General features: G+C 67.5%; 57 protein-coding genes and 2 pseudogenes (1 of these 59 cut by a window edge). 19 read left to right on the top strand and 40 right to left on the bottom strand.

Annotation, left to right across the window (positions count from 1 at the left end; genetic code table 11):
* Positions 1–798, top strand: partial view of an aminomethyl-transferring glycine dehydrogenase gene (gene gcvP / locus ACTJLF_RS27795; protein WP_354323938.1) — the final stretch only. The gene continues 2,118 nt to the left of window position 1, outside the view; only the last 798 of its 2,916 coding nucleotides appear in the window; its start codon lies beyond the left edge, outside the window; its stop codon occupies positions 796–798.
* A gap of 22 nt (positions 799–820) precedes the next feature.
* Here gcvP and ACTJLF_RS27790 read toward each other — a convergent pair whose 3' ends face one another.
* The 7 genes from ACTJLF_RS27790 to ACTJLF_RS27760 all read right to left on the bottom strand — a co-directional run bounded on the left by ACTJLF_RS27790 (position 821) and on the right by ACTJLF_RS27760 (position 6,265).
* The gene (locus ACTJLF_RS27790; protein ID WP_132798399.1) at positions 821–1,075 is read right to left on the bottom strand and encodes a hypothetical protein; all 255 of its coding nucleotides are present in this window, start codon (positions 1,073–1,075) and stop codon (positions 821–823) included.
* Between the two features lie 121 nt (positions 1,076–1,196).
* Positions 1,197–2,111, bottom strand: coding sequence for a DUF3014 domain-containing protein (locus ACTJLF_RS27785; RefSeq protein ID WP_126182268.1), 915 nt, complete (start codon positions 2,109–2,111; stop codon positions 1,197–1,199).
* Positions 2,112–2,249: 138 nt separating this feature from the next.
* The gene (locus ACTJLF_RS27780; protein WP_132751438.1) at positions 2,250–2,921 is read right to left on the bottom strand and encodes an alpha/beta hydrolase; all 672 of its coding nucleotides are present in this window, start codon (positions 2,919–2,921) and stop codon (positions 2,250–2,252) included.
* Positions 2,922–2,961: 40 nt separating this feature from the next.
* Positions 2,962–4,011 carry an NAD(P)H-dependent flavin oxidoreductase gene (locus ACTJLF_RS27775; RefSeq protein ID WP_019651956.1) on the bottom strand — a complete coding sequence of 350 codons (1,050 nt, stop codon included), beginning with the start codon at positions 4,009–4,011 and terminating at the stop codon, positions 2,962–2,964.
* Positions 4,012–4,119: 108 nt separating this feature from the next.
* Positions 4,120–5,421 (bottom strand): UDP-N-acetylglucosamine 1-carboxyvinyltransferase, encoded by a 1,302-nt coding sequence (locus ACTJLF_RS27770; protein WP_440884321.1) that lies wholly within the window; start codon positions 5,419–5,421, stop codon positions 4,120–4,122.
* A 212-nt stretch (positions 5,422–5,633) separates the two neighbouring features.
* Positions 5,634–5,951: a hypothetical protein gene (locus ACTJLF_RS27765; RefSeq protein WP_440884320.1), complete on the bottom strand. Its 318-nt coding sequence runs from the start codon at positions 5,949–5,951 to the stop codon at positions 5,634–5,636.
* Positions 5,948–6,265, bottom strand: coding sequence for a hypothetical protein (locus tag ACTJLF_RS27760; RefSeq protein ID WP_132798403.1), 318 nt, complete (start codon positions 6,263–6,265; stop codon positions 5,948–5,950). The genes ACTJLF_RS27765 and ACTJLF_RS27760 overlap by 4 nt, the downstream gene beginning before the upstream one ends.
* Before the next feature lie 366 nt (positions 6,266–6,631).
* Between ACTJLF_RS27760 and ACTJLF_RS27755 the strand changes: the two genes are divergently transcribed.
* Positions 6,632–7,048 (top strand): GFA family protein, encoded by a 417-nt coding sequence (locus ACTJLF_RS27755; RefSeq protein WP_354323948.1) that lies wholly within the window; start codon positions 6,632–6,634, stop codon positions 7,046–7,048.
* A gap of 5 nt (positions 7,049–7,053) precedes the next feature.
* Here ACTJLF_RS27755 and ACTJLF_RS27750 read toward each other — a convergent pair whose 3' ends face one another.
* Positions 7,054–7,410: a hypothetical protein gene (locus tag ACTJLF_RS27750; RefSeq protein ID WP_019651952.1), complete on the bottom strand. Its 357-nt coding sequence runs from the start codon at positions 7,408–7,410 to the stop codon at positions 7,054–7,056.
* Between the two features lie 332 nt (positions 7,411–7,742).
* On the opposite strand from ACTJLF_RS27750, the gene ACTJLF_RS27745 reads away from it, so the two are divergent.
* The 3 genes from ACTJLF_RS27745 (at position 7,743) to ACTJLF_RS27735 (ending at position 11,028) form a co-directional block, all read left to right on the top strand.
* Positions 7,743–8,228, top strand: coding sequence for a GFA family protein (locus ACTJLF_RS27745; RefSeq protein WP_126182272.1), 486 nt, complete (start codon positions 7,743–7,745; stop codon positions 8,226–8,228).
* Between the two features lie 123 nt (positions 8,229–8,351).
* Positions 8,352–9,728, top strand: a complete 1,377-nt coding sequence (gene chrA, locus ACTJLF_RS27740; RefSeq protein ID WP_440884319.1) for a chromate efflux transporter — start codon at positions 8,352–8,354, stop codon at positions 9,726–9,728.
* Positions 9,729–9,738: 10 nt separating this feature from the next.
* The gene (locus tag ACTJLF_RS27735; RefSeq protein ID WP_440884318.1) at positions 9,739–11,028 is read left to right on the top strand and encodes an MFS transporter; all 1,290 of its coding nucleotides are present in this window, start codon (positions 9,739–9,741) and stop codon (positions 11,026–11,028) included.
* Positions 11,029–11,079: 51 nt separating this feature from the next.
* On the opposite strand, the gene ACTJLF_RS27730 is transcribed toward ACTJLF_RS27735, so the two are convergent.
* Positions 11,080–12,135, bottom strand: coding sequence for a DMT family transporter (locus tag ACTJLF_RS27730; RefSeq protein WP_440884317.1), 1,056 nt, complete (start codon positions 12,133–12,135; stop codon positions 11,080–11,082).
* A gap of 238 nt (positions 12,136–12,373) precedes the next feature.
* Here ACTJLF_RS27730 and ACTJLF_RS27725 point away from each other — a divergent pair, with 238 nt between their 5' ends.
* The 6 genes from ACTJLF_RS27725 to ACTJLF_RS27700 all read left to right on the top strand — a co-directional run bounded on the left by ACTJLF_RS27725 (position 12,374) and on the right by ACTJLF_RS27700 (position 18,326).
* Positions 12,374–12,952 carry a dihydrofolate reductase family protein gene (locus tag ACTJLF_RS27725; RefSeq protein ID WP_440884316.1) on the top strand — a complete coding sequence of 193 codons (579 nt, stop codon included), beginning with the start codon at positions 12,374–12,376 and terminating at the stop codon, positions 12,950–12,952.
* 51 nt (positions 12,953–13,003) lie between these two features.
* Positions 13,004–13,930 (top strand): LysR family transcriptional regulator, encoded by a 927-nt coding sequence (locus ACTJLF_RS27720; RefSeq protein ID WP_019651947.1) that lies wholly within the window; start codon positions 13,004–13,006, stop codon positions 13,928–13,930.
* Between the two features lie 193 nt (positions 13,931–14,123).
* Positions 14,124–15,074, top strand: a complete 951-nt coding sequence (locus ACTJLF_RS27715) for an N-carbamoyl-D-amino-acid hydrolase (RefSeq protein WP_026346100.1) — start codon at positions 14,124–14,126, stop codon at positions 15,072–15,074.
* A complete protein-coding gene (locus ACTJLF_RS27710; protein ID WP_184604018.1) occupies positions 15,071–15,802 on the top strand; it encodes an aspartate/glutamate racemase family protein in 732 nt (243 codons plus the stop codon). Before ACTJLF_RS27715 ends, ACTJLF_RS27710 begins: the two co-directional genes overlap by 4 nt.
* A 59-nt stretch (positions 15,803–15,861) precedes the next feature.
* Positions 15,862–16,848 carry a Bug family tripartite tricarboxylate transporter substrate binding protein gene (locus ACTJLF_RS27705; protein WP_354323961.1) on the top strand — a complete coding sequence of 329 codons (987 nt, stop codon included), beginning with the start codon at positions 15,862–15,864 and terminating at the stop codon, positions 16,846–16,848.
* Positions 16,848–18,326 carry an N-acyl-D-amino-acid deacylase family protein gene (locus ACTJLF_RS27700; RefSeq protein ID WP_440884315.1) on the top strand — a complete coding sequence of 493 codons (1,479 nt, stop codon included), beginning with the start codon at positions 16,848–16,850 and terminating at the stop codon, positions 18,324–18,326. Before ACTJLF_RS27705 ends, ACTJLF_RS27700 begins: the two co-directional genes overlap by 1 nt.
* 145 nt (positions 18,327–18,471) lie before the next feature.
* Here ACTJLF_RS27700 and ACTJLF_RS27695 read toward each other — a convergent pair whose 3' ends face one another.
* Together ACTJLF_RS27695 and ACTJLF_RS27690 are read right to left on the bottom strand one after the other, a co-directional pair.
* Positions 18,472–19,488, bottom strand: a complete 1,017-nt coding sequence (locus ACTJLF_RS27695; protein ID WP_132798427.1) for a patatin-like phospholipase family protein — start codon at positions 19,486–19,488, stop codon at positions 18,472–18,474.
* A gap of 252 nt (positions 19,489–19,740) precedes the next feature.
* Entirely contained in the window at positions 19,741–20,145 is a 405-nt protein-coding gene (locus ACTJLF_RS27690) for a RidA family protein (RefSeq protein ID WP_440884314.1), read from the bottom strand.
* 154 nt (positions 20,146–20,299) lie between these two features.
* On the opposite strand from ACTJLF_RS27690, the gene ACTJLF_RS27685 reads away from it, so the two are divergent.
* Positions 20,300–21,226, top strand: a complete 927-nt coding sequence (locus ACTJLF_RS27685; protein ID WP_126182283.1) for a LysR family transcriptional regulator — start codon at positions 20,300–20,302, stop codon at positions 21,224–21,226.
* On the opposite strand, the gene ACTJLF_RS27680 is transcribed toward ACTJLF_RS27685, so the two are convergent.
* Positions 21,207–21,686, bottom strand: a complete 480-nt coding sequence (locus ACTJLF_RS27680; RefSeq protein WP_019651938.1) for a DUF4188 domain-containing protein — start codon at positions 21,684–21,686, stop codon at positions 21,207–21,209. The genes ACTJLF_RS27685 and ACTJLF_RS27680 overlap by 20 nt on opposite strands.
* Before the next feature lie 252 nt (positions 21,687–21,938).
* On the opposite strand from ACTJLF_RS27680, the gene ACTJLF_RS27675 reads away from it, so the two are divergent.
* A complete protein-coding gene (locus ACTJLF_RS27675; protein WP_019651937.1) occupies positions 21,939–22,769 on the top strand; it encodes an HDOD domain-containing protein in 831 nt (276 codons plus the stop codon).
* 30 nt (positions 22,770–22,799) lie between these two features.
* Here ACTJLF_RS27675 and ACTJLF_RS27670 read toward each other — a convergent pair whose 3' ends face one another.
* The 15 genes from ACTJLF_RS27670 to ACTJLF_RS27600 all read right to left on the bottom strand — a co-directional run bounded on the left by ACTJLF_RS27670 (position 22,800) and on the right by ACTJLF_RS27600 (position 39,300).
* Complete coding sequence (locus ACTJLF_RS27670; RefSeq protein ID WP_145758778.1) at positions 22,800–23,546, bottom strand: tRNA-uridine aminocarboxypropyltransferase; 747 nt, start codon at positions 23,544–23,546, stop codon at positions 22,800–22,802.
* Positions 23,547–23,592: 46 nt separating this feature from the next.
* The gene (locus tag ACTJLF_RS27665; RefSeq protein ID WP_440884313.1) at positions 23,593–24,105 is read right to left on the bottom strand and encodes a hypothetical protein; all 513 of its coding nucleotides are present in this window, start codon (positions 24,103–24,105) and stop codon (positions 23,593–23,595) included.
* A 64-nt stretch (positions 24,106–24,169) separates the two neighbouring features.
* Complete coding sequence (locus ACTJLF_RS27660; protein WP_354409690.1) at positions 24,170–25,534, bottom strand: NHL repeat-containing protein; 1,365 nt, start codon at positions 25,532–25,534, stop codon at positions 24,170–24,172.
* 372 nt (positions 25,535–25,906) lie between these two features.
* Positions 25,907–27,118 carry a DUF1501 domain-containing protein gene (locus ACTJLF_RS27655; RefSeq protein WP_184604031.1) on the bottom strand — a complete coding sequence of 404 codons (1,212 nt, stop codon included), beginning with the start codon at positions 27,116–27,118 and terminating at the stop codon, positions 25,907–25,909.
* Between the two features lie 163 nt (positions 27,119–27,281).
* Positions 27,282–28,832 (bottom strand): DUF1800 domain-containing protein, encoded by a 1,551-nt coding sequence (locus tag ACTJLF_RS27650; RefSeq protein ID WP_132751812.1) that lies wholly within the window; start codon positions 28,830–28,832, stop codon positions 27,282–27,284.
* A gap of 56 nt (positions 28,833–28,888) precedes the next feature.
* Positions 28,889–29,359, bottom strand: a complete 471-nt coding sequence (locus ACTJLF_RS27645; protein ID WP_026346096.1) for a hypothetical protein — start codon at positions 29,357–29,359, stop codon at positions 28,889–28,891.
* Between the two features lie 121 nt (positions 29,360–29,480).
* The gene (locus tag ACTJLF_RS27640; protein ID WP_019651931.1) at positions 29,481–30,170 is read right to left on the bottom strand and encodes a DsbA family oxidoreductase; all 690 of its coding nucleotides are present in this window, start codon (positions 30,168–30,170) and stop codon (positions 29,481–29,483) included.
* A 64-nt stretch (positions 30,171–30,234) separates the two neighbouring features.
* A complete protein-coding gene (locus tag ACTJLF_RS27635; RefSeq protein ID WP_019651930.1) occupies positions 30,235–31,644 on the bottom strand; it encodes an MFS transporter in 1,410 nt (469 codons plus the stop codon).
* Positions 31,645–31,732: 88 nt separating this feature from the next.
* Positions 31,733–33,610 carry a bifunctional sugar phosphate isomerase/epimerase/4-hydroxyphenylpyruvate dioxygenase family protein gene (locus ACTJLF_RS27630; RefSeq protein WP_440884312.1) on the bottom strand — a complete coding sequence of 626 codons (1,878 nt, stop codon included), beginning with the start codon at positions 33,608–33,610 and terminating at the stop codon, positions 31,733–31,735.
* A gap of 134 nt (positions 33,611–33,744) precedes the next feature.
* Complete coding sequence (locus tag ACTJLF_RS27625) at positions 33,745–34,509, bottom strand: alpha/beta fold hydrolase (protein ID WP_440884311.1); 765 nt, start codon at positions 34,507–34,509, stop codon at positions 33,745–33,747.
* Positions 34,506–35,738 carry a multidrug effflux MFS transporter gene (locus tag ACTJLF_RS27620; RefSeq protein WP_440884310.1) on the bottom strand — a complete coding sequence of 411 codons (1,233 nt, stop codon included), beginning with the start codon at positions 35,736–35,738 and terminating at the stop codon, positions 34,506–34,508. The genes ACTJLF_RS27625 and ACTJLF_RS27620 overlap by 4 nt, the downstream gene beginning before the upstream one ends.
* Positions 35,735–36,166: a carboxymuconolactone decarboxylase family protein gene (locus ACTJLF_RS27615; protein WP_019651926.1), complete on the bottom strand. Its 432-nt coding sequence runs from the start codon at positions 36,164–36,166 to the stop codon at positions 35,735–35,737. Before ACTJLF_RS27615 ends, ACTJLF_RS27620 begins: the two co-directional genes overlap by 4 nt.
* The gene (gene pcaB / locus ACTJLF_RS27610) at positions 36,163–37,377 is read right to left on the bottom strand and encodes a 3-carboxy-cis,cis-muconate cycloisomerase (protein WP_126182293.1); all 1,215 of its coding nucleotides are present in this window, start codon (positions 37,375–37,377) and stop codon (positions 36,163–36,165) included. The genes ACTJLF_RS27615 and pcaB overlap by 4 nt, the downstream gene beginning before the upstream one ends.
* Positions 37,378–37,400: 23 nt before the next feature.
* Positions 37,401–38,234, bottom strand: a complete 834-nt coding sequence (locus ACTJLF_RS27605; protein ID WP_019651924.1) for a shikimate dehydrogenase family protein — start codon at positions 38,232–38,234, stop codon at positions 37,401–37,403.
* Between the two features lie 142 nt (positions 38,235–38,376).
* A complete protein-coding gene (locus tag ACTJLF_RS27600) occupies positions 38,377–39,300 on the bottom strand; it encodes a shikimate dehydrogenase family protein (protein WP_020722892.1) in 924 nt (307 codons plus the stop codon).
* A 199-nt stretch (positions 39,301–39,499) separates the two neighbouring features.
* On the opposite strand from ACTJLF_RS27600, the gene ACTJLF_RS27595 reads away from it, so the two are divergent.
* The 6 genes from ACTJLF_RS27595 (at position 39,500) to ACTJLF_RS27570 (ending at position 45,443) form a co-directional block, all read left to right on the top strand.
* On the top strand, positions 39,500–40,294 hold the full coding sequence (locus tag ACTJLF_RS27595; protein ID WP_126182295.1) for an IclR family transcriptional regulator domain-containing protein: 795 nt from the start codon (positions 39,500–39,502) through the stop codon (positions 40,292–40,294).
* 93 nt (positions 40,295–40,387) lie between these two features.
* Positions 40,388–41,398, top strand: a complete 1,011-nt coding sequence (locus ACTJLF_RS27590; RefSeq protein WP_019651921.1) for a Bug family tripartite tricarboxylate transporter substrate binding protein — start codon at positions 40,388–40,390, stop codon at positions 41,396–41,398.
* A 327-nt stretch (positions 41,399–41,725) separates the two neighbouring features.
* Positions 41,726–42,391: a response regulator gene (locus ACTJLF_RS27585; RefSeq protein ID WP_019651920.1), complete on the top strand. Its 666-nt coding sequence runs from the start codon at positions 41,726–41,728 to the stop codon at positions 42,389–42,391.
* Positions 42,392–42,528: 137 nt separating this feature from the next.
* The gene (locus tag ACTJLF_RS27580; RefSeq protein ID WP_206169100.1) at positions 42,529–43,965 is read left to right on the top strand and encodes a sensor histidine kinase; all 1,437 of its coding nucleotides are present in this window, start codon (positions 42,529–42,531) and stop codon (positions 43,963–43,965) included.
* Positions 43,966–43,978: 13 nt separating this feature from the next.
* Positions 43,979–45,001: a tripartite tricarboxylate transporter substrate-binding protein gene (locus ACTJLF_RS27575; RefSeq protein ID WP_132751463.1), complete on the top strand. Its 1,023-nt coding sequence runs from the start codon at positions 43,979–43,981 to the stop codon at positions 44,999–45,001.
* A gap of 25 nt (positions 45,002–45,026) precedes the next feature.
* Complete coding sequence (locus ACTJLF_RS27570) at positions 45,027–45,443, top strand: DUF6194 family protein (protein WP_132798447.1); 417 nt, start codon at positions 45,027–45,029, stop codon at positions 45,441–45,443.
* Here the strand turns inward: ACTJLF_RS27570 and ACTJLF_RS27565 are convergent.
* From ACTJLF_RS27565 to ACTJLF_RS27505, 13 genes and pseudogenes are all read right to left on the bottom strand, one after another.
* On the bottom strand, positions 45,440–46,669 hold the full coding sequence (locus ACTJLF_RS27565; protein WP_440884309.1) for an ROK family transcriptional regulator: 1,230 nt from the start codon (positions 46,667–46,669) through the stop codon (positions 45,440–45,442). The genes ACTJLF_RS27570 and ACTJLF_RS27565 overlap by 4 nt on opposite strands.
* Positions 46,662–47,462, bottom strand: coding sequence for an ATP-binding cassette domain-containing protein (locus ACTJLF_RS27560; protein WP_019651915.1), 801 nt, complete (start codon positions 47,460–47,462; stop codon positions 46,662–46,664). The genes ACTJLF_RS27565 and ACTJLF_RS27560 overlap by 8 nt, the downstream gene beginning before the upstream one ends.
* A 164-nt stretch (positions 47,463–47,626) precedes the next feature.
* Complete coding sequence (locus tag ACTJLF_RS27555; RefSeq protein ID WP_019651914.1) at positions 47,627–48,592, bottom strand: ABC transporter permease; 966 nt, start codon at positions 48,590–48,592, stop codon at positions 47,627–47,629.
* Positions 48,593–48,632: 40 nt separating this feature from the next.
* Entirely contained in the window at positions 48,633–49,649 is a 1,017-nt protein-coding gene (locus ACTJLF_RS27550; protein WP_019651913.1) for a sugar ABC transporter substrate-binding protein, read from the bottom strand.
* 124 nt (positions 49,650–49,773) lie between these two features.
* Positions 49,774–50,124, bottom strand: a complete 351-nt coding sequence (locus tag ACTJLF_RS27545; RefSeq protein WP_132751465.1) for an RHS repeat domain-containing protein — start codon at positions 50,122–50,124, stop codon at positions 49,774–49,776.
* Between the two features lie 85 nt (positions 50,125–50,209).
* On the bottom strand, positions 50,210–50,569 hold the full coding sequence (locus ACTJLF_RS27540) for a hypothetical protein (RefSeq protein WP_354323995.1): 360 nt from the start codon (positions 50,567–50,569) through the stop codon (positions 50,210–50,212).
* 555 nt (positions 50,570–51,124) lie between these two features.
* A complete protein-coding gene (locus tag ACTJLF_RS27535) occupies positions 51,125–51,385 on the bottom strand; it encodes an Imm32 family immunity protein (protein ID WP_132751468.1) in 261 nt (86 codons plus the stop codon).
* A gap of 218 nt (positions 51,386–51,603) precedes the next feature.
* A pseudogene (locus ACTJLF_RS27530) lies at positions 51,604–51,789 on the bottom strand (RHS repeat domain-containing protein); the annotation flags it as partial.
* A 3-nt stretch (positions 51,790–51,792) separates the two neighbouring features.
* The gene (locus ACTJLF_RS27525; protein ID WP_354323999.1) at positions 51,793–51,933 is read right to left on the bottom strand and encodes a hypothetical protein; all 141 of its coding nucleotides are present in this window, start codon (positions 51,931–51,933) and stop codon (positions 51,793–51,795) included.
* 62 nt (positions 51,934–51,995) lie between these two features.
* The gene (locus ACTJLF_RS27520; protein WP_080647781.1) at positions 51,996–52,187 is read right to left on the bottom strand and encodes a hypothetical protein; all 192 of its coding nucleotides are present in this window, start codon (positions 52,185–52,187) and stop codon (positions 51,996–51,998) included.
* Between the two features lie 259 nt (positions 52,188–52,446).
* Positions 52,447–53,004 carry an RHS domain-containing protein gene (locus ACTJLF_RS27515; RefSeq protein ID WP_440884308.1) on the bottom strand — a complete coding sequence of 186 codons (558 nt, stop codon included), beginning with the start codon at positions 53,002–53,004 and terminating at the stop codon, positions 52,447–52,449.
* A 78-nt stretch (positions 53,005–53,082) separates the two neighbouring features.
* Entirely contained in the window at positions 53,083–53,433 is a 351-nt protein-coding gene (locus ACTJLF_RS27510; protein WP_354324003.1) for a hypothetical protein, read from the bottom strand.
* A gap of 362 nt (positions 53,434–53,795) precedes the next feature.
* Positions 53,796–54,070: pseudogene (locus ACTJLF_RS27505) on the bottom strand (RHS repeat-associated core domain-containing protein); the annotation flags it as partial.

Genomic DNA, 54,070 nt, shown 5'->3' with positions numbered 1-54,070 from the left:
GACGTGAGCCACCTGAACCTGCACAAGACCTTCTGCATCCCGCACGGCGGCGGCGGCCCCGGCGTCGGCCCCGTCTGCGTGGTCGAAGACCTCGTTCCCTACCTGCCGGGCCACGCAACGGCTGGCGTGCCTTCCAACGGCGTGGGCGCGGTGTCGGCCGCGCCGCTGGGCAACGCGGCGGTGCTGCCGATCAGCTGGATGTACTGCCGCATGATGGGCGCCAAGGGCCTGCAGGCCGCGACCGAGACGGCCATCCTGAGCGCCAACTACATCAGCGCGCGCCTGAAGGACCACTATCCCACGCTGTACGCGAGCCCCAACGGGCACGTCGCGCACGAGTGCATCCTCGACCTGCGCCCGCTGAAGGACACCAGCGGCGTCACCGCCGAAGACGTGGCCAAGCGCCTGATCGACTACGGCTTCCATGCGCCCACGCTGAGCTTCCCCGTGCCCGGCACGCTGATGGTGGAGCCGACCGAGAGCGAGCCGCTGGCCGAGCTCGACCGCTTCATCGACGCGATGATCGCCATTCGAGGCGAGATCCGCCGCATCGAGGAAGGCGTCTGGCCGAAGGAAGACAACCCGCTCAAGCACGCGCCGCACACGGCCGCCAGCCTGCTGGGCAGCGAGTGGAGCCACGCCTACTCGCGCGAACTCGGCGCCTTCCCGCTGGCTTCGCTCAAGACCGCGAAGTATTGGCCGCCCGTCGGCCGCGTCGACAACGTCTACGGCGACCGCAACCTGTTCTGCAGCTGCGTGCCGGTGAGCGAGTACAGCGAGCAGGCCGAAGAGGCTTGAGCGAAAGGCCCTGCGAAGCCTTCTACTGCGAAGGCTCGCGGCGGTAGGTCGCCCACTTTACCGTCAGGATGTCCGCCGCGATCTTCGCGGCGTTGACGCCCGCGTAGGGCTCGGATGGATCGAACTGGAATGCCTCGCGGTAGCGCCTGACCTGCGCGTAGTCCTGGTCGAAGGTCATCGGGCCCATCAGCTCGGCCGGGTCGGTGCCCGCGGGAAGCGCGAGGAATTTCTCCGAATCGGTGGCACTCTGGTAGAGGTCAACGCTCATCAGGTTCATGGGTGTGTCTCCGAGCTTGGTTTTCGACCAGCCAAGGCTCGGCGACCCCGAGGAGCCGTGCAATCGGTGCGGGCCTACATCGCGCGCCGGAGCAGGCCCACGGCGCCGGCAAGCCCCGCCGTCAGGGCTGCTTCTTCTTCGCGATCTCGCCGGTGGCGATCTGCTGGCGCAGCCCGCGCAGGCTGGCCTTGGCCTTGCGCTCGTTCTCGGGCCCCATGCGCACCAGGATCTTCTGGCCCGCGGAGAGCGACTCCAACTGCTGGTCGACGTATTCGTAGCGCACCCAAGGGCGCTGCGAGGGCACGTCGCCCTTCACCTCCACAAGCCGCACCTGCACCGGGCCCTTGGGCTCCGGCGCCTGCAGCAGGTGGTCGATGACGGCGATGAGCCTGTCGTTGAAGTAGCGGCCCGGATAGCCGAGTTCTTCGTACGCCTGCTGGAACAGCGGATAGAGCTTTGCATACACGGCGGCGGCCTTCGCCGGATCGACCGACTCGGCCAGCAGCACGATGCCGTTGTAGCGCGCCGCGTTGTTGGCGGCGATGGTCTGCACCCCGCCCTGCGGCCCCTCGGTGATGAAGCGCTGGCCCGCGGGCTGCACCGGCCACACGCTTGGCGGCGCGTGCTCGCGCGGCAGGTTGTCGACGGTGGCGACGAAGCGCCGCACGATGCCGTCGGGCCGCAGGAACTCGGCGACCCTCTTGGCGCCGAGAAGCTCGCTCAGCGCCTTCGTCACGCGCGCATCGGAATCGGCCAGCTTGGGCAATGCCGGGTCAGGCTGCGCCAGCGCATCGACCGGGTTCTGCGGGCCCGTGGGCGCTGCGGCAGGCGGCGGTGCAGCAGGCGCGTCGTTGGGTGCGGCGGCCACCGGCACGGGCTCGGCGGGTTTCTGCTGTTGCTGCTGATACCAGCGCCAGCCGAAGAACGCGGCTGCGAGCAGCACGAGCACGCCCACGACGATGGTGCCGATGGGCGTTTCACGGCGGGGTCTGAACTCGGGGGCGTCGCGGGTGTCGCGGTTGTCGCTGTCGGACATACGGGCGGTTTCCTTGTGCTGGAGTGTCAGGAAGGCGAGCGGCTATGGTGCACCAGATCGGGTCATGGCCGGCCCGCCTCGTCGTAACGCCCTGTGACGCGGCTGTCGCGCCGAAGTTCAGCAAGAAGCTCGGCAGGTTCAGCCCGGCTGCGCGCTCAGCGACTGCAGCCACGCCAGCGTGGCCTGCAGCTCGGCCGGGCGAATCTCGTGCGCACCGGGGAAGTCCGTGCCCGACAGCGCCAGCGGCAGGGTGCGCGCCAGCTCGCGCGTGGCCTGCGCCGCGCTCGGCGGAATCACGTTGTCGGCGCTGCCGTGGCTCACCCACAGCGCCTTGCCCTCGAAGGCCTCGGGCGGCGCGATGTGCGGCACCACCTGCGGCAGCAGCCGGCTGTGCCACACCATCGCGGCGCGCACGCTCGCGGGCCTGGTCAGCAGCAGCGACAGCGCCATGATCCCGCCCTGGCTGAAGCCGCCGACGATCACGCGCTCCGGCGGCACGCCCAGCTGCTGCGCGGCCGAGGCGACCATCTCGCCGACGAGGAAGCGGCTTTCGCGCTCCTGCTCCTCGTCGATGCGGCGCTCGCCGTTGGGCAGCACCTGGAACTCGAACCACGCATAGGCATCGGGCGACAGCACATAGGGCGCGCGCAGGCTCAGCACGTGGAACTGCGGCGGCATCATGCGCGCGAGGCCGAACAGGTCCTGCTCGTTGCTGCCGACGCCGTGCATCAGCACCAGCAGCCAGGGCTCGCGGGCATCGGGTTGCGCGCCGTGCGCGAGGAATTTCAGGGGCAGGTGAAGCTGGGTCATGGTCTGGGCGGATGTGATGTTGTTCGTCTCTTCCTTCGGATCAGCGGAAGCCCAGCGCCAGCGCGCGGGTGAGCTCGGCCGACGGAATCTCGCGGCAGCCGGTCGCGTTCTGCCCCGACCACAGCGGAGAGAAGTCGCCACTGCCCTTCGCTTCGGCCTTGGCGCGCAGCGGCGCGATGGCCGAGGTAGCCAGCGGAAACTCCGGCGCCGCCTTGCCGATGGGCCCGAGGTCGCGCATCACGCGGTTGACGATGCCGCGCGCCGGCCGGCCGGTGAAGAGATTGGTGAGCGCCGTGTGCCGCGCCGCCTCGCTCTTGAGCGCCGCGCGGTGGACCGCGCTGGTCGTCGCCTCGGGCGTGAGCATGTAGGCCGTACCGATCTGCACGCCCGCCGCGCCCAGCGACATCGCCGCCGCCACGCCGTCGGCATCGGCGATGCCGCCAGCGGCGATCACCGGCAGCTTCACCGCCTTAACCAGCTGCGGCAGCAGCGCGAAGGTGCCCAGCTGCTTCGTCAGGTCGTGCGAGAGGAAGTGGCCGCGATGCCCGCCGGCCTCCAGCCCCTGGGCGATCACCGCGTCGGCGCCGTGCGCCTCGAGCCAGAGCGCCTCGTCCACCGTGGTGGCCGAGGCCAGCACCTTCGCGCCCCAGCCATGCACCTGCGCCAGCAGCGCCTCGGAAGGCAGCCCGAAATGGAAGCTCACGACCGGCGGCTTGAACTCGGCCAGCAGCGCGGCCACCTCGGCGCTGAAGGGGTTGCGACCCGGCCCGGCCGGAATGCTCGCGGCGTCGATGCCGTACTCGGCGTAGTAAGGCGCCAGCGCGCTGCGCCACGTGGCCTCGCGCTCGGCGCTGGGCTCGGGCGGGGTGTGGCAGAAGAAGTTGACGTTGTAGGGCTTGTCGGTGCCCGCGCGGATCGCGGCGATCTCGCTGCGCAGCGCGTCGGTGCTCAGCATGGCTGCCGGCAGCGAACCCAAGCCGCCGGCATTGCTGACCGCGATGGCCATCGCGCTGCCTTGTATGCCGGCCATCGGGGCCTGGATGAGGGGGAGTTCGGTGCCGAGAATCTGCTGCAGCGAGGTGGTTGTCATTCGAGGGCGCTCCTTTGTCGGATGCCGTCCATTCTCCAGCCAAGCCCTTGGGCGCCGCCGCGGCAGGGTCATCGCCCGGTGCGGCGACGACCCGGGTTCAGGAGGGCCTCACTCCTCGCTGGTCCACTCCACCTGCACGCCCAGGCTGCGCAGGTTCTCGACGAAGCGCGGATGCGCGCGGCGGATCGGCGCCGCGTTGCGGATCTCGGAGCGGCCCTCGATGCTGGCCGCCACCATGAAGAGCGCGATCGCCACGCGGATGATGTAGGGGCTCTCGACCACCGCCGGCGTCAGCGGATTGCCGCCGAAGGTGATGAGCCGGTGCGGGTCGGACGAGAACACGTGCGCGCCGAACTTCGAGAGCTCGCCCGTCCAGCCCAGCGCGCCGTCGTAGACCTTGTTCCAGAACATCGCGTTGCCCTGGGCACGCACGCCCAGCGCGATGAAGATCGGCAGCAGGTCCACCGGGAAGTACGGCCACGGCGCCGCCTCCACCTTGGTGAGCACGTTGCTCGTGAACGGCGTCTGCACCTTCAGCGGGCCGCTGCGCACGGCGCGCGACCAGCCTTCCTTGTGCTCGATCTGCACGCCGAACTTGGCGAAGGTGCGGTCCAGCAGCGGAAAGTTCTCCGGCGCGCTGTTGCGCACGACCACGTCGCCGCCGGTGATGGCGCCCAGCGCGAGGAAGGTGGTGATCTCGTGGAAGTCTTCGTCGAAGCGGAACTCGCCGCCCTTGAGCGCGCCGCCGCCATGCACGGTGAGCCGCGAGGTGCCGATGCCCTCGATGCGCACGCCGATCATCGCCATGAAGCGGCAGAACTCCTGCACGTGCGGCTCGGAAGCCGCATTGGTCAGCGTCGAGGCGCCGTCCGTCGCGGCGGCGCACAGCACGAAGTTCTCGGTGGTCGTCACCGAGGCGTAGTCCAGCCAGTGGTCGGTGGGCATCAGCCGGCCCATGCTGCGCACGAGCAGCGAGCCCTCGGTGCGCTCCACCTCGCCGCCGAAGCGCTGGAACACCTCCACGTGCGGATCGATCTCGCGCACGCCCAGCGTGCAGCCCTTGACGTTGTCCTCCAGCCGGGCCACGCCGAAGCGCGCCAGAAGCGGCGGCACCAGCATGATCGACGAGCGCATCTCCTCCGGCAGCCGGTGGCGCGATGCGTCGAAAGCCGTCTCGCGGTGGTGCAGCTCCAGCGTGCCCGTCTCGTGGTCCATGCGAACGTCGCTGCCCAGGGTGCGGAAGATGTCGAGGATCTTGCGCACGTCGGTGATGTCGGGCACGCCATGCAGGCGAAGCGGCTCCCAGGTGAGAAGCGTGGCGCAGAGCACCGGCAGCACTGCGTTCTTGTTGGCGGAAGGGGTGATGCGGCCACGCAGCGGCGTACCGCCGTGCACGATGAGGTTGGACATGGAGAGGAGAGAAAGCGCGAAAGCGACCGGATGGGAGGCGGCAGTAAAGATTCGGAAATAGTCCGAAACGGGAGACAGGACTTTACCGCCTGAACGCGCCACGAACGGCGCCGAAGTTGTAAGAACTTCAACGCTGGAGCCGCTCAAATAACAATTCTTTCGCGTTACATCGAGCAAATTCCAGCGCACCCGATGGTCACGCCGGGCGCCGCCTACGCACCGAACAGCAGGGTCGCCAGCATCCAGGCCGCCCACAGAGCTGCATAACCGGCAGCCAACAGCACGCCCACGAATGCGATGGCGTACGCGATTCGGCGGCTGCCCGTTGGTGCAGCAGGCACGTGACGCCAGTAGATCCAGACCGCCCAGGCCAGGAGAGTCGCCCCCTCGAGGACAAGGGCGAGGCTCGGCGCAAAAGCTCCCAATGCGAGAAACGCCTTGCTCCCGATGAACCCTGTCAGCATCCCGATGAAAGGCGAGGCGATAGCCCAGAGCGCGATATGCAAACCAAGTCGCCAGCCCGGCTTCATCGCAGCGCCTCGCCCTTGAAGAAGTGCAACGGCATGGGTTGCTCCCACCCGGGCGTTTGGTAGCCGGCCACATGGACCTCCGGCACGTAACCCATCACGCTTCTCAGGAGCGCAGCCAAATACGAGCTGCTGTTGTATTCACCGGGATTCATCTTGTCGCCCCGCAGCTTGGCCGGAGGACGATAGGGCGAGACATAGCTTGCAAAGTTGGTGGCACGAATCACCAACTCCCGTGCAAAGGTCTCGCGACTCATCCCGGCCGGCGGATCGAGCGGAATCTTGACGATCACCCCGCCGGGCATGCCTGTTGACATTTTCCTCCCTTGATTGGCCAGATGCCCTGGCGATGCCCGGCGCATGGTATCGATTCAGGCATGTGCCGCCAGCGGGCCCAAAGTCCTGTTCCCCCACAACGTGCGTTTTTCCGCAAGTTGAAGCGTGCCGCGCTCACGCGGCGGTTGGCAACGCCGCACCGTCCGCTTGCGCAGGTAGTTGAAGGCCCGTCGAAGTCGACCGAGGTTTACGGGTTCAGCGATCCTTCCACGTGCCAGTCGAAGCCTGAGCTTCGAGCGGACCCATTCGCGACGAACTTGTTACTCACCCGCCCTGCCCTTGTCCAAATAAATTGGTTGCCTCCCGCCAGCTCCCGCTGGCCAGGCAACCTCGAAAGGACAAGACAAATGAACCCTTCCTACACCGGCGGCTGCGCATGCGGCGCGATCCGCTACGAGATCCCCTCCGAGCCGATCTTCCAGAACCACTGCCAGTGCCTCGACTGCCAGCACAAGAGCGGCACCGGCCACGGCTCGTACCTGAGCTTCATGCGCAGCGGCGTGAAGCAGACCGGCAGCGCCGCGCTGTGGGACATGGTCGGCGACAGCGGCAACGTGAAGACCCGCGCCTTCTGCCCCGCCTGCGGCTCACCCGTGTACATGACCTATGCGGCGATGCCGGACGTCATCACCGTGCATGCCGCGAGCCTCGACGATCCGAGCCGGTTCAAGCCGCAGGCGGTGACTTATGCAGTGCGCGGATACGAATGGGATGTGCTGGACCCGGCGCTGACCAGATTCGAGAAGATGCCGCCGGGCCAGTGAGCGATCTAGCTCGTCAGCGCCTCGCACTGCACTTCGATCCGCTCATGAAGCAGCCCCAGCGCCGCCGACAGCAGCCGCTGCAGCGAGCTGCGCTGCCCCGCGTCGAACAGCGGCGCAGGGTCCGCATCGGATGAAGCGGCATCGCGCCGGTCTTCATCCCAGCCGAGCAGCTGGACGAGCGTCTGCGCGCCCTGCACGACGTCGCGCGCATCGTTGAGGAATGCGGCCTGGCTTTGCCGCGAAGCATCGAGGCGCTCGCCCTGGACCCACTCGAAGGGCCTGAACTGGGCTGTGGGACGGTAGGACGCGCCGGCGCAGCGGGCATCGGCGCCTGCCGCGTCGTTCGAAGAAGCATTGGCCATGTGTGGGCCTCCCAAGGATGTCGATTTGCAGAAACCGACGCACCCGCTGCTAAACGGGGGCGGCAGCTCGAACGGGTTAGCAGACCGGGACATCCTTGCGGAAACCGGCAGGGCGCGAGCCCTCCCGTTCGAGCCGCCTAAAAGAGGTTCGAACGAAAAAGCCGCAGACCAAGTGCGGTAGCTGCGGCTTTCGTCGCAGGATGTCAGCGGGCTGCTAAACCCGGCCTCGCTCATCACGAGGCGGGGGCAATGTAAGCGCTGTAGATGACGCACGTCAAGCTGAGCCCCCCGCCCCGTTCGCCCATACTCGCGGCTTCACACAGGAGGTTGGCGTGAGCATTCAGCGTACTGGAGGATGCGTCTGCGGGTCGGTGCGTTTCGTCGCCCATGGCGAGCCTGCTCGCACCTTGCAGTGTCACTGCAGGTTCTGCCAGCGGATGACCGGCTCGACTTCTTATGCGCAGTCGACGTATCCGATGGAAGCGGTGCGGTTCTCGGGCGAACCGATGTCGCGCTACTCGCACAGATCGGAAACCAGCTCGAAGCAGGTGCACGTTCATTTCTGCCCCAGGTGCGGAACCACGCTGTCGCTCACCTTCGAGCGCTGGCCGGAGTTCCGGGCGATTTCCCGGGGCGCCTTCGACGACCCGAACTCCGTTTCGATCAGCACCCACATCTGGACCAGCTCGGCGCAGACGGGGGTGATGCTTCCCCCGGGAACGGACTGCTTTCAGCTTGCCCGAGCCGACCTGGCCGGCTCGCCACAGACGCCGGAGTGCTTCGACACACCGAGGTTTGCGCGTGGAAGCGATGCGTGACGCCGCAGGCGCTTCATCGCGCTTTTGCTCTGCTACGATTGTTTCCCCGGGAAAACAGCCTCCCGCTCTGCAAAGAAAGACGGTGTCCCGTCCAAGCGCTGGTGACTCACAACGGAGCCTTCCGTGGACACCGCCTTGCCCGACACTTCTTCCCTCGCGCCTTCCGCGCGCCCCGAGCCGATCTCCTTCGCCGAAGCATTCCGCTTCTGGCTCAGGCTCGGCTTCATCAGCTTCGGCGGCCCCGCCGGACAGATCGCGATCATGCATGCCGAGCTGGTCGAGCGGCGGCGCTGGATCAGCGAGAAGCGTTTTCTGCATGCGCTGAATTTCTGCATGCTGCTGCCCGGCCCCGAGGCGCAGCAACTGGCCACCTACATCGGCTGGCTCATGCACCGCACCTGGGGCGGCATCGTGGCCGGCGCGCTGTTCGTGCTGCCCTCGCTGTTCATCCTGATCGCGCTGTCGTGGATCTACCTGCGCTTCGGCAACGTGCCCGTGGTCGCGGGCATCTTCTACGGCATCAAGCCGGCGGTCACGGCACTGGTGCTGCATGCGGCGCACCGCATCGGCGGCCGCGCGCTCAGGAACCGGTGGATGTGGGGCATCGCGGGCGCGGCCTTCCTGGCGATCTTTGCCTTCGACACGCCGTTTCCGGCCATCGTGCTTGCCGCCGGTCTCATCGGGTACTTCGGCGCGCGATGGGCGCCCGGGGTCTTCGCGCTCGGCGGCGGCCATGGCAGCGCGACGCAAGGCTACGGCCCCGCGCTGATCGATGACGACACGCCCACGCCGCCGCATGCGCGCTTCTCGCGCCGGCAGCTGCTCAAGGTGATCGCCTTCGGACTGGGCCTCTGGCTGCTGGCGATGGGCGTCCTCGTCGCCGTGCTGGGAACCGAGAGCACGCTCGCGCAGATGGGCTGGTTCTTCACCAAGGCGGCGCTGCTGACCTTCGGCGGCGCCTACGCGGTGCTGCCCTACGTCTACCAGGGTGCCGTCGAGCACTACCAGTGGCTTTCGGGCGCGCAGATGATCGACGGACTGGCGCTCGGGGAAACCACGCCGGGGCCGCTGATCATGGTGGTGGCCTTCGTGGGCTTCGTCGGCGGCTGGCTGAAGCAGGTGCTGGGGCCCGACTCGCTCTTCCTGGCGGGCGCCCTGGCTGCAACGGTGGTGACCTTCTTCACCTTCCTGCCCTCCTTCATCTTCGTGCTGGCCGGCGGCCCCGCCATCGAGGCCACGCATGGCAGGCTGGGCTTCACCGCGCCGCTGTCGGCCATCACGGCGGCAGTGGTCGGCGTGATCCTGAACCTGGCGCTCTTCTTCGCCTACCACGTGCTGTGGCCCAAGGGCTTCGGCGGCCATTTCGACGCAGTGTCGGCGCTGATCGCCGCGGCCGCGGTCGTCGCGCTGTTCCGGTTCAAGGTCGGGGTGATGCCGCTGCTGGGCGCCTGCGCGGCCATCGGGCTGGCGGTGACCTTGGCGCTACCCTTGCTGCGCTGAAGGATTCGGCATGACCCTCCGAGCCCCGGCCGGAGCCGAACCGGCGAGCCCCACGCCCCGACCACGCCGCGGCCTCGCGCGCCTGCTGCCCTCCGGGGTCGATCCGGGCGCCCTGCCGCTGCTCGTCGCGCGGGGCCTTCGCGCCTTCGCCGATGGATACATGGCCGTGCTGCTGCCGGCCTACCTGCTGTCGATAGGGCTGGGGACGCTGGAGGTCGGCATCGTCAGCACGGCGACGATGCTGGGCTCGGCGCTCGCGACACTCGCGGTCGGCGCCTGGGGATATCGCTTCGCGGCGGGGCGCCTGCTTCGCTGCGCTGCCCTGCTGATGGCCGCGACGGGCATCGGCTTCGCCGGGCTCTGCTCGTTCTGGCCGTTGCTGGTCGTGGCGCTGGTCGGCACGCTCAACCCCAGTTCAGGCGACGTCAGCGTTTTCCTCCCCCTGGAGCACGCGCGGCTGGCCAGCGCGGCGCAAGGCCACGCGCGCACGGCCCTCTTCGCCCGCTACAGCCTGCTCGGCGCCTTGTGCGCGGCCCTGGGTGCGCTGGCTGCGGCGGCGCCGGACTGGCTGGTGCGGCACACGGGACTCGGGCGGCTCGATGCACTGCGCGGGATGTTCGTGGTCTACGCCGCCATCGGACTGATCGTCTTCTGGCTCTATCGGAACCTGCCAACACAAGCAGGCGCGGGCAGCACTGACAGCATGCCCGTGGCGCCAGCTCCGCTGGGCCCCTCACGCCGCGTGGTGATGCGGCTGGCCGCCCTCTTCAGCATGGACGCGTTCGCCGGCGGGCTCACGGTCAACGCGCTGATGTCGCTCTGGCTGCTGGAGCGGTTCGGCTTCTCCTTGACCCAGGCCGGCGTGTTCTTCTTCTGGACCGGCCTGCTCAGCGCAGCATCGCAACTGGCGGCGCCCGTAGTGGCGCAGCGCATCGGCTTGCTCAACACGATGGTGTTCACGCACCTGCCCGCCAACGTCTGCCTCGTGCTCGCCGCGGTGGCGCCGAGCCTGCCGGTCGCGCTGGCCCTGCTGATGATCCGCAGCTCGCTGTCTTCGATGGATGTTCCCACGCGAACGGCCTATGTGATGGCGGTGGTGACGCCCGCCGAACGCAGCGCGGCCGCGAGCTTCACCGCCGTGCCGCGAAGCCTGGCCGCGGCCATCAGCCCGACGCTCAGCGGCGCGCTGTTCGCAGCGGGCTGGATCTCGCTGCCGCTGGTCGCATGCGGACTCCTGAAGATCACCTACGACCTCACGCTCTGGCGCGCGATGCGGCGTGACCGGCTGGAGGGAGACTGAGCGCAGCCGTGGAGGCACGAGGCCCTTCCGGAACACGACGATCAGGTCGCCTCAATGGATGTGCTGGTGATGCACATCGGGAACGTGGGAGTGCGCGTGGCGCATCGGCTCGTGCACATGGGAGTGGCTGTGCGATCCCACGGGAAGCACGTCGTGCGTGTGGTCGTGATGGCCGTCGTCATGGCGGTGCGCGTGCTCATGCTCGAGGCGTTCGTGCTCGTGCTCGTGGCCGTGCGACTCCGCCAGGTGCAGCGTCACACCCAGCATCATCAGGGTGCCGCCGGCGGCCATCGCCCAGGTTCCGCTGCGATCGCCCAGCGCGACGGAGAAGGCTGCGCCGATGAACGGTGCGAAGGCGAACACGGAGCCCGTGCGTGCCGCACCGAAGGCCCGCTGGGCCAGAAGGTAGAAGCGCAGGCTCAACCCGTAGCCACTCGCACCGATCGCGAACAGCGCAACAGCGGCACCCCACGCCGGCATGGGCTCGCCGAGCAGCCATGCGAGAACGGCCGTCGCTACCGTTCCCATGGCCGCCTTGCCCAGCACGACTTGTCCCGGGTCGCGTTCAGCCAGGGCGCGCGAGAGCGTGTTGTCAGCCCCCCATGCGGCGGTGGCAAGCAACACCGCGAGCAAGCCCCACGACTGCATGGCGCCGCTGCGCCACTGGTCCAGCACCAATGCGACGCCGCCAGCCAGCAGGAGCAGCATCGCGGCCCACACGCGCCGGTCCATCGTCTCCTGATACAGCAGACGCGCGAGCAACGCCGTGAACAGCGCCTCCAGCGTCAGCATCAGCGAAGCGCTGGCGCCGCTGGTGTGCTGGAGCCCCCAGGCCAACGCCACGGGCCCGAGCACGGCACCGAAGGCGGCCATCGACAGGAGCCGCGGAACATCGCCCCGCACCACGCGAGCCTCTCGCTCCATGCGTTGACGCGAAGCCATGCCGATGGCTGCCGCGCCCGCGTACAGCAACGCGGCCGTGGTGAATGCACCCAGCCCCTTGCCGAAGTGCTGGACCAGCGGCGTGCTGACGCCGAAGAAAAGCGCCGCAAGCAGCGCGAGCAATCCGCCGCGTGCGGCAGGCAGGGAGAAGTGTTTCGCCGTCATGGGATGCCTGGTTCATCGTGAAGCGAATGGCTGTCCGCTCGTGGCGTCGGACAGCCTCGGCCATGGCAGAGATTCCTGAATGCCGGGAATTCATGCTCCTGGGGTTCCTGGGCGCATTCTCTGCGCACTCTGAAAGCCACTGCGAAGGTTCTGCCAGCCGGGTGGAGTTGCGCGAAGGCCGGGAGCAGTTCAGCATCCCCAGTCCTCCAATCCCAACGACCAGATACGGAGACCCCGAATGAGAAAGCTCAAGATCATGGAGCACGTGTCGCTCGACGGCGTGATCCAGTCCTCCGGCGAAGACGGCTTCCCCTATGCCGACTGGACGGTGCCCTACCGCACGCCCGCCGGCCGTGACGAGGTGCTCGCCGCGCATGGGCAGCGCTTCGACCTGCTGCTGGGCCGACGCACCTACGACATGTGGTCGGACTACTGGCCGAAGGCGCCCGCGGGTCCGATGGCGGACGGCCTCAATGCGGCCACCAAGTTCGTCGTCACCCACCGCCCGGAGAGCCTTGCGTGGGGACCGTTCGAGGCAGTCGGCACCGACGTGGTCGAGGGCGTGCGGCGCATCAAGTCGCAGGCGGGGCCGGACCTCGTGCTGTGGGGCAGTTCCACGCTCACCTCGACGCTGCTGGCGCAGGGACTGGCGGACGAGGTCATGCTGATCGTCTACCCGGTGCTCGTGGGCACGGGCAAGCGCCTGTTCGCGCAAGGGACGCCGGGGCGCGCCTTCGAGCTCGTCGGCACGAAGACGACGCCGTCGGGCCTCTTGCTCAACACCTACAAGCTCGCGGGCGCGTTGAAGGCGGCGTAGCCGGGTGGCAGGTGCAGCATCGGCGGCATGCCGCATGCTTCAGAATCAGGCATGAACCTGCGACAGATCGAGGTGTTCCGCGCGGTGATGATCACCGGCTCGGTGAGCGGCGCGGCACGCCTGCTCCACGTTTCCATTCCGGCGGTCAGCCGGCTGCTTTCTCATACCGAGAGCCGGCTCGGCTTCCTGCTGTTCGAACGGGTGAAGGGCCGCCTGCATGCGACGGCGGAGGCGCGGCGCCTGTATCTGGAAGTGGAGCAGGTCTATGGCGGCGTGCAGCGCATCGGCAGCCTCTCTCACGATCTCGCGCTGCGGCGGCGCACCCTGTTGAGCATTCTCTCGAGTCCGAGCATCGGGCAGACGCTGGTGCCCCTGGCGATCTCGCAGCTGCGCAACGCGATGCCCGACGTGCAGGTCCACTTCCACTGCCTCACGCACGAAGCGTTGAAGGAACGCATCCTGCAGCAGCGGGCCGACCTCGGCATCTCCACCTTTCCGGTCGACCACCCCAACCTCGCGACCAGGCCCCTGGCAAGCAGCCGCCTGATGTGCATCTGCCCGCGCAGCCACCCGCTGGCCATGCATGAGGAAGTCGGCCTGGACGAGTTGCTGCCCCATGAATTCATCGGCTATCCGCACGGCTCGCCGCTGGGCCTGCGCATCGACCAGATGTTCGAGACGCGCGATGCGTCGCCACGCATCAGCGTGGAGGTGACCTCGCCGCAGTACGCCTGCTCGCTGGTGCATGCCGGCGCCGGCATCGCGCTGGTGGACGAGTATTCGCTGCAAGGCTGGCTCGGGTCGCCCTTCAAGGCGATACCGGTGCGCGGCGCGCTTCCGATCGTGGCCGACCTGGTGTATCTGCAGACCGAGCCGCTTTCGCCAGCGGCCCAGGCGCTGCTGCGCGCCCTGCACAGCGTGCTGCTGCAGCGCGGGCTGGCGATGCCGTTGGCGGACGACGACGAGATCCTGCGCTGACGGCCCGGGGGCGCACGCCCCCTGCCGGATGCCTGCGCGCCCTGCGCCGGTGCAGGCGCGCATGCGCGCACCAGCGGGAGGCAGACCTTTAGCACGCTGTTAAACCCGAGCGACAAATCGTCATTCGACGTCACGCGAGCCGCTTCGAATAATCGATTGCACCGATCACACGGCTGCAACGAAGAAGGTTCAAATGACATCGCGCCCAGGCTCTCCCCCCCGTTTTCTCGGCCTTGCCGTCGCCCAGATGGGCCCGGTCCACCTGTCGGACAGCCGCGAGTCCGTGGTGGCCCGCCTGGTCGACATGCTGCGCCAGGCCCACGGCCGCGGCGCGGAGTTCGTGACCTTTCCCGAACTCGCGCTCACCACTTTCTTCCCGCGCTACTGGATGACCGAGGAGGAAGCCCGCGAGCGCTTCTTCGAGCGCAGCATGCCCGGCCCGGCGACGCAGCCGCTCTTCGACGAGGCGCGCAGGCTCGGCGTGGGTTTCTACCTCGGCTATGCGGAGCTCACCGAGGACGGCCGCGCCTTCAACTCGGCGGTGATCGTCGGGCGCGACGGCAGCATCGCGGGCCGCTACCGCAAGATCCATCTGCCGGGCCATTCGGAGCACAAGCCCGAGGCGCCCTTCCAGCATCTCGAGAAGAAGTTCTTCGAGGTCGGCGACCTGGGCTTCCGCGCCTTCGACACCGACGGCGTGCGCATGGGCATGTGCCTGTGCAACGACCGCCGCTGGCCCGAGACCTACCGCGTGATGGCGCTGCAGGGCGCCGAGGTGGTGGTGCTGGGCTACAACACGCCCTCGCTCAACATCCACTGGAACGAGCCGGCACACCTGCGCACCACCACGCACCTGATCTCGCTGCAGGCCAATGCCTACCAGAACGGCATCTGGGTGGCAGCGGCAGCCAAGTGCGGCTCCGAAGACGGGCACCACATGATCGGAAGCTCCGTGATCGTGGCGCCGACCGGCGAGATCGTCGCGCGCGCCGTGAGCGAGGAAGACGAAGTGATCTGCGTGCGCGCCGACCTGGCGCTCGGCGCGCACTTCCGCGAGCACGTCTTCAACTTCGCCAAGCACCGCCGCCCGGAGCACTACCGCCTGATCGTCGAGCGCACCGGCGCCGGGGATCCGCTGCCATGAGCGGGCAGCAGCCTTCGTCCGCACCGAGGGCCCTGGGCATCCTGGGCGGCATGGGACCGCTGGCGGGCGCGACCTTCGCGCTGCGGATGGTGCAGCTGACCGAGGCCGCCGTCGACCAGGACCACATCCCGACGATCCTGTGCAACGACCCGCGCATCCCCGATCGCTCAAGCGCCATGCTGCAGGGCGGCGAGAGCCCGCTGCCCGCCATGCAACGCGGCATCCGATTGCTGGAGGCCGCAGGCGCCGGCTGCATCGCGGTGCCCTGCAACACCGCGCACCTCTGGTTCGACGACCTGAAGGGCGCCACCCATCTGCCGTTGCTCAACATCGCCGAGGCGGTGGTGCAGGACCTGCGGGGCCACGGGCTCCTGCAGGGCAAGGTGGGCGTGCTCGGCACGCCGGCCACGCTGGCGCTCGGCCTGTACCAGCGCGCGCTGGAGCAGGCGGGGTACGAGGCGATCGTTCCCGCGGCCGACGATGTGCAGCGCCACTGCGTGGCCGCCATCGCTGCGGTCAAGGCCGGGCAGGTCGATGCCGCATGGGAGCCCGCCGCGCAAGGCATCCGCGCGCTGGTCGCACGCGGCGCGAAGGCCGTGGTGCTCGGCTGCACCGAGCTTCCGCTGGCGGTTCCGCATCACCGGCGCGGCGAGTTCGACTGCGTGCTCACGGACTCCATCGACGCGCTGGCCCTGGCAGCGATCGCGCACTGCCGCCGGGGGCACTGAGGCGCCCTTCCCACTCTCCCCTTTTTTTACTTCCACGAAATCCACGAAAGCCCCTTCCGATGATCCATCGCAAGTTCTCCCGCCCGATGGCCGTGCTGGCCGCTGCCTTCGGCCTGCTCGCAGGCTCGGCCCCGACCTGGGCCGCGTGGCCCGAGAGGCCCATCACCTTCGTCGTGCCCTCTGCGGCCGGCGGCTCGCCCGACGTGCTCTCGCGGCTCGTGACCAACGAGGTCTCGAAGTCGCTCGGCGTGCCGGTGGTCATCGAGAACCGTCCCGGTGCGGCCGGCAACATCGGCATCCTGCAGATCAAGAGCAAGCCGGCCGACGGCTACACCATCGGCTACGGCAACGTGAACACGCTGGCAGTCAACCGCACGCTGTTCAAGAAGCTGCCCTACGACGTGGACCGCGACCTGGTGCCGGTGGCCCAGGCCTTCGACCTCTACAACGTGCTGATCGTGCCCAAGGAGTCTCCCATCCACGACGTTGCCGGGCTGGTGGCCGCGGCGCGCAAGCAGCCGGGCAAGCTGTCCTTCGGCGCACCCGGCATCGGCACCACCGGCCACATGGGCGGCGAGCTGCTGCGCAGCATGGCCGGCATCGACGTGCTCTTCGTGCCCTACAACGGAGGACCGGCCGCGCTGCAGGACCTGATGGGCGGACGCATCGACTACCTGTTCGCCAACTCTTCCGAGGTCGGCCCGCTGGTCGCGTCCGGCAAGGTGCGCGCGCTCGCGGTGAGCAGCACCAGGCGCATCGCCATGCTGCCCAACGTGCCGACGCTGGACGAGGCGGGCATCAAGGGCTACGAGACCGTGGCCTGGGGCGGCGTGGTCGCACCGCGCGGCACGCCGCGCGAGGTGATCGAGAAGCTCAATGCCGCGATCAACGCCGCGCTGGCCACCCCCAGCGTGCGCGAGGGCCTCGCCAAGCTGGGCGCCGTGCCGGCCGGCGGCACGCCCGCCGACTTCCAGCGCACCATCGACCGCGAGACCAGGCGCTGGGGCGAGCTGATCGAGCACAACCGCATCGAGAAGCTCGACTGATGACGGGCCCCGCGACTCCATCCGGGCAGCAGCAACAACAACATCACTTGCTGCTGCTGCGCGGCGGCACGGTGATCGATGGCAGCGGCGCCCCGCCGCGCCGCGCGGATTTGCTGGTCGAGGGCGACACCATCGCCGACATCCTGCCGCCGGGCAGCGAGGTTGCCGGCGCCGGCATCGTCGAGCTCGACGGCCTGAGCCTCGCGCCCGGCTTCATCGACTCCCACACCCACGACGACGGCTACCTGCTGGCGCATCCGGACATGGTGCCCAAGGTTTCGCAGGGCGTGACCACGGTGGTGACCGGCAACTGCGGCGTGAGCCTCGCGCCCGTGCCGCCCGGCAGCCCCCTGCCCCAGCCGCTCGATCTGCTGGGCCCGCCCGAGCTGTTCCGCTATGCGAGCTTCTCCGGCTGGATGGACGCGCTGCGGCAGGCGCCCGCCGCAGTCAACGTGATCCCCCTCGTGGGCCACGCCAGCCTGCGCGTGAGCGCGATGGACGATCTGCAGCGGCCCGCCACGACGCAGGAACGAGCCGCCATGCGGCAGCTGCTGGCCGAGGCGCTGGACGCCGGCGCGTTCGGCATGTCCACCGGCACCTTCTACCCGCCCGCACAGCACGCCACCACGCAGGAGATCACCGACATCGGCCAGACCATGCGGGGCCGCGGCGGCATGGTCTACGCGGTTCACCTGCGCGACGAATCCGACCGGATCGACGAGGCGATCGAAGAGGCCCTGGAGATCGGACGTGCACTGACCGCGCGCGTCGTGTTCTCGCACCACAAGCTCGCGGGCGAGCGCAACCATGGCAGGTCGGTTCAAACCCTCTCGCGCATCGACGAGGCCGGCGCCATGCAGCCGGTCTGCCTCGACTGCCATCCCTATCCCGCCACCTCGACGATGCTGCGGCTCGACCGCGTGAGGCTGGCACGCCGCACGCTCATCGCATGGTCGAAGGGCGACCCGTCCGCGCAGGGACGCGACTTCGCCGACCTGCAGCGCGAATGGGGGCTGGACGACGAAGCCATGCTGCAGCGGCTCGCGCCCGCGGGCGCCATCTACTTCCTGATGGACGAGCGCGACGTGGAGCGCATCCTGGCGCACCCGCGCACGATGGTGGGCTCCGACGGGCTCCCCTTCGATCCGCATCCGCATCCGCGCCAGTGGGGCACCTTCACCCGCGTGCTGTCGCGGCTGGTGCGCGACAAGGGTCTGCTCACGCTGGAAGCCGCCGTCCACAAGATGACCGGACTGGCCGCGAGCAACTACGGGTTGGTCGACAGAGGCCTGCTGCGGCCCGGCCTGCGGGCCGACCTGGTGGCCTTCGACCCGCAGCGCGTGACGGACCTCGCCACCTTCGACAACCCCGTCCAGGCAAGCCGGGGCATCGAAGGCGTCTGGGTCAACGGGCAGCGGGTCTGGGACGGGCGGCGCCCCACCGGCCTGCGGCCCGGCAAGGTGCTGCAGCGGCACTGAGCCGGCATTCCTCTTCTATCGATGATGCACACGACGCAGAAGGCCCTTGTCTTTCCGATGCAAGGCCTGACAAGGGCGAGCGATCGGAAGGAGCTTCAGCGGATGCTCGACGCGTATTGAAAGGCCGCAGCCGCCGGAGCCGGCCTCACTTCCAGTTCGTCTCGACCCAGTCGCGCACCTTCGCCCACTCGGAGGAATTCTTGATGTAGTCCTGCGTCGCGCTCACCAGTTCGCCGACGTTCCTGTAGTCGTCCAGGCCGAAGGGCTGGGCCAGGGGCACATTGCCGCGCATGTAGTTGCCGCCGAGCATCTGGCCGGCCTGGATCGCCGCGAGTTCGGCGGTGGCGTCCATCGTGAGGTTGAGCAGCGCCGTCGCCGGCACGGTGCCATTGCCGAAGGGCCACAGCCAGTGCGTGACGCCCCAGTCCAGCGGGTTCGGCACCGAGCCGGGCGAGATGCCGACCGGGTTCACGCCGGTGCCCAGAGAGAGCATCAGGATGTCGGAGGTGCCGCTCGCGTAGCCCTGGTAGATCGCCTCCACCATCGCCGTCATCGAGGGGTTGTTGGCGAAGGTGCCGCCGTCGGCGAAGTAGCCGTAGCTGCCCACCTGGTAGGGCGGAAAGTAGGTCGGCGCGGCCGAGGTGGCCAGCGCCGCATCGACCATGCTGATGCCGCGATAGGCGTTGCTCGGGCCGTTGGAGATGGTGCAGGGCTCCCAGCTGTTCTGGCTCGGGTCCCACAGCCGCGCGGAGTTGACCGCCACGAAGCGGCTGGCCGAAGAGAGCGCGCCGGTGCCCACCAGCTGCTGCGCGACCTGCTGCAGGCCGGTGTTGACGTACTGGCACTTGAAGATGCCCGGGCCGCTGCCCCGCAGCTCTTCGGTCGACTTCGCCGGAGCCTTGTCCTGCTGCTTCGCTTGCGCATCCAGCAGCCAGCCGTTGGGCTTGAAGATGGTGGCGCCGTCGTTCTCGTAGATGTTCACGATGTCACCGATGGCCACGCCGTTCACCAGGCCCAGCGAGATCAGCCCGCCGGTGGAAGTACCGGCAAAGCCGTTCGCGCCTGCGACGATGCCGAAGCTCTGGTCCAGGTCCTGGATCAGCAACGCCGTGATGACGCCGCGAATGCCGCCGCCGTCGCAGCAGAGAATCTTGAAAGACATGCTGTGCTCCTTGCTCGAGTGGATGGGCGCCGCGACGCCCTCTTTCCATCGAAGGCACCGGGCTTTCAATGCGGGGATTGCCGGTGAAGCGATCGTTCCCCACGCCGAACGATCGCTGGCTGGACAGCCACGAATCTCTCAGGCGCAATGTGGGTCAATCGGTGCGGCGATGCATCACTCGAACAGGTGAGTTTCGGCCTCCGGGAAGCAGGTCGATCGGGCTGTACAGCCCTCCTCATACAAAGAAAGTCGTCATTCCTGCGCGCCGTCGGGCAGCCTGGCGATGACCTTGATCTCGAACTTGAAGCCGTAGAGCCACGTCACGCCGACGCCGGTCAGCGTGGGGTGCGGCGCATCGCCCCAGTACTCGGGCACGATGTTCCAGACCGTCTCGAAGTTCTTCTCCGGGTCGGCGATGAAGACGGTGACGTCGACCACGTCGTCGAAGGTGCAGCCCGCGGCGGCGAGCACGGCGTTCAGGTTCTTGAACGCGAGCCGCGCCTGTGCTTCGAGGTCGGGCTCGGGCGAGCCGTCCTCGCGGCTGCCGACCTGCCCCGACACGAACAGGAAGCCGTTGGAGCGGATCGCCGGCGAGTAGCGGTTCTTTTCATAGAGCGCCTGGCGCCCGGGCGGGAAGACGACGTCGCGTTTGGCCATGGATGCTTTCTTTCTTTCTCTTCAATCAATCAATGAACGGGATGAAGGGACTTTAGAAAAGCGCGCCTCGCGGATAAACGGGCAATGCCGACAATGACTGTTTGGACAGACCAAACAATCGATCGACACTCAAGGCACCTGGGAAAGCGCGCACATGGACCGTTTCGACGCGATGCAGGCCTTCGCCCGCGTGGTGGAGGCAGGCAGCTTCACCAAGGCGGCGGAGACGCTGCACATGAGCAAGACCAGCGTGACCCAGCTGGTGCAGCAGCTCGAAGCCAGGCTGCGCGTGAAGCTGCTCAACCGGACCACGCGCAAGGTCGGTCTCACCGCCGACGGCGCGGCCTACTACGAGCGCGTGGTGCGCCTGCTGGCCGACATGGACGATGCCGAGACCAGCCTCTCGGGCGCATCGGCTTCACCGAGAGGCCGGCTGCGTGTGGACGTGCCCACCCCGCTGGCCCGCACGATCCTGGTGCCGGAGCTTCCGGCGTTCCACGCACGCTACCCCGACATCCAGCTCGACATGGGCGTGAGCGACCGCATGGTCGACCTCATCGGCGACAACGTCGATTGCGTGGTGCGCGGCGGCGAGCTCACCGACCAGTCGCTCATGGCGCGCCATGTGGGAGACCTGCAGCTCGGCGTGTACGCGGCGCCCGGCTACCTGGAGCGCGCCGGCACGCCCCGCGATCCGCGCGAGCTGGAAGACTCGCACCACCGCATCGTCGGCTTCCTGTGGTCGCGCAACGGCAAGACCTTTCCGTATGCGATGCAGCGCGGCGGCGAGCGCATCGAGGTGCAGGGCCGCTACGTGCTCTCGGTCGACGACGGCAACGCCTACCTCGCGGCGGGCCTGGCAGGCCTGGGCGTGCTCTGGCTGCCCGGCTACATGGCGAAGGCGCACCTGCCCGGCGGCGAGCTGGTGCCGCTCTTCGAGGACTGGAGCCTCGATCCGATGCCGCTGTACCTGGCGTTCCCGCCGAACCGGCATGTGAGCGCCAAGCTGCGGGTGTTCATCGACTGGGTGGTGGAGGTGATGGCGCGGCATGCGCCGGTCGTCACCCCTGCGCCTTCGTAGCCCTCAATCGCGCAGCGGCCGAGCGATGGGCCTCGGCGACGCTCTGGAGGCTGCCGGCGCGGCCGAGGCCGAAGGGCGGCATGTTGACGTAGATGTTCTCGTAGGTGCCTGCAGACACCGCGTAGGTCTCGTGCCAGATGCCGACGGAGCCGTCGGTGCCGATGGCCCTGTTGAAGGCGCGCCATGCCGGGAGGTGCTCGGCCTCCTTGTCCTTGGCGTAGGCCAGCAGCTGCTCCATGGAGCGCCAGTACTGCAGCACGAGGATCGTGCGCGAGAACCACAGGTCGGCGTGCAGCAGGCCGCGCTCGGGCTGCTGCTTGAGTTCCTTGAGCATCCGGGGCATGGCCGCCGCGACGGGAAGCCACTTGTGCAGCTTCAGCGGCTGGTTGATGCGCATGCCGATGAGGAAGACGACGAAGTCGCCGTCCAGCCGGGCGGTCAGGCGTTCCGGGTGAATCATGGGAAGGGCCTCCTCGGGTGGTGTTCGGGTCGTATGTCCGGTTCGGCCGGACTATGTCACCGCGGGGCCCGAGCGGCGACCGCCATGCGACGAAACGCCTGTACGCGGCGCCAAGTGCGCCTGGATCAGGGTAATCCCTCCCCCACCGGAATCAGTGGAAATTGCGGATTTGCACTGCTGGAGCCCCCAAATGGCCCATCCGCTGGAGGAAAATCCATTGCATACAAAGGCAATAACACCCTCCACAGCGCCATGAAGACACTCGACGAACTCTTTGCCAATGACGAGTCGCTCCCCACCGTCCCGCGGGTGGTGTCCGACCTGATCGAGATGCTGCGGAACGACGAAGTGTCCTTCGCGGCGGTCGCGAACCGCATCGAGCTCGACCAGGTGCTCGCGGCGAAGGTGCTGCAGATGATCAATTCGCCGCTGTTCGGGCTGCGGCGCAAGATTTCGTCGATCCAGGGCGCGATCCTGATGCTGGGGCTCTCGGCGATCCGCTCGGTGGTCGTGAGTTCGGGCCTGGCGGGCACCTTCAGGAAGGTCGAGGGCGTCAGCCTGCCGGCCTTCTGGGCCCACAGCCTTCGCGTGGCCTCGGTCTCGCGGTACCTGGCTTCCAAGACGCGCCACGTCGATCCGAACCTGGCGTTCACCGCCGGCAGCATGCATGCCATCGGTCACCTGATCATGGCCCAGGCGATGCCCGGCCGGATCGGCGAGCTGAACGCCCTGCACCCCTTCGAGTCGCTCGGTCGCGCGCAGCTGGAGCTGGTCGAGTTCGGCTACCACTACGGCGACGTGAGCGCGTCGCTGGCGCGGCGCTGGGGCTTCGCCCCCGACCTGGTCGGCGGGCTTTCCAGCTTCGTGAGCCCCGACAAGTCGGAGCATGCCGATGCGCTGGGTGACGTGCTGCACCTGGCGGTGTGGCGCGTGGCGCTGGAGCGCCAGGGGGTCGACCTGGGCAAGCTCGAAGGCGGCTGGCCGAGCCAGTCGGCACTCGCGGCCGGCATCACCGAGGACGTGGTCCAGGAAATGCCGGCGCCTCGCGAACTGGCGGCCGAACTGGAATCGATGATCGCCTGACGCCGGCCCGGCCCCCGGCCGGCCGCGGGCTCAGGAAACTTGCGAGGAAACCACCTCGCGCAGCCGCAGGTGCTCGGCGCCCGCCCAGTCGACGGGCTGCTGGTTCTTCGCTCGCAGATAGTGGTGAGAGAACACCGGCAGGTAGGCTTCGAGCGTCTTCCCTGCCGCGCCCTCGCCCGCCAGGTTCATGCACATCGCCGCCACCTCGCTGGTGCAGAAGTGGTCGTCGCGGCCCGAGTTGCGCAGCTTGTACTGAGTGATCTGCTCGGGGCGGAGGCTGAGCACCGGCAGCCGGTCGAGATAGGGGCTCCTGCGGAACATCTTGCGCGCCTCGGCCCAGGTCGCGTCGAACAGGATGAAGAGCGGGCGCTTCGCGGCTGCGCCCCCGTGCAATGCCGGCTGCTCGACGCCCTGCACCACCCGCTCCGGCGCGGCGTACTGCCCCGGAAACACCACGTAGGGCTGCCACTGCGGATCGTTCAGCAGCGCCAGCAGCGCAGGATCGACCTCGGTACGGGCCCAGCCGAATGCGAAGGTGTCGGCCACCACGTCGGCAACCAGCCAGCCGGTGTTGGTTGGCTTGAGCGGCTCGATGTCGGCCATGATCAGGCACACGCCCGCGCGTGTCGCAACCGATGGGCGTATGGCGCACATGCAATGGCTGGGCAGCAGGCGGCAGCCCGCACAACGCTCGCGCTTGAAACCGCCGCGGGCGAGAAAGGGCTTGGCACTTCGCGCCAGGCGGGCGGCGCGAAGAAGGGAAACGGCGTGAGGCATGCGGGGATTCTCCGCGGTGTCGCCGCCCACGCTCTACGCCCTGCGATCAGGCAGGCGCGGCGGCATCGCGGTCGATGCCGGCGACCAGCTCCCGAAGCCACACCCGATGGGCACCGAAGCTGCCCAGCAGCTCTTCGGCCGCCTCTCTCGACCTCAGGTACCGGTCGAGAAAACGGAATCCGACCCGTGCGGCGGCGCTGCGCAAGGCTTCATCGGCCAGATCGCATTCGTAGAGAAAGTCGAAGCGGGTCGCCCAGAACCCCTGCTCGGTGCCGGCGAGCCGCTCGAACCCGGCCGGGTCTTCGATGCTGAACTCGATGAACTCCGGGCCGCCCTCGCTTTCACGAAGCGCGCAGACCCTGCTGCCGTGGTCCCACAGCGGGACCAGGGTGGGCCCTTCGGGCGCACGGGCGCCGTGATAGTTGTAGAACGGCGGCCCCAGGCAGAAGCCCCGGAAGGCCTCGTGGAGGCACTGGCCGGCAGCCAGCTGCAACAGCGCGGCGGACATGCCGAGCCGCTGCAGCTCGGGGATTCGCAGGTGTTGGTCGATCACGGCCATGTTCTCTTCTCTCGATCCTTCTCGCACGGTGGCCCGGATCATGGCGCATGAGGACCCAGGCGGCTCAGGGCGCAGGCGTCGGCGTGATCTTGCGGATCTTGTTGTTGAACAGGTCTGCCACGTAGACGTTGCCCGCGGCGTCCACCGCCACGCCGTAGGGCCGGTAGAACGTCGCTGCCTTGCCCACGCCGTCATCCGCCCCGGACGTTCCCGCCTTGCCCGCCAGCGTCCTGACCATGCCGTCCGGCGTGATCCTGCGGATCACATGGTTCGAACTGTCGCCCACGTAGAGGCTGCCGCTGGAGTCGATCGCGATGCCCACCGGAAAAGAGAAGGTCGCGTCGTTGCCTTTGCCGTCGGCGTGACCGCTCGTGTTCCGCTTGCCGAACGGCGTCGTGACCACGCCCTGCGGCGTGATCTTGCGGATCACGTGGCTGCCGAAGTCGGTCACGAACATGTTGCCGGCGGCGTCCATCGCGATGCCGGCGGGCACGCTGAAGGTTGCGGCAGTGCCGGTGCCGTCGTCCGAGCCCTGCGCGCCCGAGCCCGCGAAGGTGCTGACCGCGAGATCGGGCGCGATCTTTCGGATCCTCTGGCCCAGCGAATCGGCGACGACAAGGTTGCCCTGCGGATCGAAGGCGATGCCCGAAGGCTGGGAAAACTTCGCGCTGGTGCCGTTCGCGTCGGCCCAGCCGGCAGTCCCGGCGGTCCCGGCCAGTGCGCTCACCACCCCGGTCGGCGTGACCTTGCGGACCAGGTGGGTCGTCAGTTCGGTCACGTAGATGTTGCCGGCGGCATCCAGGACCAGGTCGAAAGGATCGGACAGGGTTCCGCCCGCGCCCTTGCCCGCCACGGTCGAGACAAAGCCCGAGGGAGAAATCGCGCGGATCAGCTTGTTCTGGGCATCGGTCACGTAGAGGTTGCCGGCAGCATCCAGCCTTACACCCCTTGGGATTTGGAAGGTGGCGGCGAGCCCCTCGCCGTCCGCATCGCCGGGGGTGCCCGTACCCGCGAACGTCGAAACCGTTGCCAGTGCCTCCTTGCAGCTGACCGTCACGCCGGTGACCTCGGCGGCTGCGTTGCCGCCGCCGTTGCTCACGGTGCAGAACTGCCACAGCGGCTGGGTGCGCACGGTGACGGCGTAGGTGCTGCCTTCCTTGACGGGAGTCGCGAAGCTGAACTTGCCGTCCGCCGTGAGCGTCAGGTCGTCGCCCGCATTGTTCTGCAGCACGAGCTTGCCGCTGGTGATGCCGCTGAGGGTTCCACCGACCGTGTGCATCGCCACAGGCGTCTCGGGCTGAGGCTGCGGCTGCGGCTGCACGATGGGAGCCAGCGGAACGAAGCCGCCGCCTCCTCCGGAGCCTCCCCCGCAGGAGGCCAGCACCACGGTGGCACCGGCGATGGCGCAGACACTGGCAAGAGCAGACATGCGGGGCGAGAACATCGGTTTCCTTTTCTTGGACGTGGGCACTTCGCCTGGCGGCGAAACGACAGGTTCCGGCACCCTTGGCCGGCGTTGGAAGAGGCGAATTCCAGAAACAGCGATAGGTCTTGGTCGAAGCACTAGAACCTCGCGCGAAGCGAAAACCGCCCCTGCGCGACTGGTCTGGACGTGACGAGCATTATCTTTGTTAACTATTTGTGTCTCAGCCATCCCCGGAATTCGGGATGTCGGAATACAAGAATCCGCCGCCGGGACGCAGGCGGGCGCAGGCCGGCGTCCTGGAACGCAGGCCCATCAGGGGGTGAAAAGGAAAGCAAGACCGGCCGCCGCCGCCACGGCCGGCCTCGACGCCGCCGGCTAGACCAGCCGCAGGTCCCTGGGTGCCACGCCGTCGAACACCTTGGCCAGCTGCGCCGGGGAAAGGCCGTACATCCGCTGGAACAGCCCGCCGAACACCGCACGATATTCGTTGAGCACCGGATAGTCGCGGTTCTGGAACAGCGTCGCCTGCGTCAGCGCCTGCTGCTCGCCAACCACGCGCCCGCCGGCCTGTGCCGATAGGCCGCCGCCGAGCACCCAGTAGACGGTGCCGTGGCCGTGGTCGGTGCCGCGGTTGCCGTTCTCGCGGAAGGTGCGGCCGAACTCGCTGATGACGACCACCACGGTCTGTCGCCAGGCGTCGTCGCCCATCTCCTGCGCGAAACCGGCGACGCCGCGGCCCAGCTCTTCAAAACGGTTGGCGAGGTAGCCGGTGGCGCCGCCCTGCCCCACGTGGGTGTCCCAGCCGCCGACGTCGACAAAGCCGAGGTCGAAGCGGTCGCGCATCAGCAGCGCCATGCGGCGTGCCACCAGCTCGAAGCCCTTGGCGGACATGGCGTTTCGGCTGGCCGCGTCCATCTCGGCCTGCACCGCGCGCATGACCTCGTCGCGCACCTGGAAGCCCTCGGCCACCGGCTGGGCCAGCGCGGTGTTGCGGTACATGGCGGTGATGACCTGGCTCTGCCGCGCGTCGATGCCCGAGCGCGCATTGCCGGCCAGCGCCATGTTGGCGGCCTTGGCGCTGCCGCGCATCGAGATCGGCAGCTGGTCGGTGAAGGCGATGGGCGACACGTCGGTGACGGGGCCCGCGCCGAGCACGCCGGCCAGCCGGTTGAGGAAGCCCGAGCGGTAGTCGCGGCGCTTGTCGAGGGCCTGGCCGAGTTCGATGGAGTCCTGCGTCTCGAAGTGGCTGCGCGTGAGGTCGTCGGTGCCGGCGAAGGCGATGAAGGATGCCTGCTTCTGCTGGAACATCGGCATCACGCTCTGCGCCAGTGCGGGATGCAGGCCCCAGTTGCCGTCCAGCGGCAGCGCGCCATTGGGCGTGCCGGGCCGCGCGATGGCGATGTTGGGGCGCGAGGCGTAGTAGAAGTCGCTGCTCGTGGGCACGAGGAGGTTGCTGCAGTCGTACGCGCCGCGCAGGAACACGACCAGCAGCTTGGCGCCTTCGGCGGAAGGCGCGGCCATCACTTTGGCAGCAGCACCTGCGAACGGTGCGGCGGCCGCGAGCTTCAGGATATCTCTGCGTTGCATGACGGTTGTCCTTTCTTCTTTCTTCCTGCCTTGCTCCTTCCCCCTCTGGGGGAAGGTCGGGATGGGCGCATGCGGCGTTCGTTCAGCCTCGGTGTCCTGTCGAACGCCGCATGCCCCCACCCCGGCCCTCCCCCGGCGGGAGAGGGAGAAAAACCGAATACCTTCAGCGGCGCATCAACTCGGGCGAGGCCAGCAGGAAGGTGTTCCATTCCTGCGGATTCTTCGCCTGCGCCAGCGCCTCTCGCGTGTCGGCGCTCATGCTGCCCTGCATCGTGCGTACCGCGCGCGAATCGGCCAGCGGCGGGAACGCGGGCTTCTCCAGCGGCGCCTTGTCGTCCGCACGGAACAGCACAGCACCGTTCGCACCGATGGCACGCGCGATCTCGAAGCGTGTGTTCATCTGACCGGCGCTGGCCCAGGCCGCCTCGTTGAGCGGATAGCCATCCGGCGTCTCGTGGCCGTAGAGCTGCTCGCCCATGCGGTTGATCCAGCCGAGCATGGGATTCACGTTGGTGGCCACGCGGTCGTCGTAGGCGAGGCGCACGCCCGCCATCACGTAGTGCACCGGATCGCGGAACTTGCGGCCCAGCGAAGCCGAGAACTCGGGCGACTCGAACAGCGCCTTCAGCGTGACGGCGATGTCGCCGTCGCTGCGCGTGAAGGCCGCGGCCATGCGCTCGACCAGTGCCTGCGGCGGATCGTCGGAGACGAAGTACACGGCCAGCTTGCGCGAGATGAAGCGCGCGGTGGCCGGCGCGCGCGCGAGGCGGTCGAGCGCCTCGTCGGCCTCGGCCAGACCGCGGCTCTGGATGGGTTGGCCCAGCAGCGTCTTCGGCCCGTAGTCGTGGCGGTTCGGGTTGAACTCGAACAGCCCCTTGCGCACGTAGTCGCCACGCAGGTTGGGGCGCACGTTCGGCGGCGGCGCATCGAGCGGCTGGTTGGTCACGCCCACGCCGGTGAGCACACGCGCGAGTTCCTGCACGTCGCCCTGCGTATAGCCGCTGCCTACGCCCAGCGTATGCAGCTCCATCAGTTCTCGTGCGTAGTTCTCGTTGATGCGGTTGGCGGCGTTCTGCGCGTTGTCGAGGTAGCGCAGCATCGCCGGGTGGTGCAGCGTGGCGCCGAGCAGGTCGCGGAACCTGCCGAGCGCGTGCGGACGGATCGCGTTGTCCTCGTAGTCGCCCACCATCGCGCGGATGTTGTCCTTGCGCAGGTTGACGTTGAAGTGGTTCATCCAGAACCACGTCATCTGCTCCTGCAGCTGGTTGGGCGAATAGAGCGCACGCAGCACGAAGCGCTGCTGCGCCTCGCGCACCAGCGTGTTGAGGTGCTGCTGGTATTCCTGCCGCGCGGCCTTCTTCTGGTCTTCGTCGGGCAGCGCGTCGGCCGCCTTGCGCTGGGCCTCGAGGCCGGTGACGAGCTGGTCGAGCGGCACGCGCGAGATTTCCATCGCGTCGATCTGCGCCTGCGCGGCCGGCGGCAGCGGCGCGGGGCGCGGGTTGAGCTGGTCGCGCATCCACAGCGACAGGCCGCGCCTGGCGAGCTGCGCGTCGCTGCTCGCATTGGCGCCCCAGCTCACGCGGTCGAGCCAGCGCAGGCGCGTGGCCTCGTCCACCTGCTGCGAGGGCAGCGACACCGAAACCATGGGCCGATGATCCCCCGGCGCGCTCGCGCATGCCGCGAGCAGCGCCAGCGCGCAGGCGCCGAGCGCCATCGACACGCGCCGCGCGGGCTGGGAGAAGATCGGCGAAGCGGTGGCCGGCACCGCCCTCACTCCCTGCGCAGGTCGTGGCGGCGCACGTCGCCGATGGCGTGCTGCGCGGTGGCCAGCGCGAGGTCGACGTGCGCGAGGCCGCGCTGCTGGTACGGCCGCGAGCGCGGGTCGTCCTCTTCGCGCGCGACGTCGGAGCGCACCTTGCGCAGCAGATCGGCCGCGGCGTGCAGGCGGCCTTCGCGCGGCAGCCATGCATCGGTGGGCTCGCGCCACTCGACGGGCTTGCCGTCGAGCCATGCGGCGTGCTGCAGGTCGCCGATGGCGGCGTGAATCTCGTCGATCACCACCTGCTCGTCGCGAGATACCTGCCCGTCCTCGGGGCGGCGGTGCTCCACTTTCCAGGCCGCGGTGCGCAGGTCGGACAAGGCGTGGAGATAGAACGGGTGCCTGCCGTATTCGTCCGCCAGTGCCGGCAGCGAAGCCGCAGCCATGAGGGCAAGTGCGGCGATTAGGCTTTTCTTCTTCATCTTCGGAGCTCCTGTGTGACAGTGGTTCAGGGACGCCTCCTCAACCACTGGAGCCCGCTTCGGGTTGACGGTCTTTACCGTCGTAACGCCGGGCAAAGCCGGCGCCTAAGTGCCAGCTAAGTCAGGCTGTGGCAAGGCTCGAAGGAGCAGCACCGGCGATCTGGCGCAGGGCCCGCTCGAACACTTCGACGGGCTGGCCGCCCGAGATGAGATGCCTGTCGTTGATGATGATCGCGGGCACCGAGTGGATGCCGGCATCGGTGTACATGCGCTCGCGTTCACGGGTTTCCTGCGCGAACTCGTCGCTTTCCAGGATCTGCCGGGCTCGAACCGGATCGAGCCCCGCCTCGGTGGCGGCGCGCACCAGCACCTCGGGGTCGGAAGGATTCTGGCTGTCGGTGAAGTAGGCCTTCAGCAGCAGCTTCTTGAGCGCCGCCTGCTTATCGGAACTCTCCAGTTCGGCCCAGTGCAGCAGCCGATGGGCATCGAAGGTGTTGTAGACGCGCGGACGGCCCTCGGGGCTGAACTCGAAGCCCACCGCCGCGCCGCGCTGGCGGATCATCTCGCGCGACTGGGCCTGCTGCTCGCGCGTGGAGCCGTACTTCTGGTTGAGGTGCTCGAAGGTGTCCTGGCCTTCGGGCGGCATCTGCGGGTTCAGCTCGAAGGGCTGGAAGTGCAGCTCCGCGGTGATCTCCGGCGCCACCTTGCCCAGCGCCGCCTCGAGCGAACTCAGGCCGATGGCGCACCAGGGACAGGACACGTCGGAGACGAAGTCGATCTTGAGGCGGGAGGGGGAAGATGTGGAGGTCATGGCGCCATTCTTCCCGGCGCCACAACCCTTGGCAGGCGAAAGGTCTTCGCCTGCCGCGCCGGCCTCAGGCCGCGACCCTGGTCACGCGCGCTTCCTGCATCGTCTGCTCGCGCAGGCGGTCGTACTCCTGCTTGTCGACCGGCACCGCGTTCGGGTCGCCCAGGTCGCGCATGCGGATGCGGTAGGTTTCGCGGGCGCTGAAGGCGGCCAGTGCGGACAGCACGGTCACCGCGAAGGTGATGGCACCCACGGTGAACCACACGTTGGTCGAGCCGGGGGGCGCGACGGCGGCGAACAGGGCCGGCAGCAGCGCGGTGAAGGTGGTGCCGATGTTCTGCGAGATGGCCATGGCCGAGACGCGGTTGCGGGTGCGGAACAGTTCCGGATAGAAGCTCGGGAAGGTCGCGTTGTAGCCCTGGTAGATCACGCCCCACATCAGCAGCGACATGACGATGGCCAGCGGCACGTTGCGGATGCTGATGGCGTACAGGTACACGAACGACAGCAGGCCCGAGATCAGCGCGCCGACGATGATCGGCGGGCGGCGGCCGATGCGGTCCGACAGGTTGCCCACGAACGGGATGACGATCACGGCCAGGATGTTGCCGAGCACAGGGATCCACAGGTACACGTCCTTCTGGAAGCCGATCCCGTAAGCGGCCTGCACGGCGTAGGCCGCGCCGAACACGGTGGCCACCACCGGAATGACGTTCATCAGCGCCATGCAGACCACGCGCAGCATGTCGGCCCAGCTGTCGGTGAAGGCCTGGATGATCGGCGCCTTGGCCGTTTCGCCCTTCTTGTCGACTTCGGCGAAGGCCGGGGTCTCGTCGACCTCGCGGCGGATGATGTAGCCCGCCACGATCACCAGGAAGCTCAGCAGGAACGGGATGCGCCAGCCCCAGGAATTGAACGCGTCCTCCGGCATGTAGTGCGCCAGCGGCAGGAACACGGCGGCCGCCAGGATCTGGCCGGCCTGCACGCCCTGCAGCGTGAAGCTCGCGAAGAAGCCGCGTCGCCCGAAGGGTGCGTGCTCCAGGATCATCGAGCTCGCGCCCGAGATCTCGCCCGCCACCGCGAAGCCCTGCACCAGGCGCAGCAGCACCAGCAGCACCGGCGCCAGCAGGCCGACCTGGTCGTAGGTCGGCAGCAGGCCGACGGCCACGGTCGAAAAGCCCATCAGGAACATGCAAAGCACCAGCACCTGCTTGCGCCCGTGCGTGTCGCCCCAGTGGCCGAGCACGAAGGCGCCGATGGGGCGTGCCACGTAGCCCACGCCGTAGGTCGCGAGCGAGGCGACGATGGCCGTCGTCGGGTCGCCCTTGGGGAAGAAGATCTGCGGAAAGATCAGCGCAGCGGCGGTGGCGTAGATGAAGAAGTCGTAGTACTCCAGCGCCGAGCCGATCCAGCCGCTTGCCGCGGCCTTCTTCGACTGGTGCCTGCCTTGCGGCTCATGGGCTGAGGTGTTTGCCATGTGTTGTCTCCAGTGGTGACGTGAAAAAAAGAAATCAGCTCTCTGTCTGTCGAACGAAACGGTCTGTCGATGCGCCTGCGGGCCTCTGTCAGTCCTGCGCCTGCGACGCCATGCGCGCCGGTGCGTTGAGCGCGCCATAGGCGTCGTAGCCGCCCACGCGCTGCGCGACCTCGAAGAACAGTCCGCTCTCGAAGCTCTCGGTGTAGATGTGCAGGTAGTCGCCGGCCGGCGAGCGGTCGAACAGCACGCCCGATTCGCGCATGCGCGAAAGCAGCGCGGGGTCGATGTCGATGCGGGTGGCCAGGTCGTCGTAGTAGTTGTCGGAGATCGGCACGAAGCGCGTGCCGTTGGCGCGCAGCTTCGCGGCGGTCTCGAAGATGTCGGCGCAGCTCAGGGCGATGTGGTGCACCGCGCCGCCGCCGGTCACGCTCAGCGTGCGCGCGGTGCGGGTGCGCTGGCTCAGCGACACGTTGAGCACCAGGCGCAGGCTGCGGTCGGCGTTGGCGACGCCGCGGCTGCGGATCAGCCCGAACGGGTCGGCCAGCTCCAGGCTCTCGCCGGGCTCCAGGCCGAGCACGGCGCGCGTGAACAGCACCCAGGTGTCGAGCTGGTCGAGCGCCAGGCCCAGTGCCACGTGGTCGATGCGCCGCAGGCCCGCATCGTTGGCGCCTGCGCCCTCGTCTTCGAGGATGAAGTCGCTCTCGTACAGGCCATCGGCACCCAGCATCTCGGGCACGAAGTGGATCAGGTTGCCGCCCGGCGCCACGATGGCCGGCACGCGCAGCTCGTTGGGACCGACCGGGCTGTCGTGCCGCTGCGAGCGCATGGCGGTGGCGCGGCCCACCGCAGCCAGCGGATCGTCGCAGCGCACGCCCAGTGCGCAGACCGAGGTGCCGTGCGCCTCGAAGCGCTGACGCGCGAAGGAGTCGGGCTGAGCGTTGACGATCAGGTTGATGTCGCCCTGGCGGTACAGCGTCACCGCCTTGGAGCGGTGCCTGCCGATGCGGCGGAAGCCCAGCTGGCCGACCAGCGTTGCCAGCGTCGCGGCCGAAGCCTCGTCGGCTGCGAACTCGATGAACGACAGGCCCGAGAGCGCCGGCACCGGCGGCGGGTCGAACAGCGTCACCTGCTGCGGCACCGAAGGCTTGGCGAGGCGCTGGCGCGCTTCGCTCTCCAGGTACAGCAGCGAACGCATCGCATCCACGGCGGTGCGGCGGTTCGGTGTCTCGCGGAAGATGTCGTTGAAGATCTCCAGCGACAGCGGCCCGGTGTAGCCCGCGCGCAGCACCTGCTCGAAGAAGCCGATCACGTCGAAGTCGCCCTGCCCCGGGAACGAGCGGTGGTGGCGCGCCCACTGGATCACGTCCATCGACAGCAGCGGCGCGTCGGCCATCTGCAGGAAGAAGATCTTGTCGCCGGGAATGGCGGCGATGCCGGCCGGGTCGTCCTTCAGCGAGAGGGTGTGGAAGCTGTCGAGGATCAGGCCCAGGTGCGAGTGGTTCGCCTGCTTCACGATCTCCCAGGCCTGGCCGTACAGCGAGGTGTAGCGGCCCCAGGCCAGCGCCTCGAAGCCCACGCGCAGGTTGCGGCGCGCGGCGCGTTCGGCCAGTTCGTGCAGCTGGGCGGCCGCCAGCGAGGGGTCGTCGATGGCCAGCGGCGACGTGTTGGAGCAGCACAGCATCGTCGGTGCGCCCATGGCCTGCATCAGGTCGAACTTGCGCTCGGCGCGCTCCAGGCTGCGGCGGAACTGCGCCTCGGGCATGCCTTCGAAGTCGCGGAACGGCTGGTAAAGGTCGATGCTCAGGCCCAGGTCGCCGGCGATGCGGCCCAGTTCGGCGGCCGTGCCCTTGAAGTTGATGAAGTCGGCCTCGAACAGCTCGATGCCGTCGAAGCCGGCGTCGGCGACGGCTTCGAGCTTCTGGCGGAGCGTGCCGCTGAGCGAGACGGTGGCGATGGAGCGATGCATGGGGGTGGACTTTAGGAACACCCGGGCATCGTCACAATCTATTCAGCTCAGTTTTGATCGATCATCGATCACTCGCAACCGTTATTCGCACGAAATACGGGATACACCTAGGCCGCGCATCCCGCCATCGGCGCTCAGAGGCTGCGCCAGAAATCGATCAGCAGCTGCGCGAATTCCGCCGGCCGCTCGACGGCGCTCAGGTGCGCGGCATCGATGGTTTGCAGCCGCGCATGCGGAATGGCTGCGGCCATGGCCTGCGACATCGCCATCGGCGTGGCTTCGTCCTGCAGCCCGCCGATGACCAGCGTGGGCACCACGACGCGGTGGTTGCTCTCGCGGAAGTCGATCGCCGCGACGGCGTTGCAGCTCTCGATGTAGCCCTGCGCGTCGGTGCGCACCAGCACGTCGTGCAGCTTCTTCGCGGCTTCCGCGCCTTCGGCCGTGGCGGCCCACGCCGGCGTGAGCCAGCGCGACACCGCGCCGGGCGCGATGGCGGCCACGCCCTTGGCGCCGACGGTCTCGACGCGCGTGCGCCAGGGCGTCTGGTCGGGGTAGTGCGCGGCGGAATTGGCGATCACGATCGTCTTCAGCAGCTCGGGGTGGCGCACCGCCAGCGCCTGCGCCGTCATGCCGCCCATCGAGAGGCCGACGAAGTGCACGGGCTCGCCGCCCGCCTCGCGTCGGATGAGCTCGGCCGCGTCCTGCGCCAGCGTCTCGATGCGCAACTCGCCTGGCACCACCTCCGAGGCGCCGTGGTTGCGGTGGTCGTAGCGCAGCACCGTGTGGGCGCGGGCGAGCTGCGCGGCCACGCCGTCCCACATGCTCAGGTCGCAGCCGAGCGCATGGCTGAGCACGACGATGGGGCCGTTGCCCTCGCGAACGACATTCAAACGGGTCATGGTGTGGTTTCCTTTTTCGGGTGTTGCAGACGCGGCAGCCAGAGGAACGCGATCGCCACCAGCACGCTGCCGGCCAGCAGCATGGGCAGGACCATCGGCCAGGCGCCGTTGGAAAAACCGGCGTCGACGAACCGCGCGGCGAGCTGCCCTGCGCAGAACGCGACCATCATCATGCCGAAGCCGGACCACGACACGGCCCGGCCGGCCAGGTGCGGCAGGTCGCCCACCGCACCCGCCTGCCCGCAGGGCTGGTGGATGCCGTGGCCCAGGCAGTAGACGGCGTGTCCGAACAACAGCGGCACCGCGCTCAGCGGCATGAGCCAGCAGCCCAGCGCCTGGATGGTGGCGCCGGCCAGGCTCAGCGACGCGCCCAGCTTCACCGTGCGCACGGGCCCGTAGCGCCGCAGGAGGCTGCGGCACATGGTGGTGCTGAAGATGTAGACCAGCGAGCCGCCGGCCGGAATCCAGCCGTACCAGGCGGGCGACCAGCCCAGGTAGCCGATGTAGACCATCGGCGAGAGCAGCAGGAAGCAGAACAAGCCCCCATAGGTGGTGGCCGCCACCGAGGCCCAGGCACGGAACGAGCGGCTCGCGAACACGGCGCGCGTGCTGCCGCGCGGCGCGGACGACTCGCCCTCGCCCAGGGGCCGTCGCGTCTCGCCGAACGAGCGCCAGCACATCGCGAACAGGATGGCGGCATAGAGCGCCATGGCCGCCATCACCCAGCGCCAGCCGGCGCCCTGCACCAGCCACGCGCCGAGCAGCGGCGCCATCAGCCCGACGATGCCCAGGCCCGTGAGGCCGCGCGCCATGACATGCGGGCCTTCGTGCGCGGGATAGAGGTCGCGCACCGCGGCACGCGAGCACACCAGGATGGCCGCCATCGAGAAGCCCTGCAGCGCACGCCAGCCCGCTAGCAGCGCCACGCTGCCGGCGAACGCACCGCCCAGCGCCGCGAGCGTGTAGCAGCCCAGCCCCGCCAGCAGCACCGGCCTACGCCCGAAGCGGTCGGCCAGCGGCCCGCACAGCAACTGCGCAAAGCCGAAGGCCAGCACGAACAGCGTGAGGCTGGTGCTGGCCGAGCCGAGCTCCCTGGCGATGGCGGGGAGCGCGGGAAGATAACTGTCGGTGGCCACCGGCTGCGCTGCGAGCAGCAGCGGCAGGAGCAGCGTGAAGGTGACGTCGAAGCGCCCCTTCCCGCCCCTCCCTGAGGCAGGCGGCGCGGTCACTGCGCCAGCGGCGGCAGCAGGCCCTTCTCGCGCAGGATGCCCGTCGCAATGCCGAAGGCGTGGTTGGCCACGGGCACGCCGCAGTAGATGGCGGCCATCATGATCACTTCCTTGATCTCGTCCGGCGTGAGGCGCGACTCGGGCGGGCCGTCGAGCGCGGCGCGCACGTGCATCGCGAACTCTTCATAGGCATGGATGCCCAGCATCATCGACAGCACCATGAAGCGGCGCGTCTTGTCGCCCAGCGCGGGTCGGCCCCAGATGTCGTTCCAGGCGTGGCGCGTGATGAGCTCCTGGAACTCGGCGTTGAAGCCGTTGCGGTTGGCCAGCGACTTGTCGACCCAGGCGTCGCCGAGCACGCGGCGGCGGTTGACGAGGCCGGCTTCATAGACGCCGGGTTCCACGGGCGGGTTTTCGGGGGTGGTCATTGGGATAGTTCCTTTTGTGCGTCGAGCCGGGCCTGCAGCGCCTTCACTTCGGCAAGCGCGGTCTGTCCGGCTTCGTGGGCGAGCGCGGGGGCGAACCATTCGTCCGCCGCGTCGCGCGGGAGTTCGGCGCGCAGCCGGTCGATGTTGGCGCGCATGCGCGCGGCGTCGACCTGCAGGCCGGGCAATGCACCGGCCATCGCACGCACGCTGCCATGCGCCGACATCAGGAGCTGCGGCCATTCGCCCAGCTCCGCCTGCCATGCGCCGAGCGCGCGTTCGTGCTGCTGCGGCATGGCGCCGAGCAACGCGGCCACGCGCTGCGGCGCGCGGTGCGCGGCAGCGATGGCGACCATTGAGGCCACCGGGTTGCGCTTGTGCGGCATGGCCGACGAGCCGCCGCGCCCCGGTTCGCTGGGCTCGGTGACTTCGCTGACTTCGTATTGGCCGAGCAGCGAGATGTCGACCGCGATCTTGCCCAGGCTGCCGGTCATGAGGCCCAGCTCGCAGCCGAGCGCGACCCATTCGTCGCGCTGTGTATGCCAGGTCGCGCCGGGGTCGCCCAGGCCGAGTTCCTTGGCCATGCGCTTGCGCACGGCCGCGCCCTGCCCCTTCATCTGCGCCAGCGTGCCGATGGCGCCGCCGAGCTGCAGCTGCAGCGCATGCTTGGCGGCATCGCGCAGGCGGATGCGGCTGCGCACCAGCGGCGCGGCCCAGCCGGCGCACTTGAAGCCGAAGCTGGTCACCGAGGCCGGCTGCATCAGCGTGCGCGCGAGCATCGGGGTCTCGGCATGCGTCACGGCCAGGCGCAGGAGCGCGTCGGCGGCCTTGGCGAGGTCGGCCTCGATCAGCGCGACAGCCTCGCGCGTGACCAGCGCCATCGCGCTGTCGATCACGTCCTGGCTGGTGCTGCCGAAATGCACGAAGGCCGCGGCCTCGGCATTGAAGAGGCCCACGGCCTCGCGCAGCGCCTTCACCAGCGGGATCGCGACGCTGCCGGCACGTCCGCTCTCGCGAACGATCTTGGCGACGTCGAACAGCTCGACCTTGCAGCTGCTGACGATCGAGTTGGCGGCGCTCTCGGGGATCAGCCCCTCGGCCGCCTGCGCGCGCGCCAGCGCGGCCTCGAAGCGCAGCATGGCGTCGACGAAGGCACGGTCGCTGAACGCGCCCAGCGTTTCGGATGTGGAGAGGAAGCCTTCGAAAATACTCATCGGACGAGCCTTCCTTTCTTCTTTCAGTATTTCAGTTGCGCCACGGCGCGCAGTTCCTCGGGCGAGGCGGTGCCGAAGCCGAAGAACTCCAGGTACGCCGGAATCATCTCGAACAGCATGTCGGTGCCCACCTGCACCTGGCAGCCCTTGGCCCTGGCGGCCTGCAGCAGCGGCGTGTATTCGGTCTTCATGACCACCTCGCCGACGAAGGTCGAAGGGTCGATGCGGTCCACGTCGAAGGGCAGCGGATCGCCCTCCTTCATGCCCAGCGGCGTGGCGTTGACCACCACGTCGTAGCCGGCCGGGTCCTTCGAGCCGGTGGCCACCTTCATCTGCGGATAGTGCTCGCGAAGGCGCGCGGCCAGCGCGTTGGCCGAAGCCTCGCTCATGTCGAACAGCATCAGCTCTGCGGCGCCCGCCGCGGCGATCGACGCCGCGATGGCAGAGCCCACGCCGCCCGCGCCCGACACCAGCACCCGCGTGCCCTTGAAGAGCCGCCCCTTGCGCTCCACGCCGCGCACGAAGCCGGCGCCGTCGAACTGGTCGCCCAGCAGCGTGCCGTCGGGGCGCTTGAGGATGGCGTTGCAGGCACCGGCCACGCGCGCGGTGGGCGTCACTTCGTCGACCAGCGACATCGTCGTCACCTTGTGCGGCATGGTCACCAGCGCGCCGCGGATGTTGCTGAACTTGAAGATCTGCGGCAGCGACACCGCGTAGTCCTCGGGCTTCACGCCCATGGGCACGACCACGGCGTCGATGCCGTGCTTGTCGAACCAGGGGTTGTAGATCATCGGGGCCTTGAAGGCCTCCGTGGGAAAGCCGATGTGGGCGATGAGGGTGGATTTGCCGGAAATCATTGGTGGATCAATCTGTGCAGTCAAAGGTCGAAGGTTTCTTCCAGGAATGCCGCGGAACCGGCTTCGCCGGGCCGCAGGCATTGCCCCCTGCAAGGGGGTTGGCGAAGCGACACGAAGTGCGCGAAGCCTGGGGGTGAGCCATTCACGCCACGCTCGGTGAGTGGTAGCGCAGCGGCTGCGCGATCTCGGCGCGCATCGCGGGCGGATAGATGATTTCGCGCAGGAAACCGGCGTCGGCTGTCATCGCATCCGCCGCGTCCATGTGGCCGAAGTAGCGGAAGTAATGCGGCATCTGCTGGATCAGCATCTCGAAGCCGGCCTGCGCATTGAGCCCGCGCGCACGGGCCGCGCGCACCAGCGGCGTCGGCTGGTTGCGCAGCAGGATGTCGAAGAGCGCGGCGTGGCTGTCCATGCGCGTCACGTCGACCGGCGCCGCGTCGTCGTCGCTCAGACCCAGCTGCGTGGCGTTGATGACGAGGTCGAAGCCCTCGGGCGCATTGCTGTCGGCGGCGACCACCTCGGCGTCGAAGAAGGCGTCGAGCTTGGCGGCCACGCCGGCCGCCTTGCCGGCGGCCTTGTCGTACATGGCGATGTGGGCGGCGCCGTTCACCGTGCCGCCCTCGGCCAGCGCGACGCCGATGGCCGCGGCGCTCACGCCCGCGCCCAGGATCAGCACGCGCTTGCCGCGGAAGGGAATGTTGTAGTGGTCGAGTGCGCCGATCAGGCCCTCGCCGTCGAAGAGATCGCCCTCGAGCTGGTCGCCCTCGGTGCGGCGCACCACGTTGACAGAGCCTGCCACGCGGCCGAAGAGCCCGCAGCCTTCAAGCAGGTCGACCACCAGCGGCTTGTGCGGCGGAGCGATCACCATGCCGCGCACGTTGCGCGCGAGGAAGGCCGACTTGAAGAACACCGCGAAGTCGCGCACCGGCACCTGCATGGGCAGCAGCACCGCGTCGATGCCGAAGCGCTCGAAAGCCGCATTGAACATGCGCGGCAGCCGCACGTTGCGAACCGGGTCGCCGGGGATCAGGTAAGCCTGGGTGCTGCCGCTGATGGAATGGCTCATGTGCGTGCTTCCGTTCGTCAATCGCTCTTTTGGAGGGCGGATGGCGAGCTTTATAGTCTCTCCAGCCAACCCCTGCAGCCTTCGGGACATCAAAACGTGCGATCATCGATCTTTCGAATTCAATGATCGATCACTTCAAGGGTTTTCACCTGCACCAATTGCAAACTCGAACCCTTCTCGCCAGATCACACTTCCGCCCATGAGCAAGGACAGCAACCACGACCCGGCGCCCCCACCAGGCCTGGACAAGCGCGACTGGATCGCCGGCCTGGAACGCGGCGTGAGCATCATCGAAGCCTTCGACGACGCCAACCCGCGCCTCACCGCCAGCCAGGCCGGCCAGCGCACGAACATGACCCGCACCGCCGCGCGGCGCTACCTGCTGACCCTGCAGCACATGGGCTATGTCGCCAGCGACGGCAAGCTGTTCTGGCTCACGCCGCGCGTGCTGCGCCTGGGCCAGTCGTACCTGGAGTCGGCCCGCCTGCCGCGCGTGGTGCAGCCCTTCCTGCAGCGGGTGGCCGCCGGCACCAACGAGATCGCCTACCTCAGCGTGATGGACGGCGACGAGGTGGTCTACATCGCCCGCAACGGCCCCAACCGCAGCATGAGCACCGGCTACGTGCTCGGCGCGCGCGTGCCGGCACAAGTCACCGCCTCCGGCATGCTGATGCTGGCACTGCGCAGCGACGCCGAACTCGACGAGTGGCTCACCACGCGCAAGCTCACCGTCTTCACCTCGCACACCATCGCGAGCATGGAGCGCATGAAGCTCGAACTCGCGCGCATCCGGGCGCAAGGCTGGGCCCTTTCCGAACAGCAGCTCGACCTGAACTCGCGCGGCATCGCGGTGCCGCTGCGCGACCGGCACGGCACGCTGGTGGGAGCGCTGAACATCACCATGCCGATGGGGCACGAGAGCTCGGAGGATGCGGTGACTCGGGTGCTGCCGGTCCTGCGGGAGACGGCGCAGGCGATGCGTAACCTGATCTGACCCGGGTGGCCGTCCGGACTGACAGCTTTCCGACAGCATCCCCCGGGCACGATGCGCGCTTTCAATCCAAAAAGCGCTGGAGACACAAGCAACATGTCCGCCCCCCTCTTCCCCCATGACGCCCGCCTGAGCCGCCGCGGCCTGCTCCAGGCCGGCGGCGCGGCAGCCTTCGGCGGCCTGCTGCCCTCGATGGCCTTCGCCGAAGACGCCTGGCCCAGCAAGTCGATCCGCTTCGTCGTGCCCTTCGCGCCGGGCGGCAGTTCGGAGATCGTCGCGCGCTCGACCGCTGCGGAACTCTCGCGCACCATCGGCCAGAGCGTGTTCGTCGACAACAAGCCGGGCGCGGCCGGCAACATCGCGATGGGCGAGGTGGCGCGCGCGACCGACCAGCACACGATCATCCTGGGCCACATCGGCACGCTGGCGGTCAACCCGTACATCTTCGCCAAGCTGCCCTACGACGCGAACAAGGACTTCAAGCCGGTGAGCCTGCTGGCCAAGGTGCCCAGCCTCTACGTGGTGCACCCCGACGTGCCGGCGAAGAACCTCAAGGAGTTCATCGCCTACGCCAAGTCGAAGCCGGGCAAGCTCAGCTACGGCTCGGCGGGCAACGGCAGCGCAGGCCACCTGGCATTCGAATACCTGAAGATGACGGCCGACGTCTTCATGCTGCACGTGCCCTACCGCGGCACCGGCCCGATGGTGACCGACCTGCTCTCCGGCCGGCTCGACGCATCGGCCATCGGCGCTGCGGCGGTGCTGCAGTTCATCAAGGCAGGCAAGGTGCGCTGCATCGCGACCGGCTCCGCCAAGCGCCTGCCGCAGCTGCCCGACGTGCCGACCGTGGCCGAACAGGGCTTCCCCGGCTTCGAGATGACGCAGTGGTACGGCATGCTCGCGCCGGCCAACATCACGCCGCCGCAGCTCGCCAAGCTCTCGGCCGAGACGATGAAGGCGGTGAAGTCGCCCGACTCGATGCAGCGGCTGACCAACGACGCGGCCGAAGCCGTCGGCGGCACGCCGGAGCAGTTCGCGCAGTTCATCGCGTCCGAGCAGGCACGCTGGCAGAAGGTCATCGCAAGGGCAAACATCAAGCCGGACTGATTGGCAAACCCCCAGGCTCCGCGCACTTCGTGTCGCTGCGCCCACCCCTTGCAGGGGGCAACACCTGCGGCCCGGCAAAGCCGGTTCCGCGGCGGCCTCGGACTCACCCCCAGGCTTCGCGCACTTCGTGTCGCTGCGCCTACCCCCTTGCAGGGGGCAACACCTGCGGCCCGGCAAAGCCGGTTCCGCGGTGGCCTCGGACTCACCCCCAGGCTTCGCGCACTTCGTGTCGCTGCGCCACCCCCTTGCAGGGGGCAACACCTGCGGCCCGGCAAAGCCGGTTCCGCGGTGTTTCGCGAAAATATCCGGCCCTAATAGGATCGGTCGATGCGCATCCTTCTTGCCGAAGACGAACACACCCTGGGCACCTGGCTGTGCAAGGCGCTTGAGCACGCGGGCATCCAGGTCGAATGGGTGGACGACGGGCGGCTGGCCGACCGTGCCCTGCAGCAGCGCGACCACGACGCGCTGGTGCTCGACCTCGGCCTGCCCGGGCTCGACGGGCACACGGTGCTGCAGCGGCTGCGCGAGCGCGACCAGCGGCTGCCGGCGCTGATCCTCACTGCGCGCGACTCGGTGAACGAGCGCGTGGCCTCGCTCAACGCGGGCGCCGACGACTTCCTCGCCAAGCCCTTCGCACTCGCCGAACTCGAGGCGCGGCTGCATGCGCTGGTGCGCCGCGCGCGCGGCGTGGAGCATCCGCGCCAGGCCTGCGGCGCGCTGGTGTACGACGGGGCGCGACGGCACTTCACGCTCAACGGCGAGGCGCTGGCGCTCTCGCCGCGCGAGCTGGCGGTGCTGCGCGTGCTGGTGCAGCGCAGCGGCGAGCCGCTGTCGAAGCAGCAGATCCTGGAGCGCGTGTTCTCCGACGACGAAGAAGTGCACCCCGAGGCAGTGGAAGTCTTCGTCTACCGGCTGCGCAAGCGGCTGGACGGCAGCGGCGTGCGCATCGTCACGCTGCGCGGGCTGGGCTATGTGCTGGAAGCTGACTAGATGAGGACACGGCCCCGGGCTTCGCCCACTTCGTGTCGCTTCTCCTCCCCCTGCGCCGGGGGCGGCGTCTGCGGCCCGGCGGAGCCAGCTCCACGGTGTTTCGCGAAGAGAACGCCTGGATTTCTCGCGTCGTGGGCATGCCGCTGAACTTCACGGCCCGTCTGCGGCGCGCGAGCCTCTGGCAGCGGCTGGCGCTGCTGCTCTTCCCCGCCCTGCTCGTCGTGACCTGCATCGAGCTGTGGATGACGCGGCACGACGCGCTGGCAGCCGCCAACGCCGCCTACGACCGCTCGCTGCTCGGCGCGCTCAAGTCCATCGATGCCAACATCTCGACCGCCTCGGGCGGGCTCTCCGTCGAACTGCCGTACACGATGTTCGAGTTCTTCGAGCTCACGGCGAGCGGGCAGGTGTTCTTCCGCGTCTCGACTTCCGACGGGCTGGTCGAGCTCGGCAGCGCAGACCTGCCCGCTCCGCCCGCCGAGCTCGCGATGGGCGTGCCGGCCTTCTACGACGCCACCTACTTCGGCGAGGCCGTTCGGCTCGCGGCCTACCGCCGCGACCTCGACCGCACGCCGGCCGGCAGCACCGGGCGCAGCGTGCTGATCCAGGTCGGCGAGAGCACGCGCTCGCGGCAGGAATTCAGCGCGCGATTCGTGCGCAGCGCGGCGCTGCGCGACGGGCTGGTGCTGGCGATGCTGCTGTGCGGCACCGCCATCGCGCTCGCGGCGGCGCTGCGGCCGCTCTCGCGGCTGGCGCGCGAGGTGGGCGCGCGCACCAGCGACGACCTCACGCGCATCGCCGAGACCGACCTGCCCGCCGAGGTGCGGCCGCTGGTGGCGGCAGTCAACCAGCAGATGTCGCGCACGCAGGAGCTGGTCTCGCAGCAACGGCAGTTCCTCGACGACGCCTCGCACCAGCTGCGCACCCACCTCACCACGCTGCAGATGCAGGCCGACTACGCGCGGCGCGAGGAAGACCCGGCGCAGGTGCGAGCCGCGCTCGACGCACTCGGCGCCGAGATCGCCCGCGCCACGCGCAGCGCCCAGCAGCTGCTGGCCCTGGGCCGCAGCGACACCGTGTCGGTGGAGCCGGCCGAGTTCGACCTGGAGGCGCTGCTGCGCGAAGTGGCCGTCGACCTGCTGCCTCTGGCGCGCGCAAAGCGCATCGACCTGGGCATCGATCTGGGCATCCACTCCGCCATGCCCGATTTCCCCGCCGTGGCCGACCGCGCGCTGATGCGCGAGGCGCTCGGCAACCTGGTGAGCAACGCGATCGCCTACACCCCCGCACAAGGAACGATCACGCTCTTCGCTGCCAGTGACGCAGCGGGCTGGAGCCTCAACGTCGAGGACAACGGCCCCGGCCTCAGTGAGGAAGAACGCGCCGCACTGGGCCAGCGCTTCCTCCGCGGCGCACGTGCCGGCAAGGGCGGGTTCGGGCTCGGGCTGGCCATCGCGCGCTCCATCGCACAGCGGCATCGCGGCGAGCTGCGGCTCGAAGCCAGGGAGGCCGGACCGGGGCTGCACGCGATCATCTGGTGGCCGCGCACCTCGTCGGCCCCAACCTCCAACTGACAGGTCCGCCGCCATGCCATCTCCTGCCCTCCACCGACGTCACGCATTGCGGGCGCTGTGTGCGCTGCTCGCGCCGTCCTTCGGCCTGCGCGCGATGGCCGCCGCCGGCGACCCTTCCGAGGAAGCTGCCGACTGCGTGATTCCCGCCAAGGCCGGCGGCGGCTTCGCACTGACCTGCGCCCTTGCGCGCGACGCGCTGCAGGCCGTGCGGCCGGCGCGCCCGCCGCTGGGTCAGCGCTACCTGCCGGGCGGCATCGGCGCCGTGGCCTTCGACCGCATCGCCACCGGCAAGCTCGGCGGGCCGGGCACGCTGGTGGCGTTCTCCAGCGGCTCGCTGCTCAACCTGGCGCAGGGCCGCTTCGGGCCCCATCCGCCTTCGGCCGTGCGCTGGATCGCCACGCTGGGCACCGACTACGGCGTGGTCGCCGTGCACCGCGACTCGCCCTTCAGGCGCCTGCAGGACCTGGTCGCCGCGCTGCGGCAGGACCCGTCGCGCATCGCCTTCGGCGCGGGCGGCACCGTGGGCAGCCAGGACTGGGTGAAGGCCGCGCTGCTGGTGCGCGCGGCCGGGCGCGACCACAAGGCGATGCGATTCGTCTCCTTCGAAGGCGGCGGCGACGCGTTGAGCGCGCTGCAGGGCCGGCATGTCGACGCGTTCCCCGGCGACGCCGCCGAGGCGCTGCAGGCCATGGCAGGCGGCACGCCGGTGCGGCTGCTCGCTGTGCTGTCGGAGAACCGCCTGGGCGGCGCGCTCACCGGCGTGCCGACCGCGCGCGAGCAAGGGGTGGACCTCGTGTGGCCGACGGTGCGCGGCCTGTACCTGAGCGCCGACGTGCCCGAGCCCGCCGTGCGGGCCTGGGTCGCCGCGTTCCGCGAGGCGGGCGCCGCACCCGGCTATGCAGCCCTGCGCGAGCAGCACGGGCTCTACCCTTTCGCCCTCACCGGCACCGCGCTCGACGACTACGTGCAGGCGCAGCTCAAGGCCTACCGTCGGCTGGCCGACGAACTGGGGCTGCGGCGCTGGCCGACCTCCTGACGAGAACACGGGCAAGATCGCGCCCATGACCGAAGACGCGATCACCCAATACCTCATCGACATGCTGGCCGGCGGCCATTTCCAGATCGCCGACGACAACACCTTCTTCTTCCACGACGGCGACGACAAGTTCCCTTTCGCGACCATCGTGACGAAGGACAACGAGTTCGACAACGCCTCGAAGCTGGACCGCCCTGGCGTGTTCCGGCTGAACCTCGGCGTGGGCAAGGAGACCTTCCGCGCGCTCTTCGGCGAGCAGCCGGCCGCGCCCGACTACGGCGCGATCGACACGCTGATGCCGCATCCGCTTTACGCGAAGATGTACTGGGTCAGCGTGATCAACCCGAGCGCCAAGACCTTCGAGAGGGTCAAGCCGCTGATCGCCGAGGCGCTGAGCCTCGCGCGATCGCGAAAGACCGGTCAGGGCGGGCACGCGGGCTAGGCCGCCTTCAGGAACACATCGTGGTCCGGCGCGAAGTTCGCGTGCAGCGGCAGCATCGCGCCACCCAGTGCGCAGGCCTGCACGCCGGCCTTGCCGCCATGCAGCTGCGGCTGCCAGAGGCCTTCCCAGTTGCAGTGGTCGAGCGCGTCGCGGGTCTGGTCGAGCAGCGCCTGCAGCAACAGGCGTGACATGGAGCCGTCCACCACCACGTCGGAGAGGTCGAGCATGGCGGTGCCGCACACGATGGCATGCGCCAGCGCCTGCGATGCGCTGGCCAGCCAGGCCGTCGTGGTCTGCGCGAAAGGCGGCTGCAGCGCGCGGTCGTCGTAGGCGGCCATGGGGTCCAGGCCTTCGGCCGACAGGCGCTGTTCGAGCTCCCACAGCGATGCCTGCGCGACCAGCTGCGGCGGCAGCGCCCCACGGGTGCCCGGCGGCTGCATCGGCAGCGATGCCAGCGCGCCCGCATTGCCATGCGCGCCGGTGTGCAGGTGCGAGTTGATGACCAGCCCGCCGCCCACGAAGGTGTCGACGAATATGTAGAGAAAGCTCTTCAGGTCGTGCCCGCGCCCGCCCACCAGTTCGGCCACGCAGGCCGCCACCGTGTCGCGCGCGAAGCTCACCGGCAGGTCGATTCGCGACCGCACCTCGGCGGCCAGGTCCATCTGGTTCCACAGGTCCGACTGCGCCTTCGACAGCCCCAGCGTGCGGTGCCAGCCACCGAGCAGGAAGGGCGCGGCCAGTCCCACGCCCACGTTGCGCGCGGCCAGCGGCCCCAGGCCGTCGCGCAGTCGGTGGATGTGCTGCGCGATGGCGGGCAGCAGTTCGTCGGCATCGGGAAAGTCGTAGCCGATGGCGTGGCGCTCGCGCACCTGCGCAGCGAAGTCGATCAGCAGCCATTCGGCGCCGCGCCGGCCCACCTTGATGCCGATGGCGAAGGCGCCGTCGGGGTTGAGCGCCAGCGGCACAGAGGGCTGGCCGATGCGCCCGCGCACGCGGCTTTGCTTGACGATGAGTCCGTCTTCCTCCAGCCGCGCCGTGATGAGCCCGATGGTCTGCGCGCTCAGCCCGGTCAGCCGGGCCAGGTCGGCCTTGGGCAGGCTGCCGTGAACGCGCAGCGCCTGCAGTACCGTGCGCTCGTTGAACTGGCGCATGCCGACCTGGTTGGAGCCGCGGGGCCGCAGCAGGTCGGGCGTGCGCACAGCTGGGGGTGCTTGCGCATCAGGCATGCGCCTCCGCGGGCAGCTGGTCGGGCGGCATGGCGCCGGTCATGACGGCGACGGTGTCGCTCATGCTGATCTTCTTCGGGTCGAGCACGGCCGCTCGGCGGCCCAGGCGGGCGACGTGGATGCGGTCGGCCACCTCGAACACGTGCGGCATGTTGTGGCTGATGAGCACCACGGGCAGGCCGCGGTCGCGCACACGGCGGATCAGCTCCAGCACCATGTTGCCCTCCTTCACGCCGAGCGCGGCGGTGGGCTCGTCCATGATGACCACGTGCCGCGCGAAGGCCGCGCTGCGCGCCACGGCCACGCACTGGCGCTGGCCGCCCGAGAGCGTCTCGACCGCCTGCGTCATCGACTGGATGCCGACCTTCAGGTCGGCCATGCGCGCGGTGCTTTCCTGCAGCATCTTCTTCTTGTCGAGCATGCGCAGCACGTTGCCCATGAAGCCGGGCCGGCGCAGCTCACGTCCGAGGAACAGGTTCTCGTAGATGGTCATGGCAGGCGCCACGGCCAGGTCCTGATAGACCGTCTCGATGCCCGCGCGGCGCGCCTCCAGCGGATTGCGGAAGTTGACCGGCTTGCCGTCGAGCAGGATCTGCCCCTCGTCGGGCACGATCGCGCCCGACAGCGCCTTGATGAGCGAGGACTTGCCCGCGCCGTTGTCGCCGATCACCGCGAGGATCTCTCCCTCGCGCAGCTCGAAGTCGACGCCGGCGAGCGCGGTGACCTGTCCGTAGCGCTTCACCAGGCCCTTGGCCTGCATCACGACCTTGCGGTCCGTAGTAGTGGTGTTCATTTCAGTTCTCCACCACGCTGGCACGCGAACTGCGGCCGACGAGACTGGCGCGGCCCCCTCGGGGAACGCCGCGGAACGGGCTCTGCCCGGCCGCAGGCGTTGCCCCCTGCAAGGGGGTTGGCGAAGCGACACGAAGTGCGCGAAGACTGGGGGTGAGCTTCATGCTAGCGGGCTCCCCTGCGCGAGAGTTGGTCGGCCGTCACGGCCAGGATCACCAGGATGCCTGTCACCAGCACCTGGTAGATCGAGGACACGCCCATCAGCGTGAGCCCGTTGCGGAACACGCCCACGATCAGCACGCCGATCAGCGACCCCAGCACGATGCCGCGGCCGCCGAAGAGGCTGGTGCCGCCGAGCACCACGGCCGTGATGGCGTCGAGGTTCTCGGTCTGGCCAGCGTTCGGGTCGCCCACGCCGGTGCGCGCCACCGACAGCAGCGAGGCGATGCCGTAGAGCACGCCCGCCATCACGTACACGCCCAGCAGCACGCGCTGGGTCGGGATGCCCACGAGGCGCGTGGCCTCGGCGTTATTGCCCACCGCGTAGACGTGCCGCCCCGCCGCCGTCTCGCGCAGCACAAACCACGCGAGGAAATAGAGCACCACCATCAGCACCGAGCCCCAGGCCACTTCGGCTCCGCCGATGGTGAAGGTGGTGCCCAGGCCCGTGAGGCCGCCGGGCAGGTCGGTGATGGTCTGCGACGACGAATAAAGCTGCGTGATCGCGAAGGCGATGTTCAGCGTGCCCAGCGTCACGATGAACGGCGGCAGCTTGATGCGGGTGACCAGAAGGCCATTGGCAAGGCCGAACAGCGTCGTCACCCCGATGCCGCAGAGGATGGCCACCGGCGCCGGCAGGCCGAGCTCGGTGGCGAACTTGCTCATGATGATGCCGCCCAGCGCCATCACCATGCCGCACGACAGGTCGATGCCCGCCGTGAGGATCACCAGCGTCTGGCCGATGGCGATCACGCCGACCACCATCACCTGCTGCAGGATCAGCGAGAGATTGCCGCCCGTGAGAAAGCGGTCGGACTGGGTCGCGAAGAAGATGCATGCGCCCAGCAGGGCCAGCCACGGCCCCAGGGCGCCCCACGGGATGTGGTGCGTGGCTGATGCGGATTTCGCCATCGAGATGTGCCTCCCTGGAATTCGTCGTCAGCTCGGCTGCTTACTTCTTGCCCCAGCACAGCTCGGCACCGGTCTTGGTGTCCTTGCTGTCGACGCCCGCCACGCTCTTGCCCGCGATCAGCGTCACGCCCGTATCGACATAGCCCGAAGCCTTCTTGCCCGTCTTGGCGTATTCGACACCCGCGGCCACGCCCATCGCGGCCATCTTCAGCGGGTACTGCTGCGAGGTCGCGGCGATGATGCCGGCGGCCGTGTCCTTGATGCCCTGGCAGCCGCCGTCGACCGACACGATCATCACGCCCTTTTCCTTGCCGGCGCGCTTGAGTGCGTTGTACGCACCGGCGGCGGCGGGCTCGTTGATGGTGTAGACCAGGTTCACGTCGGGCGCCTTCTGCAGGCAGTTCTCCATCACCGTCTGCGCCTTGGCCTGGTCGCCGTAGCTGTCGGCCATGCAGACGATCTCGGGCGCCTTCGACAACTCGTTCGACTTCGCGTCGTTGGCCTGCAGGCCGAAGCCCTTCATGAAGCCGTTGTGCCGCTGAGCACCCACCGGGTGGCCCGGCAGCAGGTCGAGCGCGACGATCTTCGCCGGCTTGCCCGCCATCGCGGCCTTGGCGTACTCGCCGATCAGCACGCCGGCGGTGTAGTTGTTGGTGGCGAAGAGCGCGTCGGTCGCATCCGGCGGATCGGCCGGGCTGTCGAGCGCGATCACCATCACGCCCTTGTCACGCGCCTTCTTGATCGCGGGAACGATGGCCTTGGCATCGCTCGGCGTGATGAGGATGGTCTTGGCGCCGGCCGCGATCATGTTCTCCATCGCCGTGATCTGCCCGGCGTTGTCGCCGTCTGCCTTGCCCGCGCCGGACAGCAGCTTCGCGCCCTGCTTCTTGGCTTCTTCCTGGGCGCCTTCCTTCATCTTCACGAAGAAGGGGTTGGTTTCGGTCTTGGTCACGAGGCCGATGACGGGCTGGTCGGCGGCGAAGGCAGCGGTCGACGCAGCGGCTGCGGCGAGCGACAGTGCAGCCAGGGCGAGGACGGAGCGGGGGCTGGTGTGCATGGTTTGTCTCCTTGAGCGGGCGGTTGGTTTGCGCCTGCGGTTTTGGATCCGGATCGCGGGGTGGGAAGCGGGCGTCCGGGCGCAAGGGGACTATCGGGTAGTGGAGGGACTAAATCAAGGTGATTTAGTTATCGAAAACCCGAGGTTTGAACTGCGACTGCCTCACTGGAGACGGTCGCGACGGCGGACGGCGAGAAAGCAGATGGGTAACCCGCCCAGGCCAAGAAGTAATCAAGTTCTCTCTGCGAGGGCGCCGCCCCAACGCGTCATAACTGAAGGTGGTGGTGATGCCGCTGTGGTCGGTCGCTGCGGTCATGCGGTTGAAGCCGTCCCATGCGAATACAGTTCGCCAGCCGTTGCGCACGCGCTCGGTCATGTTGCCGTGTTCGTCGTAGCGGTAGCTGGTGCCGGCGTAGTTCTTCAGCAGGTTGTCCAGCAGCTTGCCGGCTGGGTGCCTCAGGGGATCGTTGGTCACCCGAGGGGCGGCATGTTGCCGACAAGGCCGATCGAGAAGATTCCGAGCCGAGCGATCGACGCGACTCGAATTCGTAAGCTTGACCTTAAAGTCTTACGTCGATTGCTTGAGATCCAGCGGCATTGACCAACTCCACTTCGGAGCCGAAGTCTCTCGGCTGTGGCACATGCCCCGTCAGCTTTTCATAAAGCTCACGCAAATATGCAGGCTTGTCCTCAACGTCGTCGAGTGGGACCGCGTGCGGCACCGCGGCACGCCAGTACCCTTTGATGTCACCTGATGACAGGATGAATTCAATCGCATCCAAGACCCTTTGTTTGCTCACTGGTCCATAGGTGTCGAAGTCAGCTTTCATCTCCTCAAATAGCTTGCCTCGACAAGCCTTGTCATTGATGTAGCAATTATCGATATCGTCGTCACTCATAGAGAGCAGGTAGTAGTACATCTCGTGGATGTAGTCGAGAAATATTTGCATAGATCAGGGCCTCCCTGCCCCGAGCTCAGGATACCCCGTGATGATCCCATTCGAACCTCTAACTACAGTCGCCCTTGTCGTAGTGACAGGGCCACACCAGATGACTCAATTTATCAAACACACTCAATTCAACTTGAAATTTGGAAATACCTTAAGAACCACACACATCATTTCTGCTCCATAACATCCAACTCGTCCCACAATTGAGATAATCCGATAGATTTCATATACGACCCATAATCAAGAAAATTGTCACCGCCAATTTTGCTATCAGACAGCCACATCGCATCGCATTCGGGGCATATAAAAATCAAACGTCCATTTGCTTTTATTTTCGCCTCAAAAATTTCATCTTGCTCGCATCGCGGACAAATCATAAGACACCTTAATTTACATGATATGCGGCAAGCTCACCATTGCCGCCGCCCAGACACTCCCGCATTACAGGTTGAGCAGATCATCCGCCTCGCCGACAAACCCGCTAATTCCAAGGGTAGCTCACGCGGCCCTTTGGTCATTTAGCTGCTAACCAACATGCAACTTCACTTTTTCTTGATTGATGGCAATCACATCAGTGTGATTCTCATATGAGAAGTTCGAGATCGAATCTTGCAGGTGCACATGCTCAGCATCATTGGAATCCATTTCGTAAGCCGCACTAATTAGGAATACACCAAGAGCCCTAATAACCTCCGGCTTGGCAAGGATGGAAATTTCATCCAGCTTTAACGACCTATCGTCGCCTTCCGTTGTTCCAACGATTTTCATTTCACCAAGCTCAGTCATAGATCGAAACCCTTTTCACGCAAATAATCTTTCTCTGTTCGCGTCAGTCCAGAGACGTCCCCTCGCGATCCTTGGCTCTGTGTGCCGTCCTTATTCACAACAATCTCCTGCTTTCTGGACTTGCATTGGCAGTGAGCATGAACTTGTTGGTTCGTATTCTCCACATGTGGTGGATCAATTCTTATTCGACCGTTCCCAACGGTAACCCACTGACCAGATCGAGCTAAGCCCAACGGATCGATCCAACTTACAGGATTCGGTGCGTACTGATGGACATTGATACCGCCTTTCAGTCCGATCGGGTCCTTCGACACCCGCGCCTCTCCCCACGCCTTGTATTGCGCCGACCACGCAACGCTTCCCTCATGGTCCGTCAACTCCTGCGGCGTACCCAGGTGATCGCACTGCTAGAACGCCATATCCTTCCTGTCGAACGCCTGAGGCACATGCCTCTGCCTGCCGTTCCATAGCGGATCCAGTTCGATGTCGTAGGCGCTTCCGCTGGCTTCCATCAACGCCTTGGCGTCGGTGGTTTCACTCAGCGCCATCGCGCTCGCCCGGCGCACACCTGTACCAGCGGCACGAACGAGTTCGCCTCGTGGATGTAGTGCTACTCGTCCATCGCATCCAACAATTCCGCCAATTTATTTAAATTTTCCGCCAATATTCGAGCCTCCTTGGCAGTCAACTCAACTGGATCCCCAAATTTAGAAACAGATTTCAGATGAATCGACGACTCCTGCTCAATCCAAGCGTCAACACAACCATCAGCTGACGTGTATCGCTTTAATAATTCGCTCATTTTTTATGGCCCCTTCGTTGGAAAATGCGCGCTCCCATCCGCCAGCGCCACAATTTTTGTCAAACCATCCGGCTGATGCCCCTGTACGTGATCCACAGCAGCCTTCGGATCGTTGTAGGGCAATCCTGTTTGCTGATCAATGTCCCCGCGATTCAAGCGCAATCTTTGATTGCCAGCACATGGAAATTTCCATTTACGAGGCAATCCTGCAGAATCCGGCTGCCCGGTTGCAACTAATCCTTGGAAGCAGCCAACGCTCTTATTTCGGATCGGCCTCCCGCGCCTCTCCCCACGCCTTGTACTGCGCCGACCAGGCAACACTGCCTTCGTGGTCCGTCAATTCCTGCGGCGTGCCCAGATGGTCGCACTGATAGAACGCCATCTCCCTTCTATCGAACGCCCGCGGCACCTGCCTCTGCTCGCCGTTCCACAACGGATCCTGCTCGATGTCGTAGGCGCCTCCATTGGCCTCCATCAGCGCCTTCGCATCCGTCGTCTCGCTCAGCGCCATCGCGCTCGCGCGGCGCACCTGCATCAGCGGCACGAACGAGTTCGGCTCGTGGATGTAGTGCACGCTCCAGCCGTGCTCGCCGCCCTCCTCGATCGCTGAGCTGCTCTGCGTGCTCTCGAATGCGAGCACGTCGCCGTCCCAGCCGAACAGCGTCGTGGTGTCGCCCGAACTCTTGGAAAGACGACGCCCCAGCGCGTCATAACTGAAGGTGGTGGTGATGCCGCTGTGGTCGGTCGCCGCTGTCATGCGGTTGAAGCCGCCCCATGCGAAGACGGTTCGCCAGCCGTTGCGTACGCGCTCGGTCATGTTGCCGCGCTTGCTATGGCCCCGTTCTCGAAATGCATGTGTTCCTGGGCTGCTTTCGACAAACTCTCGATAAAGATCTCAACCCGGAATTCTATCTAATCGATCAGAAATTTTCGAAACCACCTCATTAAAACCATCCTCCATTTCAAAGAAAATACCTGAAAGCGCCCCTTCAAACCGAGAGACCAACTCTGGATCCTGCCCTTCCTGATTCATCAATTCAATTGAAATCTCAAAATACCCGCCTTTCGGCTCAACAGAAACAACCAAATCAATTTCGTGAGGATAAAAACTTACGTACGCATAAGGGCTTGAGGAGTTTCGATTAAATCCGGAGTTAGATTTTTCAATTTCAACTTTCTGCCGCACCACCTCTTCAACTCTTCCTAAGTAGCTCAACAAAAACTCAAAAAAAATATCAATCGTCATTTTTTTCCTCGAGACCTAACACTGTCAAGCAATCCGTCCGTATATGAATTTGAAGCCCCGGTACCTCGCGTGGCAGCCCAATTTTTCAACCTCTCATTCGACGGATCATCCTTGGGTCTGATGGTTACGTGCCCATCAGCCTTGTCGTGTATTACGTCCAATCCACAGCTGCAAGCATGAGCAACATCAATCTCTACATACTTCCCTGGGCCCAATCCCTCAATGCCGACATTGGCAGAAAGGCCGGGTAGCCGAGAATCCTTTGGCGTGTCGTCAATTCCTGGACGCGGCGTAAGGCTGTCAGCAGTTCCAGAAGCACCTCTAAACACGCTTCCGCTAGTGAGTTTCTTCGGTTGAAAACCGCTCAAACCGCGAGGGTCTATCCAACTTACGGCGCTAGGTGCGTACGCGTATACGTTGAGTCCCCCAACGATACCTATCGGATCACGGGCGACGTATCTACCGTTCGCAGGGTCGTAATACCGATACCGGTTGTAGTGCAGCCCGGTCTCTTCATCCCAATACTGCCCCTGAAACCGAATCGGATTCCTGAACCCCGCCCTTCTCCCAGCCTCGCTGATCGCCTCCCGCGCCTCTCCCCACGCCTTGTACTGCGCCGACCAGGCAACACTGCCTT

Source organism: Variovorax sp. 22077 (assembly GCF_052044195.1).
Classification (GTDB): Bacteria; Pseudomonadota; Gammaproteobacteria; order Burkholderiales; family Burkholderiaceae_C; genus Variovorax; species Variovorax atrisoli.
This window is presented reverse-complemented; position numbering and strand designations above follow the sequence as displayed.

Excerpts from the sequence above, each read along its gene's own strand:
- ACTJLF_RS27750 (WP_019651952.1), bottom strand. The coding sequence starts at position 7,410 with ATGGCCAATGCTTCTTCGAACGACGCGGCAGGCGCCGATGCCCGCTGC.
- ACTJLF_RS27695 (WP_132798427.1), bottom strand. The coding sequence starts at position 19,488 with ATGTCTTTCAAGATTCTCTGCTGCGACGGCGGCGGCATTCGCGGCGTC.
- ACTJLF_RS27560 (WP_019651915.1), bottom strand. The coding sequence starts at position 47,462 with ATGAACACCACTACTACGGACCGCAAGGTCGTGATGCAGGCCAAGGGC.
- ACTJLF_RS27715 (WP_026346100.1), top strand. The coding sequence starts at position 14,124 with ATGACATCGCGCCCAGGCTCTCCCCCCCGTTTTCTCGGCCTTGCCGTC.
- ACTJLF_RS27605 (WP_019651924.1), bottom strand. The coding sequence starts at position 38,234 with ATGATTTCCGGCAAATCCACCCTCATCGCCCACATCGGCTTTCCCACG.
- ACTJLF_RS27790 (WP_132798399.1), bottom strand. The coding sequence starts at position 1,075 with ATGAACCTGATGAGCGTTGACCTCTACCAGAGTGCCACCGATTCGGAG.
- ACTJLF_RS27635 (WP_019651930.1), bottom strand. The coding sequence starts at position 31,644 with ATGGCAAACACCTCAGCCCATGAGCCGCAAGGCAGGCACCAGTCGAAG.
- ACTJLF_RS27600 (WP_020722892.1), bottom strand. The coding sequence starts at position 39,300 with ATGAGCCATTCCATCAGCGGCAGCACCCAGGCTTACCTGATCCCCGGC.
- ACTJLF_RS27625 (WP_440884311.1), bottom strand. The coding sequence starts at position 34,509 with ATGACCCGTTTGAATGTCGTTCGCGAGGGCAACGGCCCCATCGTCGTG.
- ACTJLF_RS27710 (WP_184604018.1), top strand. The coding sequence starts at position 15,071 with ATGAGCGGGCAGCAGCCTTCGTCCGCACCGAGGGCCCTGGGCATCCTG.
- ACTJLF_RS27645 (WP_026346096.1), bottom strand. The coding sequence starts at position 29,359 with ATGAAGAAGAAAAGCCTAATCGCCGCACTTGCCCTCATGGCTGCGGCT.
- ACTJLF_RS27675 (WP_019651937.1), top strand. The coding sequence starts at position 21,939 with ATGAAGACACTCGACGAACTCTTTGCCAATGACGAGTCGCTCCCCACC.
- ACTJLF_RS27535 (WP_132751468.1), bottom strand. The coding sequence starts at position 51,385 with ATGACTGAGCTTGGTGAAATGAAAATCGTTGGAACAACGGAAGGCGAC.
- ACTJLF_RS27760 (WP_132798403.1), bottom strand. The coding sequence starts at position 6,265 with ATGTCAACAGGCATGCCCGGCGGGGTGATCGTCAAGATTCCGCTCGAT.
- ACTJLF_RS27770 (WP_440884321.1), bottom strand. The coding sequence starts at position 5,421 with ATGTCCAACCTCATCGTGCACGGCGGTACGCCGCTGCGTGGCCGCATC.
- ACTJLF_RS27520 (WP_080647781.1), bottom strand. The coding sequence starts at position 52,187 with ATGAGCGAATTATTAAAGCGATACACGTCAGCTGATGGTTGTGTTGAC.
- ACTJLF_RS27670 (WP_145758778.1), bottom strand. The coding sequence starts at position 23,546 with ATGCCTCACGCCGTTTCCCTTCTTCGCGCCGCCCGCCTGGCGCGAAGT.
- ACTJLF_RS27540 (WP_354323995.1), bottom strand. The coding sequence starts at position 50,569 with ATGTACTACTACCTGCTCTCTATGAGTGACGACGATATCGATAATTGC.
- ACTJLF_RS27515 (WP_440884308.1), bottom strand. The coding sequence starts at position 53,004 with ATGACCGAGCGCGTACGCAACGGCTGGCGAACCGTCTTCGCATGGGGC.
- ACTJLF_RS27780 (WP_132751438.1), bottom strand. The coding sequence starts at position 2,921 with ATGACCCAGCTTCACCTGCCCCTGAAATTCCTCGCGCACGGCGCGCAA.
- ACTJLF_RS27565 (WP_440884309.1), bottom strand. The coding sequence starts at position 46,669 with ATGCCTGATGCGCAAGCACCCCCAGCTGTGCGCACGCCCGACCTGCTG.
- ACTJLF_RS27640 (WP_019651931.1), bottom strand. The coding sequence starts at position 30,170 with ATGACCTCCACATCTTCCCCCTCCCGCCTCAAGATCGACTTCGTCTCC.
- ACTJLF_RS27570 (WP_132798447.1), top strand. The coding sequence starts at position 45,027 with ATGACCGAAGACGCGATCACCCAATACCTCATCGACATGCTGGCCGGC.
- ACTJLF_RS27595 (WP_126182295.1), top strand. The coding sequence starts at position 39,500 with ATGAGCAAGGACAGCAACCACGACCCGGCGCCCCCACCAGGCCTGGAC.
- ACTJLF_RS27785 (WP_126182268.1), bottom strand. The coding sequence starts at position 2,111 with ATGTCCGACAGCGACAACCGCGACACCCGCGACGCCCCCGAGTTCAGA.
- ACTJLF_RS27705 (WP_354323961.1), top strand. The coding sequence starts at position 15,862 with ATGATCCATCGCAAGTTCTCCCGCCCGATGGCCGTGCTGGCCGCTGCC.
- ACTJLF_RS27655 (WP_184604031.1), bottom strand. The coding sequence starts at position 27,118 with ATGCAACGCAGAGATATCCTGAAGCTCGCGGCCGCCGCACCGTTCGCA.
- ACTJLF_RS27685 (WP_126182283.1), top strand. The coding sequence starts at position 20,300 with ATGGACCGTTTCGACGCGATGCAGGCCTTCGCCCGCGTGGTGGAGGCA.
- ACTJLF_RS27575 (WP_132751463.1), top strand. The coding sequence starts at position 43,979 with ATGCCATCTCCTGCCCTCCACCGACGTCACGCATTGCGGGCGCTGTGT.
- ACTJLF_RS27730 (WP_440884317.1), bottom strand. The coding sequence starts at position 12,135 with ATGACGGCGAAACACTTCTCCCTGCCTGCCGCACGCGGCGGATTGCTC.
- ACTJLF_RS27755 (WP_354323948.1), top strand. The coding sequence starts at position 6,632 with ATGAACCCTTCCTACACCGGCGGCTGCGCATGCGGCGCGATCCGCTAC.
- ACTJLF_RS27630 (WP_440884312.1), bottom strand. The coding sequence starts at position 33,610 with ATGCATCGCTCCATCGCCACCGTCTCGCTCAGCGGCACGCTCCGCCAG.
- ACTJLF_RS27590 (WP_019651921.1), top strand. The coding sequence starts at position 40,388 with ATGTCCGCCCCCCTCTTCCCCCATGACGCCCGCCTGAGCCGCCGCGGC.
- ACTJLF_RS27585 (WP_019651920.1), top strand. The coding sequence starts at position 41,726 with ATGCGCATCCTTCTTGCCGAAGACGAACACACCCTGGGCACCTGGCTG.
- ACTJLF_RS27765 (WP_440884320.1), bottom strand. The coding sequence starts at position 5,951 with ATGAAGCCGGGCTGGCGACTTGGTTTGCATATCGCGCTCTGGGCTATC.
- ACTJLF_RS27550 (WP_019651913.1), bottom strand. The coding sequence starts at position 49,649 with ATGCACACCAGCCCCCGCTCCGTCCTCGCCCTGGCTGCACTGTCGCTC.
- ACTJLF_RS27555 (WP_019651914.1), bottom strand. The coding sequence starts at position 48,592 with ATGGCGAAATCCGCATCAGCCACGCACCACATCCCGTGGGGCGCCCTG.
- ACTJLF_RS27775 (WP_019651956.1), bottom strand. The coding sequence starts at position 4,011 with ATGACAACCACCTCGCTGCAGCAGATTCTCGGCACCGAACTCCCCCTC.
- ACTJLF_RS27720 (WP_019651947.1), top strand. The coding sequence starts at position 13,004 with ATGAACCTGCGACAGATCGAGGTGTTCCGCGCGGTGATGATCACCGGC.
- ACTJLF_RS27615 (WP_019651926.1), bottom strand. The coding sequence starts at position 36,166 with ATGACCACCCCCGAAAACCCGCCCGTGGAACCCGGCGTCTATGAAGCC.
- ACTJLF_RS27665 (WP_440884313.1), bottom strand. The coding sequence starts at position 24,105 with ATGGCCGTGATCGACCAACACCTGCGAATCCCCGAGCTGCAGCGGCTC.
- ACTJLF_RS27690 (WP_440884314.1), bottom strand. The coding sequence starts at position 20,145 with ATGGCCAAACGCGACGTCGTCTTCCCGCCCGGGCGCCAGGCGCTCTAT.
- pcaB (WP_126182293.1), bottom strand. The coding sequence starts at position 37,377 with ATGAGTATTTTCGAAGGCTTCCTCTCCACATCCGAAACGCTGGGCGCG.
- ACTJLF_RS27660 (WP_354409690.1), bottom strand. The coding sequence starts at position 25,534 with ATGTCTGCTCTTGCCAGTGTCTGCGCCATCGCCGGTGCCACCGTGGTG.
- ACTJLF_RS27525 (WP_354323999.1), bottom strand. The coding sequence starts at position 51,933 with ATGGCGCTGAGTGAAACCACCGACGCCAAGGCGTTGATGGAAGCCAGC.
- ACTJLF_RS27735 (WP_440884318.1), top strand. The coding sequence starts at position 9,739 with ATGACCCTCCGAGCCCCGGCCGGAGCCGAACCGGCGAGCCCCACGCCC.
- ACTJLF_RS27725 (WP_440884316.1), top strand. The coding sequence starts at position 12,374 with ATGAGAAAGCTCAAGATCATGGAGCACGTGTCGCTCGACGGCGTGATC.
- ACTJLF_RS27580 (WP_206169100.1), top strand. The coding sequence starts at position 42,529 with ATGCCGCTGAACTTCACGGCCCGTCTGCGGCGCGCGAGCCTCTGGCAG.
- ACTJLF_RS27510 (WP_354324003.1), bottom strand. The coding sequence starts at position 53,433 with ATGACGATTGATATTTTTTTTGAGTTTTTGTTGAGCTACTTAGGAAGA.
- ACTJLF_RS27680 (WP_019651938.1), bottom strand. The coding sequence starts at position 21,686 with ATGATTCACCCGGAACGCCTGACCGCCCGGCTGGACGGCGACTTCGTC.
- ACTJLF_RS27700 (WP_440884315.1), top strand. The coding sequence starts at position 16,848 with ATGACGGGCCCCGCGACTCCATCCGGGCAGCAGCAACAACAACATCAC.
- ACTJLF_RS27650 (WP_132751812.1), bottom strand. The coding sequence starts at position 28,832 with ATGGCGCTCGGCGCCTGCGCGCTGGCGCTGCTCGCGGCATGCGCGAGC.